50 protein-coding genes and 1 tRNA gene (1 of these 51 running past the window's edge) are annotated in these 57,671 nt (G+C 65.9%); 32 read left to right on the forward strand and 19 right to left on the reverse strand.

Annotated elements, in window-relative coordinates; translation table 11 throughout:
- Positions 1–291 precede the first annotated feature (291 nt).
- The gene (locus tag VM621_RS00005) at positions 292–2,184 is read right to left on the reverse strand and encodes an LTA synthase family protein (RefSeq protein ID WP_325466939.1); all 1,893 of its coding nucleotides are present in this window, start codon (positions 2,182–2,184) and stop codon (positions 292–294) included.
- Between the two features lie 137 nt (positions 2,185–2,321).
- On the opposite strand from VM621_RS00005, the gene glnE reads away from it, so the two are divergent.
- The 4 genes from glnE (at position 2,322) to VM621_RS00025 (ending at position 8,109) form a co-directional block, all read left to right on the forward strand.
- Entirely contained in the window at positions 2,322–5,210 is a 2,889-nt protein-coding gene (gene glnE, locus VM621_RS00010; RefSeq protein ID WP_325466940.1) for a bifunctional [glutamate--ammonia ligase]-adenylyl-L-tyrosine phosphorylase/[glutamate--ammonia-ligase] adenylyltransferase, read from the forward strand.
- Positions 5,211–5,260: 50 nt separating this feature from the next.
- On the forward strand, positions 5,261–6,193 hold the full coding sequence (locus VM621_RS00015; protein WP_325466941.1) for a nucleoside hydrolase: 933 nt from the start codon (positions 5,261–5,263) through the stop codon (positions 6,191–6,193).
- 107 nt (positions 6,194–6,300) lie between these two features.
- On the forward strand, positions 6,301–6,546 hold the full coding sequence (locus VM621_RS00020; RefSeq protein ID WP_046966218.1) for a type B 50S ribosomal protein L31: 246 nt from the start codon (positions 6,301–6,303) through the stop codon (positions 6,544–6,546).
- A gap of 267 nt (positions 6,547–6,813) precedes the next feature.
- The gene (locus VM621_RS00025) at positions 6,814–8,109 is read left to right on the forward strand and encodes a citrate synthase (RefSeq protein WP_325466942.1); all 1,296 of its coding nucleotides are present in this window, start codon (positions 6,814–6,816) and stop codon (positions 8,107–8,109) included.
- Positions 8,110–8,316: 207 nt separating this feature from the next.
- On the opposite strand, the gene VM621_RS00030 is transcribed toward VM621_RS00025, so the two are convergent.
- Together VM621_RS00030 and VM621_RS00035 are read right to left on the reverse strand one after the other, a co-directional pair.
- On the reverse strand, positions 8,317–8,982 hold the full coding sequence (locus tag VM621_RS00030; protein WP_325466943.1) for a hypothetical protein: 666 nt from the start codon (positions 8,980–8,982) through the stop codon (positions 8,317–8,319).
- A 31-nt stretch (positions 8,983–9,013) separates the two neighbouring features.
- Entirely contained in the window at positions 9,014–11,590 is a 2,577-nt protein-coding gene (locus VM621_RS00035) for a penicillin-binding protein 1A (protein WP_325466944.1), read from the reverse strand.
- A 237-nt stretch (positions 11,591–11,827) separates the two neighbouring features.
- On the opposite strand from VM621_RS00035, the gene VM621_RS00040 reads away from it, so the two are divergent.
- From VM621_RS00040 to VM621_RS00090, 11 genes are all read left to right on the forward strand, one after another.
- Positions 11,828–12,886, forward strand: coding sequence for a pilus assembly protein PilM (locus tag VM621_RS00040; RefSeq protein WP_325466945.1), 1,059 nt, complete (start codon positions 11,828–11,830; stop codon positions 12,884–12,886).
- Positions 12,886–13,641, forward strand: a complete 756-nt coding sequence (locus tag VM621_RS00045; protein ID WP_325466946.1) for a PilN domain-containing protein — start codon at positions 12,886–12,888, stop codon at positions 13,639–13,641. The genes VM621_RS00040 and VM621_RS00045 overlap by 1 nt, the downstream gene beginning before the upstream one ends.
- Positions 13,638–14,285, forward strand: a complete 648-nt coding sequence (locus tag VM621_RS00050) for a type 4a pilus biogenesis protein PilO (protein ID WP_325466947.1) — start codon at positions 13,638–13,640, stop codon at positions 14,283–14,285. Before VM621_RS00045 ends, VM621_RS00050 begins: the two co-directional genes overlap by 4 nt.
- A complete protein-coding gene (locus tag VM621_RS00055; protein ID WP_325466948.1) occupies positions 14,282–14,812 on the forward strand; it encodes a pilus assembly protein PilP in 531 nt (176 codons plus the stop codon). The genes VM621_RS00050 and VM621_RS00055 overlap by 4 nt, the downstream gene beginning before the upstream one ends.
- A gap of 19 nt (positions 14,813–14,831) precedes the next feature.
- Positions 14,832–17,057, forward strand: coding sequence for a type IV pilus secretin PilQ (pilQ, locus tag VM621_RS00060; RefSeq protein WP_325466949.1), 2,226 nt, complete (start codon positions 14,832–14,834; stop codon positions 17,055–17,057).
- A 114-nt stretch (positions 17,058–17,171) separates the two neighbouring features.
- Entirely contained in the window at positions 17,172–18,164 is a 993-nt protein-coding gene (locus tag VM621_RS00065; RefSeq protein ID WP_325466950.1) for a MoxR family ATPase, read from the forward strand.
- Positions 18,161–19,081, forward strand: coding sequence for a DUF58 domain-containing protein (locus VM621_RS00070; RefSeq protein ID WP_325466951.1), 921 nt, complete (start codon positions 18,161–18,163; stop codon positions 19,079–19,081). Before VM621_RS00065 ends, VM621_RS00070 begins: the two co-directional genes overlap by 4 nt.
- Complete coding sequence (locus tag VM621_RS00075) at positions 19,081–19,563, forward strand: DUF4381 domain-containing protein (RefSeq protein ID WP_325466952.1); 483 nt, start codon at positions 19,081–19,083, stop codon at positions 19,561–19,563. The genes VM621_RS00070 and VM621_RS00075 overlap by 1 nt, the downstream gene beginning before the upstream one ends.
- Positions 19,556–20,536 carry a VWA domain-containing protein gene (locus VM621_RS00080; RefSeq protein WP_325467004.1) on the forward strand — a complete coding sequence of 327 codons (981 nt, stop codon included), beginning with the start codon at positions 19,556–19,558 and terminating at the stop codon, positions 20,534–20,536. Before VM621_RS00075 ends, VM621_RS00080 begins: the two co-directional genes overlap by 8 nt.
- On the forward strand, positions 20,533–22,443 hold the full coding sequence (locus VM621_RS00085; RefSeq protein WP_325466953.1) for a tetratricopeptide repeat protein: 1,911 nt from the start codon (positions 20,533–20,535) through the stop codon (positions 22,441–22,443). Before VM621_RS00080 ends, VM621_RS00085 begins: the two co-directional genes overlap by 4 nt.
- A 2-nt stretch (positions 22,444–22,445) precedes the next feature.
- On the forward strand, positions 22,446–24,119 hold the full coding sequence (locus tag VM621_RS00090; protein WP_325466954.1) for a BatD family protein: 1,674 nt from the start codon (positions 22,446–22,448) through the stop codon (positions 24,117–24,119).
- A gap of 6 nt (positions 24,120–24,125) precedes the next feature.
- Here VM621_RS00090 and VM621_RS00095 read toward each other — a convergent pair whose 3' ends face one another.
- Positions 24,126–24,632 carry an O-acetyl-ADP-ribose deacetylase gene (locus VM621_RS00095; RefSeq protein WP_325466955.1) on the reverse strand — a complete coding sequence of 169 codons (507 nt, stop codon included), beginning with the start codon at positions 24,630–24,632 and terminating at the stop codon, positions 24,126–24,128.
- Between the two features lie 75 nt (positions 24,633–24,707).
- On the opposite strand from VM621_RS00095, the gene VM621_RS00100 reads away from it, so the two are divergent.
- From VM621_RS00100 to VM621_RS00110, 3 genes are all read left to right on the forward strand, one after another.
- Positions 24,708–25,169 carry a MarR family winged helix-turn-helix transcriptional regulator gene (locus tag VM621_RS00100; RefSeq protein WP_325466956.1) on the forward strand — a complete coding sequence of 154 codons (462 nt, stop codon included), beginning with the start codon at positions 24,708–24,710 and terminating at the stop codon, positions 25,167–25,169.
- A 114-nt stretch (positions 25,170–25,283) separates the two neighbouring features.
- Complete coding sequence (locus VM621_RS00105) at positions 25,284–26,417, forward strand: efflux RND transporter periplasmic adaptor subunit (protein ID WP_325466957.1); 1,134 nt, start codon at positions 25,284–25,286, stop codon at positions 26,415–26,417.
- 9 nt (positions 26,418–26,426) lie between these two features.
- A complete protein-coding gene (locus VM621_RS00110; RefSeq protein WP_325466958.1) occupies positions 26,427–29,549 on the forward strand; it encodes an efflux RND transporter permease subunit in 3,123 nt (1,040 codons plus the stop codon).
- A gap of 155 nt (positions 29,550–29,704) precedes the next feature.
- On the opposite strand, the gene VM621_RS00115 is transcribed toward VM621_RS00110, so the two are convergent.
- The 3 genes from VM621_RS00115 to VM621_RS00125 form a co-directional block, all read right to left on the reverse strand.
- On the reverse strand, positions 29,705–31,147 hold the full coding sequence (locus VM621_RS00115) for a M20/M25/M40 family metallo-hydrolase (protein ID WP_325466959.1): 1,443 nt from the start codon (positions 31,145–31,147) through the stop codon (positions 29,705–29,707).
- A gap of 83 nt (positions 31,148–31,230) precedes the next feature.
- Positions 31,231–32,622, reverse strand: a complete 1,392-nt coding sequence (locus VM621_RS00120; protein WP_325466960.1) for a sensor histidine kinase — start codon at positions 32,620–32,622, stop codon at positions 31,231–31,233.
- Positions 32,622–33,335, reverse strand: a complete 714-nt coding sequence (locus VM621_RS00125) for a response regulator (RefSeq protein ID WP_325467005.1) — start codon at positions 33,333–33,335, stop codon at positions 32,622–32,624. The genes VM621_RS00120 and VM621_RS00125 overlap by 1 nt, the downstream gene beginning before the upstream one ends.
- A 149-nt stretch (positions 33,336–33,484) precedes the next feature.
- Here VM621_RS00125 and VM621_RS00130 point away from each other — a divergent pair, with 149 nt between their 5' ends.
- The 3 genes from VM621_RS00130 (at position 33,485) to VM621_RS00140 (ending at position 37,901) form a co-directional block, all read left to right on the forward strand.
- Positions 33,485–33,763, forward strand: a complete 279-nt coding sequence (locus VM621_RS00130) for a hypothetical protein (RefSeq protein WP_325466961.1) — start codon at positions 33,485–33,487, stop codon at positions 33,761–33,763.
- An 18-nt stretch (positions 33,764–33,781) separates the two neighbouring features.
- Complete coding sequence (locus VM621_RS00135; protein ID WP_325466962.1) at positions 33,782–34,750, forward strand: helix-turn-helix domain-containing protein; 969 nt, start codon at positions 33,782–33,784, stop codon at positions 34,748–34,750.
- 154 nt (positions 34,751–34,904) lie between these two features.
- Entirely contained in the window at positions 34,905–37,901 is a 2,997-nt protein-coding gene (locus VM621_RS00140; RefSeq protein ID WP_325466963.1) for a TonB-dependent receptor plug domain-containing protein, read from the forward strand.
- Positions 37,902–38,056: 155 nt separating this feature from the next.
- On the opposite strand, the gene mscL is transcribed toward VM621_RS00140, so the two are convergent.
- Together mscL and VM621_RS00150 are read right to left on the reverse strand one after the other, a co-directional pair.
- Positions 38,057–38,464, reverse strand: coding sequence for a large-conductance mechanosensitive channel protein MscL (gene mscL, locus VM621_RS00145; RefSeq protein ID WP_325466964.1), 408 nt, complete (start codon positions 38,462–38,464; stop codon positions 38,057–38,059).
- A gap of 71 nt (positions 38,465–38,535) precedes the next feature.
- Positions 38,536–39,222, reverse strand: a complete 687-nt coding sequence (locus tag VM621_RS00150) for a fumarylacetoacetate hydrolase family protein (protein ID WP_325466965.1) — start codon at positions 39,220–39,222, stop codon at positions 38,536–38,538.
- Positions 39,223–39,342: 120 nt separating this feature from the next.
- Here VM621_RS00150 and VM621_RS00155 point away from each other — a divergent pair, with 120 nt between their 5' ends.
- The 4 genes from VM621_RS00155 to VM621_RS00170 are packed head-to-tail and all read left to right on the forward strand — an operon-like array spanning position 39,343 to position 43,818.
- Positions 39,343–40,599, forward strand: a complete 1,257-nt coding sequence (locus VM621_RS00155) for an efflux RND transporter periplasmic adaptor subunit (protein WP_325466966.1) — start codon at positions 39,343–39,345, stop codon at positions 40,597–40,599.
- 18 nt (positions 40,600–40,617) lie between these two features.
- Complete coding sequence (locus VM621_RS00160; protein ID WP_325466967.1) at positions 40,618–41,304, forward strand: ABC transporter ATP-binding protein; 687 nt, start codon at positions 40,618–40,620, stop codon at positions 41,302–41,304.
- A 14-nt stretch (positions 41,305–41,318) separates the two neighbouring features.
- Positions 41,319–42,485: an ABC transporter permease gene (locus VM621_RS00165; RefSeq protein ID WP_325466968.1), complete on the forward strand. Its 1,167-nt coding sequence runs from the start codon at positions 41,319–41,321 to the stop codon at positions 42,483–42,485.
- A 10-nt stretch (positions 42,486–42,495) separates the two neighbouring features.
- Positions 42,496–43,818, forward strand: a complete 1,323-nt coding sequence (locus VM621_RS00170; protein ID WP_325466969.1) for an ABC transporter permease — start codon at positions 42,496–42,498, stop codon at positions 43,816–43,818.
- Positions 43,819–43,836: 18 nt separating this feature from the next.
- Here the strand turns inward: VM621_RS00170 and VM621_RS00175 are convergent, their stop codons facing one another.
- The 4 genes from VM621_RS00175 to VM621_RS00190 form a co-directional block, all read right to left on the reverse strand.
- On the reverse strand, positions 43,837–44,097 hold the full coding sequence (locus VM621_RS00175; protein ID WP_325466970.1) for a hypothetical protein: 261 nt from the start codon (positions 44,095–44,097) through the stop codon (positions 43,837–43,839).
- 119 nt (positions 44,098–44,216) lie between these two features.
- Positions 44,217–45,125 carry a drug/metabolite exporter YedA gene (yedA, locus tag VM621_RS00180; RefSeq protein WP_325466971.1) on the reverse strand — a complete coding sequence of 303 codons (909 nt, stop codon included), beginning with the start codon at positions 45,123–45,125 and terminating at the stop codon, positions 44,217–44,219.
- 68 nt (positions 45,126–45,193) lie between these two features.
- Positions 45,194–46,072, reverse strand: a complete 879-nt coding sequence (locus tag VM621_RS00185; RefSeq protein WP_325466972.1) for a methylated-DNA--[protein]-cysteine S-methyltransferase — start codon at positions 46,070–46,072, stop codon at positions 45,194–45,196.
- A 77-nt stretch (positions 46,073–46,149) separates the two neighbouring features.
- Positions 46,150–46,437 carry a hypothetical protein gene (locus tag VM621_RS00190; protein WP_325466973.1) on the reverse strand — a complete coding sequence of 96 codons (288 nt, stop codon included), beginning with the start codon at positions 46,435–46,437 and terminating at the stop codon, positions 46,150–46,152.
- Between the two features lie 79 nt (positions 46,438–46,516).
- On the opposite strand from VM621_RS00190, the gene VM621_RS00195 reads away from it, so the two are divergent.
- Positions 46,517–46,864 carry a Rieske (2Fe-2S) protein gene (locus tag VM621_RS00195; RefSeq protein WP_325466974.1) on the forward strand — a complete coding sequence of 116 codons (348 nt, stop codon included), beginning with the start codon at positions 46,517–46,519 and terminating at the stop codon, positions 46,862–46,864.
- On the opposite strand, the gene VM621_RS00200 is transcribed toward VM621_RS00195, so the two are convergent.
- From VM621_RS00200 to VM621_RS00225, 6 genes are all read right to left on the reverse strand, one after another.
- Positions 46,851–48,668, reverse strand: coding sequence for an SLC13 family permease (locus VM621_RS00200; RefSeq protein WP_325467006.1), 1,818 nt, complete (start codon positions 48,666–48,668; stop codon positions 46,851–46,853). The two genes, VM621_RS00195 and VM621_RS00200, sit on opposite strands and share 14 nt — an antisense overlap.
- A 177-nt stretch (positions 48,669–48,845) precedes the next feature.
- The gene (gene poxB, locus VM621_RS00205; RefSeq protein ID WP_325467007.1) at positions 48,846–50,564 is read right to left on the reverse strand and encodes a ubiquinone-dependent pyruvate dehydrogenase; all 1,719 of its coding nucleotides are present in this window, start codon (positions 50,562–50,564) and stop codon (positions 48,846–48,848) included.
- A 76-nt stretch (positions 50,565–50,640) separates the two neighbouring features.
- Positions 50,641–51,357, reverse strand: coding sequence for a tRNA (guanosine(46)-N7)-methyltransferase TrmB (gene trmB, locus VM621_RS00210; RefSeq protein WP_325466975.1), 717 nt, complete (start codon positions 51,355–51,357; stop codon positions 50,641–50,643).
- 1 nt (position 51,358) lies between these two features.
- The gene (locus tag VM621_RS00215; RefSeq protein WP_325466976.1) at positions 51,359–52,159 is read right to left on the reverse strand and encodes a thiazole synthase; all 801 of its coding nucleotides are present in this window, start codon (positions 52,157–52,159) and stop codon (positions 51,359–51,361) included.
- 27 nt (positions 52,160–52,186) lie between these two features.
- Entirely contained in the window at positions 52,187–52,387 is a 201-nt protein-coding gene (gene thiS / locus VM621_RS00220; protein WP_325466977.1) for a sulfur carrier protein ThiS, read from the reverse strand.
- Positions 52,388–52,432: 45 nt separating this feature from the next.
- Positions 52,433–53,110 carry a hypothetical protein gene (locus tag VM621_RS00225; protein ID WP_325466978.1) on the reverse strand — a complete coding sequence of 226 codons (678 nt, stop codon included), beginning with the start codon at positions 53,108–53,110 and terminating at the stop codon, positions 52,433–52,435.
- Positions 53,111–53,245: 135 nt separating this feature from the next.
- Here VM621_RS00225 and VM621_RS00230 point away from each other — a divergent pair.
- From VM621_RS00230 to VM621_RS00255, 6 genes are all read left to right on the forward strand, one after another.
- Positions 53,246–53,319: transfer RNA gene (locus VM621_RS00230), tRNA-Gly, on the forward strand.
- Between the two features lie 544 nt (positions 53,320–53,863).
- Positions 53,864–54,343 (forward strand): hypothetical protein, encoded by a 480-nt coding sequence (locus VM621_RS00235; RefSeq protein WP_325466979.1) that lies wholly within the window; start codon positions 53,864–53,866, stop codon positions 54,341–54,343.
- Between the two features lie 598 nt (positions 54,344–54,941).
- Positions 54,942–56,054 (forward strand): acyltransferase, encoded by a 1,113-nt coding sequence (locus VM621_RS00240; RefSeq protein ID WP_325466980.1) that lies wholly within the window; start codon positions 54,942–54,944, stop codon positions 56,052–56,054.
- A 58-nt stretch (positions 56,055–56,112) separates the two neighbouring features.
- Positions 56,113–56,568, forward strand: a complete 456-nt coding sequence (locus tag VM621_RS00245) for a hemerythrin domain-containing protein (RefSeq protein WP_325466981.1) — start codon at positions 56,113–56,115, stop codon at positions 56,566–56,568.
- Between the two features lie 88 nt (positions 56,569–56,656).
- On the forward strand, positions 56,657–57,430 hold the full coding sequence (locus VM621_RS00250; RefSeq protein ID WP_325466982.1) for an HAD-IIA family hydrolase: 774 nt from the start codon (positions 56,657–56,659) through the stop codon (positions 57,428–57,430).
- A 60-nt stretch (positions 57,431–57,490) separates the two neighbouring features.
- On the forward strand, positions 57,491–57,671 hold the 5' end (the start) of the coding sequence (locus tag VM621_RS00255) for an MFS transporter (protein WP_325466983.1). The gene runs 1,121 nt beyond the window's last position; 181 of the gene's 1,302 nt are visible here — the first part of the coding sequence; its start codon is at positions 57,491–57,493; the stop codon falls past the right edge of the window.

Here is a 57,671-nt window from a genome sequence, read left to right on the forward strand (position 1 = left end):
TTGGCGTCCACCCTCGAGGCGAGTTCCGCACAAGTGAGCGGCCGTAGGCCATATAGAACCATGGGCCGCGCAGCGGCCTTCCGCACCGAACGCGGAGGACCTGTCTGAGCAGCGAGGGTGGGCGCCAAGGTCTCCCCGCGAAACGCCCAAGTGTACAAAGCGATGGCGCAGCCGAGCCCGCGAAGCCGAAGGCGAGCGAGGCGCAAGGTGCGAACGAAGGCCCGGCATGCCGAACGCCCGCCCCCGGTAATCCGCGAAGCCCCTTATATTTTGCGCCGGAGTGCGTTTTTCCTACTGACCGGCGCCAGACTCCGCGTTGCGTTCCGCGCCGCCAGGCTGTCGCGCCACGTCGATGCCGGCGTCGGGCAACGCATAACGTGCGAGAAGGGGATCGAGCTTGTTCGTCAGGCGGAGCAGGGCGACGTTGCCCATGGCGGCGTCGGTCTGCTTCGTGCCCGCGTCTTCAGGGGCGGCGTTGGCGTCCGGGGAGCGGGTGAGTGAAGCGAGCTGGCTGCCGAGCACCTGGGTGAGGGCGAAATACGCATCGTCGTGAATGCCGGCGCGTTCGAGCACGAGGCCTGGAAGCATCCATGAGGCCATATCGCCATGCACCGGCGGCGGGCCGTCGCCATGGGCGTCGATCAGTACCCAGGGAACCATCTGTGTATCGAAGGACTGGCCGTCGCGAAAACCCGCGTGGTTGTACGTGTTGGTCAGTGCCGGAAGGTGGTCGCCGTAGAACAGGAGGATGGTCGGGCGCTCGCGCTTGGCCAGCAGGTCGGCAAGGCGTCCGAGCTCGGCGTCCGCGTGATGCATGTGATAGACGTAGTTCTGCCATTCGAGCTTGTCCTTGCCCTCCACGCCGGCGGGGACGGGTATGGCATCGCGTTCGGCGACATTCGTGTTGTCGGAGCCATCGTAGGGCCCATGCGCTTCGATACTGATCGCGAACACGAGGCGGGACGGCCCGGCATCCGGCAACTGCGCCATGATCTCGTCCGTCATCGCGCTGTCGGCCATGTAGGTGCCGTCGTTCTTCGCATCCGCAGGGAAGCCCGTGCGCGAGACGAAGCGATCGAAGCCGATGGCCTTGAAGGCGGCCGGACGGTTCCAGAAGTTCGGATTGTGGCCATGCAGGGCGACGGTTTCGTACCCGTGCGAGCGCAGTGCGCGAACCATGCTGGGTACCACCTGGTTGTGCAGGTCCAGGTAGGGATAGCGCATGTTGCCGAAGTAACGCAGCGAGAGGCCGGTGAGCACTTCGAACTCGGTGCGAATGGTGCCGCCGCCGAAGGTAGGCACATGCAGGCCGCCGCCGCTGCCTTCTTGCGTGAGGCGGTGCAGGTTGGGCGCGAGGTCCTCGTCGTAGCCGTTCACCGCGGATGGGTCGAAGAACGATTCACTCTGGATGATCACGATATCCGGCCGCTGCCGCGTATGCTCAGCCGCCCGCGCCATGTGCTCGCGCAACGCGGCGTCGTTGTCGCCGATGAGCTGGAGCGCGGCCTTGGGATCGTCCTTGGGTTTGTTGCGCGATGCCTGCAGGTGGAACTGCATCAGGTTGGATACGACGCCGTTGTATCCGGCGTTCTCCGAAGGCGACCAAGGCATCATGCCAAGGCGCTGGCCGTTGTAGATTTTCGCCCAGCCCGGCGTACCCGCGAACAAGGTGACGAAGAGGGCGCCGAGGGCGAAGGTCGCGACGATCCGGCGTCCATAGGTATGGCGCGCGAAAACCGGTGGCTCGAAACGTACGAGGAGTACGACCATGGCAATCAGGGCGCCGATGGCCAGGTAGGGACCGGCCTGTCGCGGCAGATAGCCCGACAGCAACGAGAGACCGCCGTTGCTCAGCTGGCCGATCAGGCCGAAGTCGGCCGGCAGTAGCGGCGTACCGAGGTTCTTCACCTTGATCGCGCTGATCGCGAACACGACGCCCTGGGCAAGAAAGGCGATGCCGAACGACAACCAGGTGCGGCGGGTGAGCGTGAGCAGGAGACTGGCCAGCATCAGGCCGGGCATGGCATTGGCGATCAGGTGGCCCGGACGTGTCATCCACTGGTCCGTGCCCACGCCGGGGTTGCCGTCGATGAAACCGGTGAAGAGGATGAACATCAGTGCCGTCACGACCGGGAGCGCGATGCGTCCCGCGCGGTGGCGCCAGGTTTTCGATTCGCTGGTCATATGAGCCGACGTCCGCGTCCAGATCCCGATGGGGGGTAAGGACTGTAACGGAACCGACATGAATCGGTTGTCAGCGGAAGTAATGGACTTTTCTACGATTCTTCGCAAGTTGCCGCTTCAGGCACAATGGCCACCTCATGAATGCCTCCACGCCGGCTCCGCGCGAAAGCCCCGAACTACGCGCACTCATCGACCATCGTTATGCCGACGTGATGGCGGCATGCCGGGCGGCTCGCATCCCTGTTCACGACGACGCCGGAGTGGCCGAGCGCATCCGGCGCACCTTGCTCGCGTCCGACTTCGCCTTCGACGTGTTTCGCCGACAACCGGAGTTGCTCGCACCCGCCGGGCTGGAACGTCTGCGTGCAACGGCCGATGCGGCGACACGCGGCGGCCTGCTCGACCTGCCGGCGGACGAGGAGCGCTGCATGGCCATCCTGCGGCGGTTTCGTCACGCCGAGGCCGTGCGTCTGGTGTTTCGCGACGTCAACGGGCTGGACGATATCGACGAAACGTTGGCCTCGACGAGCGCACTCTATGAAACCCTCCTGAGTGCCGCACTGCGCTGGTCCGAGAATTCGTTGCACGCCCGCTTCGGCCGTCCGCGCGACGGCGCCGGCGTCGAGCAGCGCATGGTGGTGATCGGTTTCGGAAAGCTGGGCGGGAACGAACTGAATTTTTCGTCGGATATCGATCTGATCCTCGCCTATGCATCCGCTGGCGACACCGACGGCACCCGCTCCCTCGACAACGGCGAGTACTTCATTCGCGAGGCGCGTCAGTTGGTGCGACTTCTCGCCGAGCCGACCGTCGACGGCATCTGCGCGCGCGTCGATCTGCGGCTGCGTCCGTTCGGCAACGCCGGACGCCTCGCCCTGCCATTCGCGGCGATGGAACAGTACTACCAGCGCGAAGGTCGCGACTGGGAGCGCTACGCATGGATCAAGGCGCGCCCGGTCGCCGGCGATCGCACCGCCGGCCGCGAGCTCCAGGACATGCTTCGTCCGTTCGTCTACCGGCGCTACCTCGACTACACCGCCTTTGCCGGTCTGCGCGAGATGAAGTCGCTCATCGACGCCGAGGTCGCGCGCAAGGATCTCGCCGGCAATCTCAAGCTTGGCCCCGGCGGCATTCGCGAAATCGAATTCGTCGTCCAGTTGACCCAGATGATCCGCGGTGGCCGCGATCCCGCCCTGCGCGTACGCGGTCTGCTGCCGGCGTTGCGCGCTTGCGAGGCACGCGGCTACATTCCGGCCGCGCGCGCAAAGCTTCTGCGCACGGCGTACCTGTTCCTGCGCCGTCTGGAGAATCGCGTGCAGATGCTGCGCGATGCACAGACGCACGATATCCCCGACGACGAACTCTCCCGCGAAAGGCTGGCGCTCGGCCTGGACTATCCCTCCTGGGACGCGTTGGCGGTGGAACTCGCTACCCATCGCGCGGCGGTGTCCGCCGAATTTGCCGCCGTGCTCGTACCCGAAGCCGGGCAGACCGCCACGGCGCCGGTCGCCGATATGGCGTTGTGGACGGCTGCGCGCGACGGTTCATTGAGTGCGGCCACACTGGAAGCTTCGGGTTTCGCCGGCGGCGCGGACGCCCTCGAGCAGCTGACGAAACTTCCGCAAGCCGCCGCGGTGCGTTCGATGTCCGCGCGTTCCAGCGAACGCCTCGAGCGCCTGATGCCCCAACTCATCGGCGCCGCCCGCGCGAGCACGTCGCCCTCCGCCAGCCTGCTCCGCATGGTGCGCCTGGTGCAGGCGGTGGCGCGGCGATCGTCGTATCTCGCGCTGCTCGACGAGCAGCCCAATGCGCGGCGCCGTGTCGCCGGCGTTTTCTCCGATAGCGCCTTCCTTGCCGAGCGCGTGATCGCGCAGCCGCTGTTGCTGGACGACGTGCTCGATCCACGCATCGACCAGTTGCCCTTGAAGCGTGCCGATATCTCGGCCGAGATCGCACGCACGCTGGGCACGTTGGATGAGCGCGATGCCGAGCGCGAGCTCGAGCGCCTCAACGAGTTTCGTTCGAGCATCGCGTTCCGGCTTGGCCTGGCGTTCAACGACGGTCGCGCCGACGCACCCGCTACCGCGCGGCGACTCGCCGGCCTTGCCGAGGCCGTGGTCGCCGCCGTGCTGGCGCTGGCGACGCGCGAACTCACCGCGCAGCACGGGCGCTTGCCGGGCGATGGCGGTGGATTCACCGTGCTGGGCTACGGCAGCCTTGGCGGCGAAGAGCTCGGCTTCGCCTCGGACCTCGACCTCGTTTTCGTCTACGACGGCAAGCTCGCCAATGCGATGAGCGACGGTGCGCGACCGGTCGATGGTACGCGCTGGTACCAGCGCCTCGCCCAGCGTGTGATGCACTGGCTCAGTGCGCAGACGCATGCCGGCAAGTTGTACGACGTCGATACCCGCTTGCGGCCCGATGGCTCGAAAGGCTTGCTGGTCGCCAGCGCGGACGCCTTCGAGGCTTACCAGCGCGACCGCGCCTGGACGTGGGAGCATCAGGCGCTGCTGCGGGCGCGGCCGGTCGCCGGCGATGTGCGGCTGGGCGGCGTCCTCGCCGATATCCGACGCGATATCCTGTCGGCGCCGCGCGACGCCGCGCGCGTGGTCGCCGAGGTCAGCGCGATGCGTCGCCGCTGGCGCGCCGAGCGCGATCGCTCGGACGCCTTACGCATCGACCTCAAGCAGGGCATCGGCGCACTCATCGATATCGAATTCGTGCTGCAGGGGCTGGTCCTCGCGCACGCGGCGCAGTTCCCGGCGATCCTCGACACGACGGCGAGCAGTACGCTGATCGATGCGGTGCGTGCGGTGGGCCTGCTTACCCAGGCCCAGGCCGATACGCTCCATGTGGCCCACGCGGATCTGCTCCAGATGGGCCTGGCCTGCACCCTCGATCTGCGTTCGCGCATCGCCCAGCGCAGCCCGGCGCTCGACGCCGCCTGCGCGGGCGTGATCCAGGTGGCGCGAGACCTCGGATTCGAGCTCGAAGGCGTCGACGGCGCGACGGCACAGGCTGTCTGAACCGGCCGGCCGGCGCTATGCTGTCCGGCCGTTCACGGACCTGACCTGCGATGACCCGACCCTCGTTGTTGATCGATACCGACCCTGGCGTGGACGATGCCCTCGCCATCCTGATGGCCCACGAGCACGGCGACGTCACCGCGCTCACGGTGGCGGCCGGTAACGTCGGCCTGGGGCATACGGTTCGCAACGCGCGCACGCTGGTCGAGCTGATCGGTGCGGCCACCCCGGTATTCGGCGGTTGCCCATCGCCGCTGGTGAGGGCGCCGGACGAGGATGCGGCGTTCGTCCATGGCGCCGATGGCTTCGGCGACGTCGGCTTTGCCGAACCGAAGCATCCGGTCGAGGCCGAGCATGCGGCGCTGGCCCTCATCCGGCTGACCCGCGAGCGCCCCGGCGAGCTGACCCTCGTCGCCCTGGGCCCGTTGACCAATCTCGCCCTGGCGGTTCGGCTCGACCCTTCGCTGCCCGAGCGGGTCAAGCGCCTCGTCGTCATGGGTGGCGCAGTGACCGGGCACGGCAACACCGGGAAGATCCCGGCCGAGTTCAACATCGGTTTCGACCCCGAGGCAGCGCACGTGGTTTTCCAGGCCTTCGAGATGTTCGACCTGGTCGACTGGGAAGCGACGGTGCGGCATGCCTTTCCGGACGCCACCTACGAGGGCTGGGTGGCCGGCGGCGACGCCCGGGCTTCCTTCTTCGAGAAAATTTTCGCGACGGCGCGCCGGTTCAATGCCGAGCACGAGCGCACGGGGTTCATCGCCGCCGATGCGCTCGCCATGGCGGTGGCGCTGGATCCGGGCATGGTGACCCGGGCCGAGACCCGGCACGTCGCCATCGAGCTGGACGGCCGGCTGACCCGTGGAGCCACCGTGGTCGACTGGCACAACCGCCTGGGCGGCAAGCCGAACGCCCGGATCGTGCTGGAAGTGGACCAGGGCCGGTTCGCCGAGCTGATCGCCGCTGCCCTGGGCGCCCGTTGATTCCAGCCAGGATGGCCTGGGTGGTCGAGAGGGCCTGACTTGATGTCGGCGACCCCGCTGGTTACAATGCCGCTCTTTTCACCCCGCTAATTCTCAGAGTCACGACCATGAAAGAGAACATCCATCCGAAGTACCAGTCCGTCGTTTTCCAGGACCTGTCGTCCGATTTCGCGTTCCTCACGCGGTCGACCATGTCCAGCAAGGAAACGGTCAAGTGGGAAGACGGTAACGAATACCCGGTGATCAAGCTCGATATCTCGAGCCACTCGCACCCGTTCTACACCGGTAAGCAGAAGACGCTGGACGTCGGCGGCCGCGTCGACAAGTTCCGTCAGCGCTACGGCCAGAAGTAAGCCGGTTCCATCCGCGCGCCGCCTGCGGGGTGGCGTTTCGCGAGGATAGACAGACACGGGGCGAGCCCACGGCTTGCCCCGTGTCTTTTTGCGTGCGCGAATCCGGCTCAAGCCAACGGACGTTTGAATAGGCTCTGTGCGATAATGGGGGACTTCGGCCGCACGCGGCGGCCGGTACGACACCTCTCCCCCGGGGTCGTTTTCCCAACATCGCTACGCTTCGCCACCCCCTGGCGGAGCGGGAACAGAGAGAAAGAGGAGCTCGCCGTGTCCGACGCCAAAACCGTCAAATTGGTCGATGAATCCAACAAGCCCGTAAGCGAACTGCCGGTTATCGGCGGCACGCTCGGCGCCGAGTGCGTCGACATCGGCACGCTGTACAAGGACACCGGTTACTTCACTTACGATCCGGGTTACGGCAGCACCGCCAGCACCAAGAGCGCCATCACCTATATCGATGGCGACAAGGGCGTCCTGCTGTACCGCGGATACCCGATCGAGCAGCTCGCCGAGAAGTCCACCTTCCTCGAGACGTCGTACCTGCTGCTCAACGGCGAACTGCCGAACAAGACCGAATTCGCCAAGTTCGAGCACGACATCACGCATCACTCGATGATGCACGAGAACCTCAAGTTCTTCCTGCGTGGCTTCAATCACGACGCGCATCCGATGGCCATGCTGGCCGGCTCGATCGCTTCGCTGTCGGCCTTTTATCACGACAAGCTCGACGTCGATAATCCGGAAGACCGCAAGCTCGCCGCCATCCGCCTCATCGCGAAGATGCCGACGATCTCCGCCGCCATCTACCGTCACTCGATCGGCTGGCCGACGCGTTATCCGCGCAACAACCTCGAGTACGTCACGCGCTTCCTGCACATGATGTTCGAAGTGCCGAGCGAGCCGCTGGAACTGAATCCGGTCGTCGCCAAGGCGCTCGACCTGCTCTTCATCCTGCATGCCGACCACGAGCAGAATGCGTCGACCTCCACGGTACGCCTGGTCGGTTCGACCGGTGCGAACCCGTACGCGTCGATCGCCGCCGGCATCACCGCGCTCTGGGGCCCGGCCCACGGTGGTGCGAACGAGGCCGTGCTCAAGCAGCTCGAAGAGATCGGTACGGCCGACAAGGTCGAGACCGCCGTCAAGCGCGCGAAGGACAAGAACGACTCCTTCCGACTGATGGGCTTCGGTCACCGCGTCTACAAGAACTTCGATCCGCGCGCCAAGATCATCCGCGAGATGTGCCACAAGGTGCTCGAGGAGCTCGGCGTCAACGACCCGCTGCTCGACGTCGCCATGAAGCTGGAAGAGGCTGCCCTGAAGGACGACTACTTCGTCGAGCGTAAGCTCTACCCGAACGTCGACTTCTACTCGGGCATCATCTACAAGGCCCTGGGCATTCCGACCGAAATGTTCACCGTGATGTTCGCCATCGCGCGCACCTCCGGCTGGATCTCGCACTGGATCGAGCAGCACGAAACCCCGGGAGCCCGCATCGGTCGTCCCCGCCAGATCTACACCGGCGCCGACGTTCGCGACTACACCCCGAGCGACAAGCGCTAAGAAGAAAAACCCCGCGAAAGCGGGGTTTTTTTATGGGCAAGACGTTGTGCCGAAGCCGCTGTGTGCCGAAGCCGCCTTGTGCCGAAGCGGCCGTGTGCCGAAGCGGCTGTGTGTAGGAGCCGCTTTGTGTGGGAGCCGCTTCAGCGGCGAAACCCAGGTTGCGGAAGCCTGGCTATCGCCGCTGAAGCGGCTCCCACAAAGGTCACGCTAGCGGGCAAGGGCAGAGGCATCGAACGCAGCGATGTCTTCTTCGGCGAGCAGTGCCTGCACCATCGACGCCGTCGCCCGGCGCATCGGCCGTTCATCGACGCGATCCAGCGGCGCCTGGCGTAGCGCATCCAGCGGGAGCACGGTGAGGTCGAACGGAATGCCGTCCGCGCCGAACAGCAAGACCGGATGCTCGGTCTGCTCGTTGCCCGACCAGCGCAAACGACGCGTCTGCGTCTCCAGCGGAATGCCTTGCTCCTGCAGGAACAGTGCCGGTGCTTCGGGATCGTCGCTGAAGACATGCAGGCAGACGGCCGAATGCTCGTCGGCCGTGCCCTCGAGTACGGCGCCTACCAGGCGCGCGTCGAATCCACGCAGGAAGCGCAGCGCTTCGACCGCTGCTTCGCGGCGAAGGCGGAGTGCCTGGGGCTGGGAATCCGCCTTGAAGATGCGCTGGTGTTCGCGCAGTGCATCCTCGATCTCGTTGTTGCGGGGCAGGGCCTGCGCGTCGGCGATGCCGAGTCGCTCGGCCGCCTTTACCTTCGCGTGGTGAAAGTCGCGAATGCCGTGTTCACTCATCAGGCGCGCCGCTTCCTGGGCGACAAGGGCGCGGTGACGCTGCGTCCGGTCCTGTGCATGAATCTTGTGATGCTCGCCTCGTGCCATGACTCACCCCCGTGTGGTGTGTATGTGTACGTCAGAAGATGTCGTAGGCGTGGTCCTGCTGTTCCTCCTGCTGCTTTTGTGCTGCCTGTTCGCGAAGACGATCGACGTCCTCGACCTTCATGATTTCACTCATCCCGCCGGGCGACGGCAGGCCGGAGCCTGGATCGATCTGCACGTTCGCGATACCGGGAGGCATCGCCAGGGTATGCGACGGCTTGTCCTTCAGGACCGTGCCCATGTAATCCATCCAGATCGGCAAGGCGGCCTTGGCGCCGAACTCGCCGCGACCGAGGGAGCTGAAGTCGTCGAAGCCCACCCAGACGGCAGTCGACACATCGCCGTTGAAGCCAACGAACCAGGCGTCGCGATGGTCGTTGGTCGAGCCAGTCTTTCCGGCGATGTCGTCGCGGCCGAGCGCGCGCGCGGCCGAACCGGTGCCGCGCTTGATCACGTCCTGCATCAGCGAGGTCACGAGGTAGTCGTTGCGGACATCGATGACGTGCGGGGCCAGTTTCGGCACCTTCGCCTGGTCGGCGTGGGCATCGGCGGGGAGCACCGCGTCGCCCGTCCCGTTGCCGCCCGAACTGCTGGCGACGGCGGGCTTGGCCGGAATCAGGGCGGTCGATGGTTGGGTCGGCGGGCCGGCCGGGGTCGGATTGAGCAGGCGCTCCTGGCAATCCGCGCAGGCGCGCTCCGGATTGGCGACATAGACCGGATTGCCATCGCGATCGTCGATGCGCGAGATGAAGTAGGGCGTGACGAGATAGCCGCCGTTGGCGAACACGGCGTAGCCGCGCGCCATGCTCATCGGCGAGACCGAAGCCGTGCCCAAGGCGAGCGACAGGTTCTGCGGCAGGGCATCCGGCGTGAAACCGAAGCGCGTGATGTACTCACGAGCGTAGCGCACGCCGATGGCATCGAGCAGGCGCACCGAGACGAGGTTCTTCGACTTGACCAGGGCTTCGCGCAGACGCATCGGGCCGTCGAATTTGTTGTCGTCGTTCGCGGGCGTCCACATGCCGTCGGGACGCGACGGGTCGGGGAAGGCGACAGGCGCGTCGTTGACGATCGAGGCGGGCGTGAAGCCGCGCTCGAACGCCGCCGAATAAAGGTATGGCTTGAAGCTCGAGCCGGGCTGGCGGGCGGCCATCACGGCACGATTGAACTTGGAACGAAGGAAGCTGAAACCGCCCACGAGCGCGCGCACGGCGCCGTCCTCGGGGTCGACCGAGACCAGGGCTGCCTGTACCGCGGGAATCTGGGTGAGGTGCCAAGCACCCTTGCCTGGGTCGGGCTTCGCCTCGGTGGTGGCCTTCGCGGTGTCCGCCGCCTTGGCGTCTTCGTCGATATCGTCCTTTTCGCTGCGGATGAGGCGAATCACGTCCCCGCGCTTCAGGACCGCGTCGACGCGCGTCGGCGCGGCGCCCGCGCGAGCTTCGTTCACGTAGGGACGGGCCCAGGCGATCGATGCCAGGCTCAACGTCGCCGTCTCCTTCGCGGACAGGTACACCGTCGCCTCCTTCGCCCCGGTCTCGGTGACGATCGCCGGCATCATGCCCGCCACGCTCGTGTAGCCGGCGAGAACGCGGTCATAGTCCTCGGGACCGGCCTGGGCCGGGAGCTCCTCGTGGCCCTCGGGCCCACGGTAGCCGTGGCGACGGTCGTAGGCCGACAAGCGTCCGCGGAGGGCGTCGTTGGCCGCCGCCTGGCTGTCGCTGGGTACCGTGGTGTGGACCACGTAACCCTCGGTGAGCGCATCGTTGCCCAATTTCTCGAGTACCTGCTGGCGCACCATCTCGGCGAGATAAGGCGCATCCACCTCGATCTGCTGCTCATGCGGGAAGGCGTCGTTCGGCTCCTTGATGGCCTCGTCGTATTCCGCCTGGGTAATGAAACGGTTGGAGAGCATCTGGCCCAGCACCCAGTCGCGGCGGGCGATCATCCGCTTGGGATTGTTCAGTGGGTTGACCACCGAAGGCAGCTGGAAGGTCGACGCCAGGGTGGCGCTCTCGGCCACGGTCAGCTGGTCGAGGGTCTTGCCGTAGTAGTAGGACGCCGCGGCCGCAAGGCCGTACGAGCGGTGACCCAGGAACATCTTGTTGATGTAGAGCTCGAGGATCTGGTCCTTGGTTAGCTCGTTTTCCATGCGCAGGGCGATGAATACTTCCGTCAGTTTGCGCGAGTACAGCTTTTCGGGGCTGAGGAAGAAATTACGCGCCACCTGCTGGGTGATCGTCGAGCCGCCGGGGCCTTTGTCTCCCCCGGAGACGATGACGTGGATGCCGGCGCGGGCGATGCCGTGCCAGTCGATGCCGGGGTGGCTATAGAAATCGGCATCTTCTGCCGATAAGACAGCGTTCTTCAAACGTGCCGGCACGTCGGCTATGTGCACGGGTATGCGTCGGGTTTCGCCGAAAGAGGCGATCAGCCGGCCGTCCGAGCTAAGTACCCGGAGCGGAACTTGCATGTGATAGTCGCGCAGGACCGCGACCGAGGGTAGGCGCGGCGCGAGCAGCCAGTACGCCACGCCAATGGCGCCAGCGACGAAAAGGATGCCGGCGAGGGCGAGGTACAGCGCGATGCGCAGCAGACGCTTGAGGATTCGCATGGAGGGGGAAGGGGTCACCGCCGTGTGGGTCGTGGCGGAGTATAGAGCTAAGCCGGGGAGGCAAAGGGCTGGCGGATGCTCGACCAGCGGTGAGGGGTTTTCGCTAACCCAGTGACAGGATTTGTGAATTAGTGCCGGTAAGGGGCGATTTCGGCCGTTGCCAATCTGTTAAGTTTTAGATCTAATGCCTTCGCGCCGAAGACCAATTCCGACAAAGGCGCGGGGAAGGGGGACAACGTGGGGCTCTTTACACCCAAGGCGGCGCCTTTGATCGGCGTCGACATCAGTTCGACCGCAGTAAAGTTGCTGCAGCTCAGTCAGGCAGGTGGGCGCTACCGCGTCGAACACTATGCAGTCGAGCCGCTGCCGCCGAATGCCGTCGTCGAGAAGAACATCGTTGAGGTCGAAGCGGTGGGCGAGGCTATCCGGCGGGCACTGCTCCGATCCGGATCCAAGCTCAAACACGGCGCGGCTGCCGTGGCCGGCTCCGCCGTGATCACCCGCATCATTCCCATGTCGGCCGACCTCTCCGAGGATGACCTCGAAGGTCAGATCCAGGTCGAGGCAAACCAGTACATTCCCTACCCGATCGAGGAAGTTAGCCTCGATTTCGAAGTTATAGGCCCCGTTCGGGACAACCCGGAGATGAACAACATCCTCCTGGCCGCCTCGCGGACCGAGAACGTGGACATGCGCATCGCGGCGCTCGACCTGGGCGGGCTCACTGCCCGGGTGGTCGATGTCGAGGCGTTCGCCATGGAGAACGCGTTCGCCATGGTCGCCGACCAGCTGGCGGTATCGCGGGACGCCCTGGTCGCCGTCGTCGATATCGGCGCGACCATGACCACCCTGGCCGTGCTGAAGAACCAGCGGACGATCTACTCCCGCGAGCAGGTCTTCGGCGGCAAGCAGCTCACCGATGAGATCATGCGTCGCTATGGCCTGTCCTACGAGGAAGCGGGTCGGGCCAAACGCAAGGGTGGCCTGCCCGAGTCCTACGAGATGGAGGCCCTCGAGCCGTTCAAGGAGTCGCTGGTCCAGCAGGTGAGCCGCCTGCTCCAGTTCTTCTTCGCCGGCAGCGAGTACAGCCGGGTCGACCAGGTCGTCCTGGCCGGCGGCTGCGCCTCGATCGAAGGGATCACGGAGTTGCTCGAACAGCAGCTCGGCGTGCCCTGCGTCGTCGCCAACCCACTGGCCCGCATGGCGCTTTCCAGCCGTGTCCAGGCACAGACCCTGGCCCAGGATGCGCCCGCGCTGATGATTGCCGTCGGCCTCGCCATGAGGAGCTTCGACTGATGGCACATATCAACCTGCTTCCCTGGCGCGCCGAACGACGCAAGCTGCGCGAACGTGAGTTCTACATCCAGCTCGGCATGGCCTTCGGCGCCGCCCTCGTGGTCCTGATCGCCTGGTCGTTCTGGATGGATGCGCGCATCGACAACCAGAACGAGCGCAACACCTACTTGCAGGGCGAGATCAAGCAGCTCGACGACCGCATCGCCAAGATCAAGGATCTCGAGAAGGTCCGTGCCGGCCTGCTCCAGCGCAAGCAGATCATCGAACAGCTGCAGGCCAACCGATCGCAGATGGTTCACCTGTTCGACGAACTGGTGAAGACCATACCCTCGAGCGCGCGCCTGGCGGGCATGAAGCAGTCGGGCGATTCCATGTCCCTCGACGGCGTGGCGCAGTCCAACTCCAGCGTGGCCGAGTACATGCGCAACATCGAAGCGTCGCCCTGGATGGGCCATGCCGACCTGCGCAAGACCGAAAACACGCACGACGCCTCGCGGATGCCTTACGTCTTCGGCCTCGATGTGCGCCTGAACCATCCGGGCGATACGCCTGATGCGGCGCCGGCGGGATCCTCCAGCACCGCTGGCCCGGCCGCCCCGGCCGCGGCGACCGTCCCGGCGCCGTTGGTCGATGCGGCGAAAGCCATGGTCGGCAAGCCGGCCGCTACGTCGACATCCGCCGCCGCGGCCCCGGCTGCCGCTCCGGTGGCAGCGCCGCGTCCGGCTTCCGCCACCACGGCAGGAGCCAAGCCATGAAGTTCTTCGACGATCTGCGCAACCTCGATCGCCATAACGTCGGCGGCTGGCCGAAGGCGATCAAGCTGTTCTTTACCGGCCTGCTGTTCGTCGTCGTCGTGCTCGCCGGCTGGTATTTCGAGATCAGCTCGCAGCAGGACGACCTCGCCTCGGCCGAAAGCAAGGAGCTGTCGCTCAAGACCGAGTTCTCGACCAAGCAGGCCAAATCGGCAAATCTGGAAGCCCTCGAGCAGCAGCTGACCGAAATGCAGGACATGCTGCGTACCTTGCTGCGCCAGCTGCCCAGCCGCACGGAAATGCCCGAGCTGCTCATCGACATCTCGCAGACGGCACTCGCCGCCGGTATCGAGACCGAGCTGTTCCAGCCGGGTCCGGAAACGCCGAAGGACTTCTACGCCGAGAAGCCGATCACGCTGCGCATGGTCGGTACCTACCATCAGTTCGGTACGTTCATCAGCGGCGTGGCATCGCTGCCTCGCGTCGTCATCCTGACGCTGCACGACGTTTCGTTGTCGCCGAAGGTTGCCGACAAGAACGGTGTCAGCTCCGGTCAGCTCGTCCTGCAGGGAACGGTCAAGACCTACCGCTATCTGGAAGACGACGAGACCGCGGCCCAGGCCGCGCCGGCACAGGGGGCCAAATGATGAACGCCACGTACATCAAGCGGCGCCCCGCGGCCGGTCTGTTGTTCGCCGCCCTCGCGCTTGCCGGCTGCACCAAGGGCACGTCCGACCTGCGCGAGTGGGTCGACGCCGAAAAGCACAAGAAGGGAGAGCCGATTCCGGTCCTCCCGGTGATCCGCACGTTCGAGACGTTCGCTTACCAGGACCAGGGCGCTCGTGACCCCTTCAGCCCGAGTACGGCCGAGATGGACACGAACGTGGCTTCGGGGCCGCGACCGGATGAAAACCGTCCCAAGGAGCCGCTCGAGATGTTCTCGCTCGATACCCTGAAGATGGTTGGCACGGTCGGTGCTGGTTCCTCGCTCGAGGCACTCGTAAAAGATCCGGGTGGGGTGATCCATCGCATCCACCGCAATGAATACATGGGGCAGGCCTACGGTCGTGTAACGGCCGTCGGGGAGGATCGGATCGATCTGGTCGAACTGGTGCCAAATGGCCAGGGCGGGTGGATGGAGCGTCCGGCAAGCATCGCGGTCGGCGAAAAATAAGAACTCGGGGATGACGCACATGACGACCAACTTCCATCATCTGCCGGGTAGCGCGCGCATTCGCGCGCGCCGCTGGGTGCTCGGTGCCACGCTCGCTTTCACTGGCGTGTTCGCCGGCAGCGCATCGGCGGCAAACGCCCTGCAGAATGTCAGCTACGACGCACAGCCCGGGGGCCGCATCGAACTGACCCTCGCGTTCTCCGACACCGCGCCGGATCCGAAGGTCTTCACGACCAACAATCCGCCACGCATCGCGATCGACCTGCCGGATACGACCAACGCCTTCAGCAGCCGTCACATCGACATCGGCAAGGGTTCCACGGCCGGTGTTTCCGTGATCGCCGCCGGTGGGCGCACTCGCGTCACGGTCGAGTTGTTCCGCGAATCGGCCTACCGCACGCGTACCGAGGGCAAGAACCTCATCGTCACCGTGAATAACGGTCCGACCGGTGCGACGACGACGACGGCTGTCGTTTCCGACCCGACCAAGGCGCTCCCCTCGAGTGCCGGCACGCCGGTGTCGAACATCGATTTCCGCCGCGGTCCGAACGGTGAAGGTCGCGTCCTGGTGACGCTCGGTAGCACGGCGACGACGCCGGAAATGCATCGGGAGGGCGATCACGTCATCGTCAGCCTGGCCGGTTCCAGCCTCCCCGCCAAGCTCGCCCAGCGCCTGGACGTGCTCGACTTCGCCACACCGGTCCAGTCGATCGAATCGAAGGCCTCGCCGGGTGGTGCGCGCCTCGACATCCGCACCAAGGGCGAGGTCGAGACCTCGGCTTACCAGAGCGGCACCGAGTACGTGATCGAAGTGGCGGCGAAGAAAGTGACCGCGCCGACCGGTAAGGCCGCCAAGGGGCAGGATCCGACGTATTCGGGTTCGCGCCTGACCTTCAACTTCCAGGACATCCCGGTACGTTCGGCCCTGCAGCTGATCGCCGACGAAGCCAAGCTCAACCTGGTCGCCTCCGACAGCGTGGGCGGTAGTGTCACCCTGCGCCTGGTCAACACCCCATGGGACCAGGCACTCGACGTGATCCTGCGTGCCAAGGGCCTGGACAAGCGCCGCAGCGGCAACGTGATCTGGATCGCCCCGCAGACCGAACTTGCCAACTACGAGCAGAGCCTCGCCGATGCGCGCCAGAAGGCCGAGGACTCGGCCGAGCTGATCTCCGACTACATCCCGATCAGCTACGGCAAGGCGGAAGACATCGCGAAGCTGCTGACCCAGGGCAGCATGCAGAGCACGGGCGGCGGTTCGTCGAGCAACGCCTCGAAGGGCTTCCTTTCCGGTCGCGGCAGCGTCTCGTTCGACGACCGCACGAACACCCTGCTCATCAACGATACGCCGGACAAGATCCGTGACCTGCGCGAGCTGATCGGCACGCTCGACCGTCCGGTACAGCAGGTGCTGATCGAGTCGCGCATCGTGGTCGCCACCGACCAGTTCACCCGCGCGCTGGGCGTTCGTTGGGGGGCGGAGGCGTTTCGCACGAATCCGAGCGGGCAGGTCATCGGTACCACGCCGGATCTCACCAGCGGCACCGGCACGCAGCTTGGTACCACCGGTCTTGTGACCAACGTCGCCAACCTGAACAACGGTGCGCAGACGAACAACACGCTCACCTACCCGGGCGGTTACAACGTCAACCTGCCGGTCTCGAACCCGTCGGGCAGCATCGGCCTGGCGATCCTCGGCGCCAACTACATGGTCGACCTCGAGCTCTCCGCTGCACAGACTGAAGGTCGCAGCGAAGTGATCTCCAGCCCCCGCGTCATTACCGCCAACCAGCAGGAAGCGGTGATCAAGCAGGGTACCCAGATCGGCTATGTGACCTACCAGGCATCGAGCTCGGGCGGCGGTGCACAGAACGCGACCGTCCAGTTCAAGGACGCGGTGCTCGAACTGCGCGTCACCCCGACGATCACGGCCGACAGCCGCGTGTACCTGAAGATCAACGTCAAGAAGGATGCGCTGGCCAGCCAGACCCCATCGCCGGGCGGTGGCTTCGTACCCTCGATCGATACCCGCGAGATCAACACCTCGGTGCTGGTCGACAACGGTCAGACGGTGGTCCTGGGCGGTATCTACGAGATCACCAAGAACAATACGACGAGCAAGGTGCCGGGTCTGGGTGACATCCCCGGCCTCGGTGTGCTCTTCCGCCGTACCACACGCGATAACAACAAGGCCGAGCTGCTGATCTTCGTGACGCCGCGAATCCTCTCCGATTCCCTGCGTTAAGTTCGATTGCAACGAGTGATAAGGGGCGGCCTTCGGGCCGCCTTTTTTTTGGGGCCCTAAACTTCTCCCGTCGGCTGTGGTCTCATCGTCCCTCTACCCGTATGAGAATCGCCGATGTCCGAGCTGCCGATTGCCACGACGCCCCTCCAGGAAGCGTTCGTCCGCCTGCGCGAGGAGCTGTCCAGCGGCATCATCGGTCAGCCGCACCTGGTCGAATGCCTGCTGATCGCCCTCCTGGCCGACGGCCACCTTCTCGTCGAAGGTGCGCCGGGCCTGGCCAAGACCACCGCGATCAAGGCCCTCGCGACCCGCGTCGAGGCGGACTTCCACCGGATCCAGTTCACTCCGGACCTGCTTCCGGCGGATCTCACCGGTACCGATATCTTCCGGCCGCAGACCGGTAGCTTCGAATTCGAGCGGGGCCCGCTCTTCCATAACATCGTCCTCGCCGACGAAATCAACCGCGCGCCGGCCAAGGTGCAGTCCGCGTTGCTGGAAGCGATGGCCGAGCGCCAGATCACCATTGGCCGCCGTACCTGGCCGCTGCCCGACCTGTTCATGGTCATGGCCACGCAGAACCCGATCGAGCAGGAGGGCACCTTCGCCCTGCCGGAAGCCCAGCTCGATCGCTTCCTCATGCACGTGACCATCGGCTATCCCGATGCCGACGCCGAATTGGCGATCCTGCGCCTGGCGCGAGAGCAGGCCCGCGAAGCCATGCACCCGGTGCCCCCGCCGGCACATGTGCTGCGGCCCGCGGATGTGTTCGCCGCGCGCGACGCCGTGCTCGCGGTGCACATGGCCGCGCCGCTGGAGCTCTACATCACCCAGATCGTCGTCGCCACGCGCAACGCGGCCAAGTACGGTCCGGAGCTTGCCCGCTGGATCGCCTGGGGCGCCAGCCCGCGCGCGACCATTGCCCTGGACCGCTGCGCCCGCGCGCATGCCTGGCTCGCCGGCCGCGACTACGTCATTCCGGAAGATATCCACGTCATCGCGCACGAAGTCCTCCGTCACCGCGTCTTGCCCAGCTATGAAGCCGAAGCGGAAGGCGTGCGCATCGACTCGGTGATCGATCGCCTGCTGGATCTCGTACCGCTGCCGTGAATGCCGTCGTCCCTCTCCCGGATGGGCGCGTCCACGTATCGTTGCCCGAACTGATCGCGCTGCGCGCCCGCGTGGCGCGTGCGCCGGCACCGCCCGTGGTGTCACGTGTCCAGCGCAGTGGCCAGCGGCCCGGTCGGTTGCACGGTCGCGGCATGGACTACGCCGAATCCCGCGTCTATCAGGCGGGCGACGATGTGCGCCGGATGGACTGGCGATTGACCGCGCGCAGTGGCGTCGCGCATACCAAGCTATTCCAGGAAGAGCGCGAAGGTCGCCTGCTCATCCTCCTCGACAGCAACGCGAGCATGCGCTTCGGCACGCGCGCGCGGTTCAAATCGGTGCAGGCGGCGCGCGCCGCGGCGATGGCGGCGTGGTATGCCGTGCGCGGTGGCGACCGGGTCGGCGTACTCGCCTTCGGTGGGCAGCGCCAATTGCTTCGCCCCATGGGCGGTTCCCGCGGAGCGCTTGGCGTGGCCGGCGCGATCGCCGCGTGGGACGCCTTGCCGCCGGGTGCCGACGAAACGCTTTCTTCCGCCCTCCAGCGCGCCGGCCGGCTCATGCATGGTGCCTCGCGGGTGCTGCTGGTCAGCGACGGCTTTGCCGTCGACGAGGCGGCGCGGGGTCGCATGCTTGGCCTGGTCGGCAAGGCGCAAGTCTCGGTGCTCACTGTGGCGGACGCGCTCGAGCTCGCCGAGCCGCCGGCAGGCCGCTATCCGTTCGCGCATGGCGGCGTGCACTACGACGTCGTCCTGCAGGGCGATCGCCAGCGGGCGGAATTCGCTCGGACACTCGGTGACGGCGTGCGACGTCTGTCCGCCCTGGCGACGGGGCTCAACCTGCGCGCGCACACGATCGACACCACGGCGGATCCGCTCGATGCGATCGTCGCCTTGCTCGGTACGGGGAGGGCTCGTTGATGCCGACCGCCGGCCCCGAGCTTCGCGACATCCATGTGCCACAGGTCTCGATGTGGTGGCCCCTTGCCCCGGGATGGTGGCTCCTTCTCGTCTTGCTGCTCGCGGCGGTGGCCGTGGGCGTGATCTTTCTTCGTCGTCGGGCGGCATGGAAGCGCCATGTCGAGGCCACGCTCGCCGATCTCCGCGATGCCACCGCGCGCTACGCGCAGGACGGCGATGTGGCGGCGTTCGCTACGGCGGCGAGCCAGCTGTTGCGTCGGGTGGCCCGCACGCGCGATCCGCACAGTGTCGTCATGAAGGGCGCGGCGTGGCGCGCCGCGCTCGCGGCGATGGCGCCGCGCCAGGATGTCCATCGCCTGGCTGCGATCGAAGACGCCATCTACCGTCCCGAGGCGACGCTCGATGTGACGCCGACCGCCCAGGATGTCGAAGCCTGGGTGCGCAAGGCCATGCGAAGGAGGCCGTCGCATGTCGCTGCCTGAGTTCGCCTGGCCGTGGCTGTTTGCGGCCCTTCCCTTGCCCTGGCTGCTGCGTCACGTGTTGCGTCCGCTGAAGCCCGCGCAAGCCATGAACCTGCCACAGCCGGGACTTTCCCTGGTGGCGGCGTCGGTGACGCGTGCGCCTTTTGCCGCGACCCTCCTGCTGGCACTGGCCTGGCTTTGCCTGGTCAGCGCCGCGGCCAGGCCGCAACGTCTCGGTCCGCCGGAACCTCAGCAGCGCAGTGGTCGCGCGACCATGCTTGCCGTCGATCTCTCCGGCAGCATGTCGCTCGACGACATGGAACTGGCCGGACGTAACGTCACCCGTTTCGCCGCCGTCGAGGCGATCGCCGGCGACTTCATCGATCGTCGTGCAGGCGATGAACTCGGCCTCATCCTGTTCGGAACGCAGGCGTATCTCGTCACCCCGCTTACCTATGATCTCGATGCGGTGCGCGCGCAACTGCACGGCGCCGTCGTCGGCTTGCCCGGGCGCGAGACAGCCATCGGCGACGCGCTGGCCGTGGCGGTCAAGCGTCTCGCCGACATGCCCGAACAGGCTCGCGTCGTTGTCTTGCTCACCGACGGCGTGAACAACGCGGGTTCCATCGCTCCGCGCGAGGCGGCGCGTGCCGCGAAGGCCGCCGGCGTTCGCGTCTATACGATCGGCATCGGCGCGACAGCCATGCGCGTACCGGACTTCTTCGGCAGTCGAGTGGTCAATCCGTCCGCCGATCTGGACGTGGGCATGCTTACCGACATCGCCAACCAGACCGGGGGCCGGTTCTTCCGCGCGACGGACAGCAACGAACTCGCCCAGGCCTATCGTGCGATCGACGCGCTCGAGCCGGTGCCCCAGCAGGGCGCCGCGCTCAGGCCGCGCTACGAGTTGTTCCGCTGGCCCCTGCTGGCTTCGCTCGCGCTGTTCGCGATCGCCGCGTTGCCGCGCTACCTCGGCCGGAGGGCATTCGCATGATGGCGTGGCTTGGTGCCATCCACTTCATCGAGCCGCGCTGGCTCTGGTTGCTCCTGTCGGTACCTGTGCTGGCTTGGCTGGTCAGCCGGCGTTCGGCGGAAGTGCGCGTGCTGACGCGGTTGGCGGATCCACTGCTGCTGCCATACCTGCTCGATGGCAAGCCCGGTGCATCGCGCGCACCCGTCGTCGCCTTTGCCGTCGCAGCGGTCCTGGCCGTTCTCGCGCTGGCCGGTCCCACCTGGAACCGTCAGTCGCAGCAGCTTTTCGCCGAGCGTGCCGCGCAGGTCGTGGTCGTCTCGATGTCGCCACACATGCTCGCGCACGATGTCGTACCGGATCGGCTCAGTCGCGCGCGCTACAAGGTGCGCGAACTGTACGCGGCCAATCGCGACGGGATGAATGCCTTGATCGCCTATACCGGTGAAGCGTTCACCGTCGCGCCCCTGACCACCGACGCGCACAGCGTGGACGACCTGCTCACCGCGCTTTCTCCGGATACCATGCCCGTGGCCGGCGACGATCCCGGCAAGGCGATCGAGATGGCCGCCGATCTGATTCGCCACACCGACGTGCGTGGCGGTTCGATCGTGCTGGTGACCGATCACGCGGACGCGGCGGCAGCCGCTGCCGCGGGTCGTGCGCGCGCGGCGGGAGATACCGTGTCGGTGCTCGGCCTGGGCACGGCACGCGGCGGTCCGGTCCCCGGCGACGATGGCGGCTTTCTGAAGGACGAGCAGGGCGCGATCGTCATGGCGCCGCGCAACGACGCGTCGCTGACCGCCGTGGCGTCCGCCGGCGGCGGTCGCTACGTCGCGACCACGGACGACCAGTCCGACGTGACCGCGCTTGCAGCGGCCCTGCATGGCGATGGCGAAGGTAAGGCCGTGGAGGGCGCCGCATCCGGGCAGTGGCAGGATCGTGGCCCATGGCTGCTGCTGCCGCTCCTGCCGATCGTCGCCCTGGCGTTTCGACGCGGATGGTTGCTCACGCTGGCGCTGATGATGATGCCGCTGGCACCGGCGCGCGCCGACGGTATCGCGGACGTGTTTCGCACACGCGACCAGCAGGCCGCGAAAGCGTTGGCCGAAGGCGATGCGAAACGCGCCCAGGCCTTGGCCGCGAGCGACAGCCTGCGTGGCGTGGCCGCGTATCGTGCCGGCGACTACGCGGCGTCGGAGGCCGCGCTCGCGCATGGAGCGGACAGCGACTCCCAATACAACCTCGGCAATGCGCTCGCCAAGCAGCAGCGTTATGAAGACGCGCTCGCCGCGTACGACCGTGCGCTGAGATCGAATCCGGCCAACGCGGACGCCGCCGCCAATCGCAAGGCCGTCGCCGACTTTCTGCAAAAGCGGAAACAGCAGCAGGACCAGGACAAGAAGAACGACAAGAAGGACGGCAAGGGCCAGCAGGATCAGAAGCAGGGCCAGTCCGGCGACCAGGGCAAGGATCAGCAGGGTCAGCAAGGTCAGCAGGGCGACGACCAGAAGAAGGGCGAAAGCGGCCAGCAGCCCGGCGCCGACGGCAAGGACGGGCAACAGGGCCAGCAGGGTTCGCAGGACAAGACGGGCGAAGGCGAGGGTGGCGACAAGGGCAAGGAACCGGGCAAGTCGCAGGCGCCACAAGGCGACGCGGAGGCCAAGTCCGCCGCCGAGCGCCAGCAGGCGGCGCAGGCTCAGGCGGCGCTGAAGAAGCAGATGGATGCGGCACTCGCCGGCAAGCAGGCCAAGCCCGGCGAGGACAAGGGGCACGACCTCGGCGCGATCTCGGCCGAGGACGCTTCCTCGAAGTTACCTGCCGACGTCCGCCGCGCACTGATGCGCGTTCCCGACGATCCCGGTGGTCTGTTGCGGAGAAAGTTCATGCTCGAATACCAGCGCCGCCACGGCGCCGAGCCAGAGGAATGACGATGCGTTACCTGTTGCTGGTTCTCGTGCTGGCGATACCGTCCATGGCCATGGCGCAGTCGGCGGCACCGGTGGCATCGCTCGATCGCAGTACCGTCGGGCTGGGCGAGACGGTGACGCTGAACATCGAGATCGGCGACGAGTCCACGGATGCGCCGGATCTGTCGCCGCTGATGGCGGATTTCGTCGTCCTCGGCACGTCGACCAACCACTCCCTGAGCATCGTCAACGGACGGCGCGAAGCTCGCACGATTCTGGGCGTGGCCCTGCGGCCACGTCACGAAGGCCGGATCACGGTGCCTGCGCTGGCTATCGGTGGCCAGCGTACCCAGCCGGTGTCGCTCGAGGTAGCCAGCTCGTCGGACACCAACGCCGCCGCGGCGGACCGACCCGTCGTGCTCGAAGGCAAGGCCGAGCCGACCCAGGCCTATGTCGGCCAGCAGATCGACTACACCCTGCGCCTCTATTTCGCGGTGAATCTGGCCGACGGCCAGCTCGGCGATCCCGCCGCCGAAGGCGCCGAAGTACGCCGGATCGGCCAGGACGCGAACTACCAGAGCATGCGCGGTGGCCGCCGCTTCAATGTGATCGAGCGTCACTACGCCATTTTTCCGCAACGTGCCGGAAGCCTGGAGATCCAGCCGCCGACCTTCCAGGGCACGGCGGTCGATCCCACCGATGCGGGCTCGTTCTTCGGTGCAGGTGCACCGGTCAGCGCTGTCGCCGAACGCCTTCGCGTAACGGTTCGTGACCGCCCCTCGTCTGCACCGGACGCCGCCTGGATTCCAGCGCGGGAACTGAAGCTCGGTCTGGAAGGCCTGCCCTCCGACGGCAAGGGCCGTGTCGGCCAGCCGATCACCCTGACGATGCGCCTCGACGCGGTGGGCATGCCGTTCGAGGCGTTGCCGGCATTGTCGTTGCCAAAGATCGACGGCGCGGACGTCTATCCCGACAAGGCCGTCACCGGCGGCGGTGCCAGCGGGTCTTGGGTGACCGGGCGTCGCCAGCAGGGTTTTGCCGTGGTTCCGACGCGCCCGGGAACGCTGCACATTCCCCAGACCACGTTGCACTGGTGGAACGTCGTGACCGACAAGGCCGAAGTCGCCACCGTGCCGGCTCATGACATCGAAGTGACCGCGGCCGCGGGTGCGATCCCGGCGCCCGCGGCGAGTGCATCCGCTGCGCAGCCTCCGGCGACCGCGTCGACGCCGGCCGCCGCGTCGTCGGTCGCGTCGTCGGCGTCGTCCATACCCTGGCGCTGGCTGTTCGTTGGCGTGGTCGTCCTGTGGTTGGCGACGGTCGCGGCATGGCTGCTCCATGGGCGCCGCCGCCAAGCGGCCGGTACGGCGGCGCCGGTGTCGCGCGAGCCCGTCCGCGAGCGCCCCGCGCGCGAGGCGTTCCTTTCCTCGACGTCCGCCGATCCCGCGACGCTGGACCGTCTGCTGCTGGCCTGGGCGCAAACGGTCCGGCCGTCCCTGCGCAGCACGGGTGCCCTGTCCGACGCCCTGGCCGCCAGCGATCAGCGTGCGGCGATCGCCATGTTGGAGCGTGCCCGTTTTGCCGACGGGGCGGTCGATGGCGTGGGGTTAAAGGCCGCGTTTACCCGGGGATTCGACTGGACTGTCCGCCCGGGCGGTGACGGACCCTCGGGACTGCCGCCGCTCTACCCCCGATAGGCGTCCTCAGAGCAAGGGCTCGTAGACCCTGGTCATCGACGGTCCGAACGTGCAGAAGATCACGCGCTCGGGCCGCCATGCTGCCGAGCGCAGGGTAGATACCGCGATCCGCGCCGCCGCGTCGGCCGGGTAGCCATAGATGCCGGCGCTTATCGCGGGGAACGCGATCGACGTCAGGCCATGAGCCTTGGCCAGCTTGAGAACATTCCCATAGCAAGCCGCCAGACGTTCTGACTCTGCGTGGCCGCCACCGTGCCAGATCGGGCCGACGGTGTGAATGACGAAACGGGCGGGCAGGGCGAAGCCTTCGGTGATGCGAGCCTCCCCCGTCGGGCAACGGATGCCTGGGGCCACTTCCGGCAAGGCCCGGCAGGCGGCCAGCAGGGCCGCCCCGGCGGCGCGGTGGATGGCTCCGTCCACGCCCCCGCCACCCAAAAGGGATTCATTGGCCGCGTTGACGATGGCGTCGACCGCCAGCCGCGTGATGTCGGTCTCGATCAGCTCGAAAACCATGCCCAATCCTTCTGTGACGGTGGCGCCGCAATTGGCTAGGATGGCCGTACTCCCTACGCAGCATGCTCCTAGGTTATGGCTGACTCGCTCAAAGTTGAAGACATCTCGTTTGGCTACCTCCTCAACGACGTCACCTTGCTCTTTCGCAAGCACTTCGACCGGAGGGCCATACGCTTTGGCCTGACCCGCGCGCAATGGCGGGCCCTCAAGGCCCTGCATCGGCGTCCGGGGATGCGGCAGAACGAACTGGCCGAACAGCTGGACATGGAGCCGATCGCGGTCGGTCGCGTCATCGATCGCCTTCAGGCTGCCGGTTTCGTCGAGCGCCGTGCCGATCCGAGGGACCGCCGCGCCTGGCGTCTTCACGACACCGAGCAGGCACGCGGTGTCATCGATGGCATGGAAGATATCGCCCGCGGCCTTCGCCGCGATGCCACGGCCGGCATCTCTCCCGATGACCTGACCATGATGCTGACGGTCCTCGACCGCATGAAAGACAACCTGCAGAGTCTCGACGGTCCGTCGGAAGAGGGCTGACCGGGCGTCAACCGAACGTCCGCGCATGCGTTTGAATGGCGGATGTCCGAACCAAAACCAAGCCCGCGCTCGGCAGCGCGGCGACCGGATCCCCAGGATTCGGCCGGAGCCCACATGCAACGTTCCCCAGGGAAGAAACTTCTCGTCATCGTCGTGCTGGCCGCCGTCGGTGCCATGGTCACTACCATCTGGCGCCACGACGCGGGTAGCAAGGACGGCCCGAAGCCCGGCGACAAGACGGCGACCGGTGTCCCGGTTACCACCGCGCTCGCTGTGCGCGGCGACATCGACCTGTCGCTGAAGGTGATCGGTCGGGCCGAGGCGTATTCCACGGTGAACGTGCGCTCCCGCGTGGCGGGGCAACTGGAATCCCTTGCCTTCACTCCTGGCGCTCATGTGAAGAAGGGCGACCTGCTTGCCCGGGTCGATCCGCGTCCCCTCAAGGCCGCCTACGACCAGGCACAGGGCAACGTATCGCGTGACCAGGCACAGCTGGTGAAAGCCGAGGCAGACCTCGCCCGCTACGAAAACATGCTCGGCAAGGGCTTCGTCAGCCGCGCGGATTACGATCTGTACAAGGCCAACCTGGGTGTCGCGCGCGCGGCGCTGGAAAGCGATCGGGCGGCGGCGCGTGCCGCGCAGACCCAGCTCGATTTCACCACGATCAGCGCGCCCTTCGACGGCGTCACCGGTGCGCCGCTGGCCTATCCAGGCGCCACGCTCGCCGCCGACACCACGGATATCGTGGTGCTCAACGAGGTCGATCCCATTCGCGTGGCGTTCTCCATCCCGGAAGACAGTCTTTCCGCCGTGCGCTCCAGCCTGCGCAAAGCCGCGGTGCCGGTGCAGGCAAGCATTCCCGGCGACAAGGGCGCGGCCCTGCAGGGTGAACTGGAGTTCGTCGACAACGCGGTGGATGCGACCACGGGCACCATCGTCCTGAAGGGCCGCTTCCCCAATGCCGATGGGCGGCTGACGCCGGGCCAGTTCGCCGATGTCACGCTTCCCACGACGCGGCTGACCGACGCGGTGAGCGTACCGGTCATCGCGCTGCAGAGTTCCACATCAGGCTCGTTCGTGTTCGTCGTCAAGCCCGACGAAACGGTAGAGCAGCGCAGCGTCACCACAGGCGCGACCACGGCCGACCGCGCGGTGATCGACAAGGGTCTGGAAGGTGGCGAGCGGGTGGTCACCGAAGGTCAGATGCTACTGGTGGACGGAGCGCGTGTACGCCTGGACAAGGGCTGAGGGGCGCTCATGAACCTGCCGGAGCTCTGCATCCGTCGCCCGGTGATGACGACGCTGCTGATGGCCGCGCTGGTCATCTTCGGCATCGCCGCGTACCCGCGACTGCCGGTGAACGAACTGCCGAACGTCGACTTCCCGACCATCAACATCAGCGCCTCGCTGCCTGGCGCGTCGCCGGAGACGATGGCGTCTTCGGTCGCCACGCCGCTCGAATCGCAGCTCTCGACGGTCGCCGGCATCGACTCGATGACCTCGTCGAGCTCCCTCGGCTCGACGACGATCACCGTGACGTTCTCGCTCGACCGCAGCATCGACGGCGCGGCACAGGATGTCCAGGCGGCGATCTCCGCCGCGCAGCGCCAGCTCCCGCAGGACATGCCCACGCCGCCGACGTATCGCAAGGTGAACCCGGCGGACGCACCCATCCTGTTCCTCACGATGAAATCGTCGACCCTGCCGTTGTACACGGTGGACGACTACGCCGAAACCGAGCTCGCGCAGCGCCTGTCGATGGTCGATGGCGTGGCGCAGGTGAGTGTGTACGGTTCGCAGAAGTACGCCGTGCGCATCGCCGTCGATCCCGACCGACTCGCCGCGACCGGCATCGGCGTGGACAAGATGGTCGATGCGATCGCCGCGGCGAACGTCAACAAGGCCACGGGTTCGCTCAACGGCAGGCGACAGCTGTTGTCCATCCGTTCGGATGGCCAGTTGATGCGTGCCGCCGACTACGGCCAGATCGTGATCGCCTATCGCAATGGCGCGCCCGTACGCCTGTCCGCTATCGCAGTCCCGCGCGATAGCGTGCAGGACGACCAGAAGGCGAGCTGGTACAACGGCACCCGTGCGATCACCCTGGCGATCCAGCGCCAGCCCGGGGCGAATACGGTGGAGACGGTCGACAAGATCCTCTCCCTCCTGCCTGCCTTCAACGCGACGCTGCCGCCGTCGGTGAAGCTGGACGTGATGTACGACCGCTCGGTATCGATCCGCGACTCCGTACACGACGTCCAGTTCACCCTGGTCCTTGCCGGCATCCTCGTCGTCCTGGTGATCTACCTGTTCCTCGGCAATGCGTCGGCCACGCTGATTCCGGCCGTCGCCCTGCCTATTTCGGTGCTGGGTACCTTCGGCGCGATGTTCGCGCTCGGCTACAGCCTGGACAATCTGTCCCTGCTGGCACTCACCCTGGCGGTCGGCTTCGTTGTCGACGATGCCATCGTGATGCTCGAGAACATCATGCGTCATATCGAACTCGGCGAGACGCCATTCGATGCCGCGGTGAAAGGCGCCAACGAAATCGGCTTCACCATTTTCTCGATGACGCTTTCCCTGGTCGCCGTGTTCATCCCGGTGATGTTCATGGGTGGCATCGTCGGCCGTCTTTTCCATGAGTTCGCGGTCGTCATCAGCGTGTCGATCCTTATCTCCGGGTTCGTATCGATCACGCTGACGCCGATGTTGTGCAGCCGTTTCATCAAGGCGCACGCGCACGACAGACGCAGCGTCATCGTCGTCTGGTTCGATAGCGGTTTCGCCGCGATGACCGACGGCTATACGCGTACGCTGGCCTGGTGCATGCGCCACCCGCGTACCGTGGTGGGGGTGTTCGCGCTGAGCCTGGCCGCGACCGGCGTCCTGTTCGTGATCACGCCGAAGGACTTCATCCCGGCGGGCGACAGCGGCCAGCTCCGCGTGACGACGGAGGGGCCCACCGACATCTCCTTTGCCGCGATGTCCGCGCGCCAGCAGTCGCTGGCCGGTATCGCCCTGAAAGACCCGAACATCGAAGGTGTCATGTCCAGCGTCGGTGCCGGTGGCGCACGCGCCACGATCAACTCGGGCTCCTTGTTGCTTCGCCTGAAGGAGCCCGGCGAGCGTGGCCATACCACGCCGGACCAGATCATCCAGGAACTGCGGCACGCGTTCGCCGAGGTGCCTGGCATCCGCACCTATATCCAGAACCCGCCGTCGATCCAGGTCGGTGGCCGGCAGTCGAAGGCCCAATACCAGTACACCGTGCAGTCGACCGACCTGCATGCGTTGTACGACTGGTCGGGCAAGCTCGTCGGCGCGTTCCAGAAGCTGCCCGGCTTCCAGGACGTCACTACCGACCTCGACCTCAACAGCCCGTCCCTGGTGGTCACGGTCAATCGCGACAAACTGGCTCCGCTCGGGTTGACGATGGCCCAGGTGCAGACGGCGCTTGGCTCGGCGTTCGGCGAGAACCAGATCTCGACCATTTATGGGTCGGCCACGCAGTACTGGGTGATTCTCCAGGTGGAGCGCCTGATGCAGGACGATCCGGCCGTGCTGTCCAGGCTCTATGTCACCTCGGACAGCGGCAAGCTCGTGCCCTTGAACACGGTGGCAAGCTTCGAACGTAAACCGCAGGTGCTCACCGTCAATCACCAGGGCCAGCTTCCGGCCGTGACGGTGTCGTTCAACCTTGCCCCGGGGGTATCGCTCAGCGATGCCGTGGCGAGCATCGATCGCGCGACGACGGAACTGAAGCTGCCGCCGACGCTCAGCGGCAGTGTCCAGGGCACGGCGCAGGCCTTCCAGGATTCGGTCAAGGGCATGGGCCTGCTTCTCCTGCTCGCCGTCTTCGTCATCTACCTCGTACTGGGCATTCTCTACGAAAGCTTCATTCACCCGCTGACGATTCTCTCGGGCCTGCCGGCGGCAGCCGTGGGCGCGTTGTTGACGCTGGCGATCTTCAATGCCTCGCTGGATCTGTTCGCCTTCGTCGGCATCATCATGCTGGTGGGTATCGTGAAGAAGAACGCGATCATGATGATCGACTTCGCCCTGGAGCGTCAGCGTGAGAGTGGCGTCACGCCGTACGAAGCCATCGCCGAAGCGTGCCGCGTGCGTTTCCGCCCGATCATGATGACGACGGCTGCCGCGTTCGCCGGCACGCTGCCTATCGCGCTCGGCATCGGCGCCGGCGCCTCCACGCGACAGCCGCTGGGCCTGGCCGTGGTGGGTGGTCTGGTGGTGTCGCAGATCCTGACGCTGTACCTCACGCCGGTGATCTACCTCTACATGAACCGCCTGCAGGATCGCCTCGCGCCGGCGGCAGGACGTGTGGGAGCCGCTTCAGCGGCGAATAGCCGACAGGGCGGATAAGCCGCTGATGCCGTCGCCGGCGTGGCCGGCTTTCCTGTAAGGCATCGCCGCTGAAGCGGCTCCCACAGAAAGCGGCGCCCACAGAAAGCGGCTCCTACAGAAAGCGGCTCCTACAGAAAGCGGCTCCCGCATGTCTGCGGGAGCCGCTCGATCGATCAATCGTGCGCGCCATCCTTCGCGAACGCACCCGGCTTCGAACCGAAGTCGCCGTTGGCCTGGGCGGCCATGTACGCGAACGCGGCATACACGGCCACGTTCTGTGCGAGGGCCTTCGGGTCGATCTTGTCGAGGGTGTCGTTGGCGTTGTGGTGGTAGTCGAAGTAGTCCGTGCCGTCCTGGGTCAGCGACAGTGCGGCCATGCCCTTGCCGTGCATCTGCGAGAGGTCCGAACCGCCGCCGCCGGGCTTGCCGGCATCGTAGGCGACACCGATCGGCTCGACCACCTTGGCGATCTGCTGGATCGCGCCGAGAGCTTCCGGCTTCACGCTGGCGCTCATGCGCCAGATGCGGCCCGCGCCGAAGTCGGATTCGGTGCCGAGCTGGAACTTCGCGACCTCTTTCGCGTGGGCTTCGGCATAGGCGCGCCCGCCCCACAGACCCATTTCCTCGTTGGAGAACGCGATGACGCGAATAGTGCGGTCGGGGCGCTGCGGCATGTCCTTGATCAACTTGGCAGCCGCGGCGGCGATCGCCACACCGGCACCATCGTCGATCGCGCCGGTGCCAAGATCCCACGAATCGAGATGACCGCCGATCGCGACGACTTCGTTCGGGTACTTGCGGCCGGTGACTTCGGCGATGACATTGGCACCTTCATAGGTGCCGGCGAAACCGACGTCGAGGTCGAGCTTGAGCGTAACCGGCTTGCCTTCCTTGAGGATGCGCTCGAGCTGGTCCGCATCGGGCAGCGACAGCGCGGCGGCGGGGATGGCCTGCTTCGGATCGGTGAAGCCGGTGACGCCCGTGTGCGGCGTGCGGCTGTGCGCATCGGTGCCCGCCGAACGGAGCAGGTAGGCGGCCGCGCCCATCTGGGCGGCCAGTACCGCGCCGTGCGTACGCGTGGCGGAGCCCATGCCGTAATCGTGCCCGTCCTTCTGCTGCTGCATGTGGGTGCTGACGTAGACGATCTTGCCCTTCACCGTGGCCGGGTCGGCGGCCTTGAGTGCATCGAGGTCGTTGAAAGCGACCACCTCGCCGGTGAGGCCGCCACTGGGGGTGCCAGCGGAGTACCCGAGCGCGGTGAGCGCGAGCGACTGCGGGAACGGTGCGACGATCTCGGCGTGCTCGCTGCGGCGCTGCCACAGCGGATAGCTCACCTTTTCGGTGTAGACCTTGTCGAAGCCCATGGCCTTGAACTTCGCCACGGTCCAGGCGACGCCGCGCGCGTCGGCGGCGCTGCCGGCAAGACGGGGGCCGACTTCGGTAGTCAGCGCGGAAACGAACTCATAGCCCGTGTTGTCGTTCATCGCGCGATCGCGAAGCTCGGCCGCCGCGGCGACGGCCTTGTCCGGAATCGTCGTTGCCTTGTCGGCGGCGTGGGCGGAACAGGCGAGCGCAAGGCACGCGGCGAGCGCGGTGAGACGAAGCGAATGACGCATGGGGACCCCCGGGGACGGAAAGGTCGATTATGGCCCCACGACGGGGTGCCCCCGCGTAGGTAGGAAGTCATGCCTGGCCGGCATCACGTTCCGGGCGGCGCCGTGGCGGGCAGGCTTACGATGGCACGGAGGCCGCCGTCCCTGCGATTGCGCAGCAGCACGGTGCCGCCGTGGTCCAGCACGATGGCGCGCACGGTGGCCAGACCCAGTCCGATGCCGCCGGTATCGCGGTTGCGTGACGCTTCCAGGCGGAAGAACGGCTCGAACACCTGCTGCTGCATGGTTTCGGGGATGCCGGGGCCGTCGTCGTCGATTTCCAGCACGCATCCGTCGCCGGTGCTGCGCAGGCGTAGGCGTACGCGTTCCCCATACTTGAGTCCGTTCTCGACCAGATTGACCACGGCACGCCGCAGCGCGACAGGATCGCCTTCGAGCGTGATCGCCGCACCGGGCTGCACCGTGACGTCGTGGCCGACGTCGGCGAGATCGTCGACGACGCTCTCCACCAGCAAGCGCACATCCAGCCTCTGCCGATGCACACCCAGCGACCTGTCGCGAATGAAGTCCAGCGCGGCGGAGATCATGGCCTTCATTTCCTGGATGTCGGAGTCGACCTTTTCCGCCAGCGGTGATGGCAGGCCGTCCAGACGAAACGTCAGGCGCGTGAGCGGCGTGCGCAGGTCGTGCGCGATCGCGGCGATCATCTGCGTGCGCTCTTGCAGGAGGCGGTTGATCCGCGCTTGCATGGCATTGAAGGAGTCCACCGCCTGGCGCATTTCGGGAGGCCCTTCGCGGACCACCGGTGGCGCGCTGGTGTCGCCGCCGAGCCGTTGCGCGGCTTCGGAAAAACGCCGGATCGGTGCGGCGAGCGCGCGGGCGAAAAGGAAGGCCACGGGGAGCAGGACGAGGATGCCCAGGGCGAGCAGCAGGAAGAGCTGCTGCTGAAGCACGGTCGGGAAGGGTTCGACGGGTACCGTCGCGACACGCCAGCGGCCATCGGCCTGGCGAAGGGCGACGATCGAACCGCCAGCCAGGCCCAGGCGGGTCGGCCCATGGGCGCCGGCGAAGTCGCGTTCGGTCGCGAAAACACGCAAGCGCTCGCTGGGTACATTGAAAATGTCCGCAAGGCGCATGGCGATGCGCGCGGAGGTCGGCTCGTCGAACGAGGACGGCGCGGCCGGCGGCCCCGCAGTCGAGACCACGTCGAGTTCGGCTTCGCCGCGACGGTCGAAACCGGCGCCCGGTGGTGGCCCTTCGGCGCCTTCGGGAGCAGGGCGATCGTCGCCGAAGGGGTGGCCGGTGAAGGGCGATCGCTCCGGCTGAAGCACGGCGGCGAGTTCGAACAGGCTGACGGAAGACGGATGCAGCGGCGGCCGTATGATGAGCACGGCAAAGCCGATCGCCACGGACGCCAGCAAGGCGCAGATCATCAGCAGGAAGGTACGTGCGAAGATCGACAGGCGCGGCAAATGCATCACAGGCGCGACACCTTCGGTACCAGCATGTAGCCCTCGTTGCGCACCGTGCGGATCATCTCCGCCTGCACACGATCGTTGAGCTTTCGGCGTAACCGGCTGATCTGCGTGTCGATCGCACGGTCGAACACTTCCGAACGTCCGCCATGGACCAGGTCGAGCAATTGATCCCGACTGAGGATACGCTGCGGATGCTCGACGAAGCTGCGCAGCAGGGCGAATTCACCGTCGGAAAGGTTGATGAAGATGCCGGTGGGATCGCGAAGGTCGCGCCGCGTGACATCCAGGCGCCATCCGGCGAAGGCGTAGGGCCGCGCATCCTCCATCGGCACGGGTTCGCGGTTGCCGATTCGGCGCAGCACAGCGCGGACACGCGCGAGAAGTTCACGCGGATTGCATGGCTTGGCGAGGTAATCGTCGGCGCCGACTTCCAGGCCGATGATGCGGTCGGTATCGCCGCCTAGCGCACTGAGGATGATCACCGGCGGCCCTTTGTCGGCGGCCAGCCGCCGTGCGGCGCTGAGCCCGTCCTCGCCCGGCATCATCACGTCGAGGACGACAAGGTCCGGGCGCTCGCGCTCGATCGCCAGGTTCATCTGCAGCGCATTCTCGGCGGCCTGCACGCGGTATCCATGACCACCGAGGAACGCCGTGATCAGACGGCGCAGTTCGGGGTCGTCGTCGACGACGAGGATGAGCGACTGGAGATCCATGGTCATGCATAACGTGATATCAGACCAGTCTACGGCGCGTTTGCCACGCCGGCAAAGAAGCTGACACAAACCGGACACATGCGGACAACCGGCGGTGACGGACGCCGACTAGCTTGGCCTCTCCGCTCGATCCCATGGATGCCAACCGCATGAAGCCCTTTCCCACGCTGCCGTGCCTGCTGTTCGCCTCTGGCGCCGTGCTCGCCGCGGCCCAGGAAACGCCGCGTGTCCACCCTGCACAGGCCTCGCGGGTGCAGGCAGCGCTGGACGACTGCTGGGCCGACACCGGTGGGAGGACCGATGATCCGGACGATGGCGTGGACGCCGACCTGATGGACCTGTGCATGGCCGACAAGGGGTTCGATCCGCCGGGAGGACCGCCACCGGGGCCCGACGGCGGTCCGCCGCTACGTCGCTCCCTTCCCTGATTCGGGAGTCGCCCTCCGTTGTCTACCCAGCCCCACGATGTATCCGCCTTTCCCCCGCCACCCGACGCGGGCAAGGCCGGCCGACTGTTCTGGCAGGACTTCTTCCGAGGCCAGGGCGTGAGCACGATGCTGGATGGCTACGCCGGCGAGCGCCTGCGTCTGGCCACGTTCCGTCACAGGCCGCACGTGCTGACGGGGGATGGTCTGGCGCGCACCCATCGGGGCGCGGCGCTGCTCAGTCACCACCTGGAGGGAGGCGCTGCCGTGGAACAGCATGGCCGGCAGGAGGAGATCGTCGCGGGCGACTTCTGTCTGATCGATCTCTCCCGACCCTTCAGGCTGCAGATGGGGACGGCCACCGTACAGGTGGTCTATATGCCACTGGCGACGTTGCGCGAGGTCATGCCGAGGCTCGACCAGCTGTCGGCGGTCTGTCTGCCTGGGAACCTGGGCGCCGTCGGTTACCTGCGTGTCCTTCTCGGGGAGATGTTCGCACACACTTGCGACCTCACCGAAGCCGTAGCGGATCGTTTGGCCGACGCCATTCCGCACATGCTTGCGGCCGCCTTCGCATCGAGGGGGCGGACGGAGCCATCGCCTTCGCAACTTCGCTATCAGTACAAACAGCAAGTGCGCCGCTTTGCGAAAGATCACCTCGCCGACCCGGCCTTGTGCGTCGAGATGATCGGCCTGGGCGTGGGGCTTTCTCCGAGCTATATCTTCGAACTCTTCGCCGACGAGTCTCTGACGCTGATGCGTTGGGTGCGTGCCGAGCGCCTTGCGCGTTGCCGTCGGGAACTTGCGGACCCTGCCTTGCGCCATCGCAGTATCGCGCAGGTGGCGCAGTCGTGGGGTTTTGGCGACATGACGCACTTCAGTCGATCGTTTCGCGAAATCTTCGGCGTCTCACCGCGCGGATACCGCCAGGCAAGCCTCGATGGAGATCCAATGAAGCAACTTCTTTCGGCCGTCCATACGTCCGATTAATCGACAAGTCACGCGGCACTTTTCGCCACATTCGAACGTCGTCTTAACACTAAATTGAGATTGTGGTCGCCGGACCAAGTGGAGGAAAGCGCCTGCCGGGCGCCCCGTCCGGCGGCGACGTCAATTCAATTTCGGGGAGTGCTTCACAGTGCTGATGAATAAATTCCAATGGGTGCGCCTGAGCCGTATCAGCTTCGCGCTGAGCATGGCGCTGGGTAGCGCAGGGGCGATAGCCCAGTCGACCACGGGCAGTATCTTCGGCCAGGCGCCGATCGCCGAGGGCGAAACGGTCCAGGCCAAGAGCACGTCCGGCCTGACGCGCGAGGTGGCGGTCGACGCCCAAGGGCGCTACAGCATCGGCTCGCTGCCGCTCGGCACTTACACGGTGGCGCTGATCCAGGGTGGCAAGGCCATCGATTCGCGCAACGATGTCACGCTGCGCGTCGGCTCGGGTACCGAAGTATCCTTCGCGGCCGCCAGCAGCAACGCCACCGCCCTTGGCTCAGTCACCGTGTCGGCGAACGCGCTGCCGGCCATCGACGTGACCAGCGTCGACGCTCGCACGGTTATCACCTCCGAACAGCTGGCCAAGCTGCCGTTGTCGCGCAGCGCCGAAGCCATCGCTTTGCTCGCGCCCGGTGTCGTTCCTGGCTATAGCGGTTTCAAGAGTGGTACGACCGGCGGCTCGCTGGTGTCGTTCAGTGGTTCGTCGGTCACCGAGAACGCCTACTACCTCAACGGATTCAACACCACGGATCCGCTGAGCGGCTTCGGCGGTATCAGCCTTCCCTACGGTGCCATCGACCAGCAGGAAATCCTCAGTGGCGGCTACGGCGCCGCCTACGGTCGGTCCGACGGCGGCGTCATCAGCCAGAGCGGCAAGCGCGGCACGAACGAATGGCATTTCGGTGCTCAGGTGCAGTGGACGCCCGCTTCGCTCGACGGCGTCAGTCCCGGCTCCTATTACGTCACGGGTTCCGACGCGGGCAATATCTATCGTCGCTACTCGGACAACAAATCGTGGACGACGACGGAAAGCGGGTATGTCGGCGGCCCGCTGATCAAGGACAAGCTGTTCTTCTTCGCCGCGGTGGAGGAGTCGAAGAACGTCGGCAATAGCGTGGGGTCGGTCACGTCGTCATACAACACCAACTACGAATATCACGATCCCAAGTGGTACTCCAAGATCGACTGGAACATCACCGACAACAACATCCTGGAGCTGACCGGCGCATCGCAGAAGACGTCGTACAAGGGAAACCTGTATGACTATGACTATGCGACCAATACCACCGGAGCGCTGAACAGCTACGACACCTCGACCAAGAACAGCGCCGACGTCTATGTCGCCAAGTTCACCAGCTACATCACCGACGATCTCACGCTTACCGCCCTCTACGGCAAGCAGAAGATGAAGTACTACAGCGATACGCCGGGGTACGATCCGACGCTTACGTACATCGACAATCCCGAGAACCAGAATCCGGCGATCACCGGCGGTAACAACATCGTCAACTCGCAGACGGTGCTGACGGCCAACGATCCCAGTCACCGGGCGACCACGAACAACCTGCGCCTGGACCTGTCCTGGAAAGTCGGCGATCACACGATCACCGGTGGTATCGATAACCTCAATTCGCACGATATCGACGACGGGCAGACCGCCAGCGCCTGGGACTATGGCTTCGGCGACCCAGGCACGGCGATCAGCGACAGCCCCTTCGTCGCCGCGCCGAACACGGGCGTGGGTGGCGAGAATGGCTACTACGTGTCGCAGTACCTGTACAGCACGGCCGCTTCGGTTCGCGTGAAGCAGCGCGCGCAGTACATCGAGGACAGCTGGCAAGTCGACGATCGCTGGCTGGTGAAGATCGGCCTGCGCAACGACCAGTTCACCAACTACAACCCCAATGGCGATGCGTTCCTGCGCATGACCAAGCCACAGTGGGCCCCGCGACTCGGCTTCAGCTGGGACGTCAACGGCGATTCGACGCTCAAGGTCTACGGCAATGCGGGCCGCTACTACCTTGCGATGCCCGCGTCGGTCGCGCTGCGCGCCGCCGCCGGATCGCTTTACACCAACGAGTACTTCACCTATACCGGCATCGACGGTAACGGCAATCCGACCGGTCTGACCCAGCTCGCCTCGTCGACGGGCGGCGCCGTATCGGCGAACAACGAATACGGCCAGTCGCCGGACCCGAAGACGGTCGCCGCCAGCAACATCAGGTCGGAGTACCAGGACGAGTACCTGCTCGGCTTTACCCAGCAGATCAATCCCGACTACGTGTGGGGCATGAAGGCGCAGGTCCGCAAGCTGCGCAACATCCTCGACGACATCTGCGATACCGGCACGATCGGCGACAAAGCGGCCGCGCTTGGCTACGACATCGACCCGAGCACGCTCAATGGTTGCTACCTGTCGAACCCGGGACGCAGCAATACCTACCGTATTCCGGACCCGGCCGGCGGTTACTACAATGTCAGCGTCTCCGCGGACGACTTCGGCATGCCGAAAGCCAAGCGCAGCTACTACGGACTGGAAACCTTCCTCGAGCATCCGTTCGACGGGGTATGGCAGGCCAAGGTGGATTACGTGTTCTCGCGCAGCTACGGCGATACCGAAGGCCAGGTGCGTTCCGATATCGGCCAGACCGACGTTTCCGCGACGGTGGATTGGGACTTCGGCAAGCTCATGGAGAACTCCAACGGCCTGCTCGCCAACGACCGCAAGCACCAGCTGAAGATCTACGGTTCCTGGCAGGTGGCGCCGGAGTGGATGCTCTCGGCGAATATCGCGCTGCTTTCAGGTACGCCGAAAACCTGCCTGGGTTTCTACGGTGCGGATGAGAGCAACCCGGTCGGCTATGGCAGCTACTACCACTACTGCGGTGGCGTCGCTTCGCCCCCGGGCGCGGCCGGTCGCGAGCCGTGGCAGCACATCGTCTCCCTTTCGGCGGAATACCGTCCGAAGTGGGCCGACCAGAAGCTGGGCTTCAACGTGATGATCTACAACGCCCTGGGCGAATCCGTGCCGACGGCGACGTACGTGAATTACGGCAGCACGGCCGCACCCGACACCAACTACAACAGGGTCACGTACTTCAGTCAGCCGCGTTATGTCCGCTTCGGCATCAACTACGACTTCTGATACCGACAGCGCATACGCACGAACACCCGTAAAAACCGAATACCAATAATAAGTGCCCGAGCCGGTGACGGCTCAACTCCCGGGCACAATGCGTCTCCCCAGATAGGCCGCCGATACCCCATCGGCGGCCTCTTTTTTGCGACGAATCGCTTTCCTTAGCGGCCCTGCTGCGAGCGAAGCAGGTCGCGGATCTCCGTCAGCAGCACGACATCCGCCGCCGGTGCAGCCGGGGCTTCCGCTTCGCGGCGGGTGAGGCGGTTGATCGCCTTGACCACGACGAAGATCGCGACGGCGACGATGAAGAACTGGATCAACACGTTGATGAAGAGGCCGTACTGGATGGCGACCTCGGCCTTCTTCGCGACCGCGTCGGCGGGCTTGAGGACCCACTTGTAGTCGGAGAAGTCGATACCGCCGATCAGCCAGCCGATCGGCGGCATGATGATGTTCTCGACGAGCGAGGTGACGATCTTGCCGAATGCCGCACCGATCACGACACCGACCGCCAGGTCGACAACGTTACCGCGTAGAGCGAATTTCTTGAATTCCGCGACGAAACTCATCGGTCTTTCTCCTTATTGGCCGAACGTGGAACGGTGGAAACTAGCGAGATGGATGTCGGCGGTTCGCGAAGTCAGCGCACGCGGCCTTCGAGCGTCGCGACGCCGTCGAGGGTCGCACGAAATGTATCGCCGCGTACAAGGGCGGAGACACCGGCCGGGGTGCCTGTGTAGACGATGTCACCGGCCTTCAGCTCGAACATCTTCGACAGCGCGCTGAGGATTTCCGGCACATCCAGGACCATGTCGCCTAGCGTGGCCTGCTGGCGGACCTCGCCATTGATCTCGAGCGCGATACGGGTCGAGGCGGTCGGCGTCACTTCCGATGCCGGGACCAGGGCCGAGACCGGCGCCGAGTGGTCGAAGCCCTTGGCGACGTCCCACGGCGCGCCCTTGGCCTTGGCCTGCGCCTGGAGATCGCGGCGGGTCAGGTCCAGGCCGACGCCGTAGCCCCAGACCAGCTTGCCGGCCTGCTCGACCGACAGGTCCGAACCGCCGGCACCCAGGGCGACGACCATTTCGACTTCGTGATGGAGGTCGCTGGTGGCGGAGGGGTAGGGTACGTCGGCACCGTCGGTGACGATGGCATCGGCGGGCTTGGTGAAGAACATCGGATTCGCCTTGTCGACCGAGGCGCCCATCTCGCGGGCGTGGTCGGCGTAATTGCGGCCGATGCAGAAGATACGGCGGACCGGGAAACGCGCGGTCTGGCCGACGACGGGGATGCTCGGCTGGGCCGGCGCGGGAATGATCGTATTCATCGTATGAGGTTAGCAGGTGACACCTGTCACGGCAGATGACTGATGCGCGGAAGTGGCGCAGCGTCGGCCCGGGTCGCATGATCTTGCCATGCGGTGGGGCCGCGGGGGATAGAGGGAAGCATGAATTCGAACGCCGAGCTGCTGAGGCAGCTGAAGATCGATAAATCGCACAAGGAAGCCCATGGTGGCGGAGGCGGTGGCAGGGGAATCCGGCTCGCGCTGATCGCAGCCGGTGTCGTGGTCTTGCTGCTCGCGGTGGGTGCCGGCGCCTGGGTCTTCGTCGCCCACCGCCCGGTCGAGGTGAAAACCGCCACGGCCGTATCGCCTTCCGCCAACGCCGAAGCGGGCGCGGTGCTCCAGGCCACCGGCTATGTGACGGCGCGTCGCCAGGCCACGGTATCGGCCCAGATCACCGGCACGCTGACCGAGGTACTGATCGAGGAAGGCGACCGGGTGAAGAAGGGCCAGGTCCTCGCCCGTCTGGAAGACAACGCGCTGCGTGCCAGCCTCGACGCCGCACGGGCCAGTGCCGCCGCGGCCCGCGCCACCGTGGCCCAGACCCAGGCCCAGCTCGAGCAGAACCTGCGTGACGCCGATCGTGCGGAGGCCCTTGTCGGGCGCGGGCTCGTCTCCAGGCAGGTGTCCGAACAGGCCCGCACCCAGGCCAATACCTTTCGTGCGCAGCTCAACACGGCGCGGCGCCAGGCCGACTCCGCCGACGCGCAGGTCCAGGTCGGACAGGTCAACCTCGACTACACCGTGGTCCGTGCACCCTTCGATGGCGTGATCACCGACAAGGCGGCCCAGGTCGGCGAGATCGTGTCGCCCCTCTCGGCCGGCGGCGGTTTCACCCGGACCGGCGTCGGCACCATCGTCGATATGGACTCGCTGGAGATCGATGTCGACGTCAACGAAGCCTATATCGGGCGCGTCCAGGCGAACATGCCCGCCGAGGCAGTGCTGGATGCCTACCCCGACTGGAAGATTCCCGCCCATGTGATCGCCATCGTGCCGGCGGCGGATCGCGGCAAGGCCACGGTTAAGGTTCGCGTCGCGCTGGAGAACAAGGACGCGCGCATCGTCCCCGACATGGGCGTGCGGGTGTCCTTCCTCGAGCGTCGCGCCCCCGTGGCGTCCGCGGCTCCGAAGGGCGTCTTCGTTCCCGCCGCGGCCGTCGTCCAGCGGGACGGCCACGACGTCGTCTTCGTCGTCGCGGACAACACGGCGAAGCGCCGTCCGGTGACCGTCGCCATGCAGGCCAGCGGCGACATGCGCCTGGTCAGCGACGGCGTGAGCACCGGTGAGACCGTGGTCGTCTCGCCGCCCGAATCACTCGCCGACGGCGCCGCCGTCAGCATCGCCAAAACCACGCCCTGACGTTTTCGGAGACATGACATGGCTACCCTGATCGACATCCAGGATCTCTCCAAGGTCTACGAACGTGGCCGGCAGAAGGTCGAAGTGCTGCACGGCGTGAACCTGAAGATCGAGGAAGGCGACTTCCTTGCGCTCATGGGGCCTTCGGGCTCGGGCAAGACCACGTTGTTGAATCTCATCGGCGGCCTCGATACGCCGACGGGCGGCAGCATCACCGTGGCTGGCGAGCGTATCGACCAATTGGGCTCCGGCGCCCTGGCCAAGTGGCGCGCCGCGCACGTCGGCTTCGTTTTCCAGTTCTACAACCTCATGCCGATGTTGACCGGCCAGCGCAACGTGGAGCTTCCCCTGCTGCTGACCAGGCTGTCGGCAGCCCAGCGCAAACAGAATGCGTCCATCGCGTTGCAGCTGGTGGGTCTCTCCGACCGTGCCACGCACAAGCCTTCGGAGCTCTCCGGCGGGCAGCAGCAGCGTGTGGCGATCGCACGCGCTATCGTTTCCGATCCCACGTTGCTGGTTTGCGACGAACCGACCGGCGACCTCGACCGCCAGTCCGCCGAAGATATCCTCGGCCTCCTGCGCGAACTCAATCGCGAACACGGCAAGACCATCGTCATGGTCACGCACGATCCGAAGGCCGCCGAGTACGCCAACCACACGCTGCATCTCGACAAGGGCACCCTTGTCGAGCAAGCCCTGGCCTGAGCGGGGATACGCGCATGAAATACATGCATCTCATCTGGGCGGCGCTGTTCCGGCGCAAGTCCCGTACGTTTCTCACGCTGGTGTCGATCCTCGCCGCCTTCCTGCTTTTCGGCATGCTCGATGCGACGCGTGCGGCGTTCGACTCCGGTGACAGCGTCATCGGCGTGGATCGACTTATCACGACCTCACGCTACTCGATCATCCAGTCCCTGCCGGCGAGCCTGCAGACGCGCATGGAAGCGATCCCGGGCGTGAAGTCGGTGGGCTACGCGAACTGGTTCGGTGGCATCTACCAGGATCCGAAGAACTTCGTGCTCAGCTTCGCCGTCAGCGACAACTACCTGGACATCTACCACGAGATGGAACTGCCGGCGGAGCAGCGCAAGGCTTACGACACCACCCGTACGGGAGCTATCGTCGGCGCTGCACTGGCCAAGCGTTTCGGTTGGAAAGTAGGCGACAAGATTCCCCTGCAGTCGACGATCTTCCCGCAACGGAACGGCGACAAGACCTGGCCCTTCGACATCGTCGGCATCTACACGCCGGCCAAGGGCGCGGCTAACGGTACGGACCAGCAGTTCTTTTTCCATCACAAGTACTTCGAGGACGCCAACGCGTTCCGCAGCATCGGCACCACCGTGGGCTGGTATGTCGTGAAGCTCACCTCGGCCGACAAGGCCGATAGCGTGGCCAAGGCCATCGACGCGCTCTCGGCCAATTCCGATCACGAGACCAAGACACAGACGGAACAGGCGTTCAATGCCTCGTTCGCCAAGCAGCTCGGCGATATCGGGCTGATCGTCTCGGCGATCATGGGCGCGGTGTTCTTCACCCTCATCCTGCTGACCGGCAACACCATGGCGCAGGCGGTGCGCGAGCGGACCAACGAACTGGCCGTGCTCAAGACCATCGGCTTCTCCAGCCAGAGCGTGCTCGGCATGGTCCTCGCCGAAGGCGTGTTGCTGCTGCTGCTGGGCGGCGTGCTCGGGCTGGCGCTCGCCGGCGTCGTCGTGCCGATCGTCGCGAAGGGCAGCGGCGGCATGCTCAACCTGCCGCCGATCGGTGCCTCCACGTGGATACTCGGGCTCGCGTTGATGGTGGCGATCGGCGCGCTGGTCGGCGCGTTGCCCGCCATCCGCGCCATGCGTCTCAATATCGTCGACGCGCTGGCCGGGCGCTGAGGAGCACGACATGAAATCACTCAAGACCTTTGGCTTCGGCCTCCTGATGCTGCTGATCGTCGCCGCCTTTCTCGCGCTCTGGATCGCGCTGCCCTGGCAGGGCGTCGTGTCGCTGGCCGTACTCCTCGCCCTGTGGATGGCACTCACGCGCCGCGGGCGGCAGACCTGGCAGGTGACCCGCGTGGGCCTGGCGACCGTGACCCAGCGCCTGGGTTCGTCCTCGGTCGTCGTGGTCGGCATCGCCGGTGTCGTCGGCGTGCTCGTGGCGATGCTGGCCATGAGCGATGGCTTTGCGGAAACCCTGCGCTCCACCGGCAACGACCGCACCGCCATCGTCCTGCGCGGCGGTTCGCAGGCGGAGCTCAATTCCATCCTCGATCGTGACAGTGCCAACGTGGTGATGCAGGCGCCTGGCGTGAAGAAGGATGCGCAGGGCAAGCCGATCGCCTCCGGCGAACTGGTCGTTGTGGCGAACCTGCCACGCAAGGGCGACCCGAACAGCGACTCCAACGTGCCCATCCGTGGGGTCAGCGAGGACGTGTGGACGCTCAGGGACCAGGTGAAGATCGTCGAAGGCCGGAAATTCCGTCCGGGCCTGGGCGAGATCATCGTCGGCAAGGGCGCGAAAGCGCAGTTTGAGGGGATCGATGTAGGCAAGACCCTCCGCCTCGCCGGGCAGAGCTGGACCGTGGTCGGCGTTTTCGAGTCCCACGATGCGCTCGAGTCGGAGCTCTGGGCGGACACGCAGAGCGTGGCCTCGGCGTATCGCCGCGGCAGCAGCGTGCAATCGGTCACGGTGATGCTGGATTCGCCGAAAGCGTTCGACACCTTCAAGGCCAATCTCGTCGCCGACCCCCGACTGAAGGTGGACGTGAGCACCACGCAGGATTATTTCAGCAAGCAGTCCGAAGGCCTGACCAAGGTGTTGCGCGCGGTGGGCATCACCGTCGGCATCATCATGGCCATCGGCGCGATCTTCGGTGCGCTCAACACCATGTTCGCCGCCATCCAGGCACGGGCCCGTGAAATCGCCACCCTTCGCGCCATCGGTTTCCGGGGTGTCCCGGTGGTGGTCTCGGTCATGCTCGAAACCATGATGCTCGCGCTGCTCGGCGGTCTGATCGGTGCCGGCGTGGTGTGGGTGATCTTCAACGGCTACACCACGTCCACGCTCGGCGCCAACTTCAGCCAGGTGGTTTTCCGCTTCCATGTCAGTGGCGAACTGCTCTGGACGGGCATCAAGTGGGCCCTGGCCATCGGTTTCATCGGCGGCCTGTTCCCCGCGCTGCGCGCGGCACGCGTGCCGGTGACGACGGCGCTGCGAGAACTCTGAGACGGCTCGCGCGGAGCCCTACAGGGCTTCGCGCAGCTCGCGAACACCGGGCTCGCTCGGCTCGATGCAGGTATGCGCATGCATCAGCCAGCGACCGCCGCGGTCGAGGCAGGCGTCGTATTCCAGGTAGTCCGCCACTGGCGAGGCGAGGCGCGAGGCAGGCGTGTCGCGAAACGTCTGGCACGAGGCCACGGCAAGGATGGCAATGCCGAACAGCGTGCCGCCGCGGGCGACGCACAGATACACGCGTCGCGACGATTTCGGGGTAAGGCGGGACATGGTCGCTCCTGGGACGGAAAGGCCCGAGCCTAGGTGTCGCTATCGCCGACCGACATCGAATAATTCTGAAAATGCGTCGCCGGAGGCCGCGAATGCGACGTCCGTCACAAACGGCGGCTTCAGGCCTTGCGTGTACGCATCATGGTGATGATGCCGACGCCCACCAGGATGATCGCCATGCCGGCCAGATCGAAGGGGCCGACGTGTTCGCCGGCGACCGCGACGCCGAACAGTACGGCCACCGGCGGGTTCACGTAGGCATAGCTGGTGGCCAGGGCCGGACGTACGGTCTTCAGTACATAGAGGTAGGCGCTGAAGGCGACGATGGAGCCGAACACGATGAGGTAGCCCAGGGCGACGGTCGCACCGACCTGCGGATGCTCGGGGAAGCGCTCGCCGTGAAGCAGGGCGATGATCGTCAGCGATACGCTGGCGCAGAGCATCTGCGCGGCGGTGTTCATCGGGCCCGACGGCATGTCCTGGCGTTTGGACCAGACCGAACCGAAGGCCCAGGCCATGGCGGCGCAGATCAGCGCGATCGCGCCGAGCGGCGATCCCGACAGCCCCGCGCCAAGGTTCAGCACGACGACGCCAACGAAGCCCAGGAGCAGGCCGACGGTCTCGCCGCGCGTGGGCCACTCGCGGTAAAGACCGCCGAACACGGCCGCGAACAAGGGCATGCTGGCGACCGCGACGGCGGCGATGCCCGAACTCACCGACTGCTCGGCGAAGCAGACCAGGCCATTGCCGCCCGCGAGCAGCAGCGTGCCGACGATGGCTGCGTTCTTCCACTGCCGCGCCGTCGGCAAGGTGGCGCCGCGCAGGCGCAGCACGGTGAACAGCAGCACGCCGGCGACGGCGAAGCGGATCGCCGCGAGCATGAAGGGCGGGTAGCTCACCAGGGCATAGCGGATGCCGAGATAGGTCGAGCCCCAGATCAGGTACATCGACAACAACGACAGCGGCACCAGCCAGCGGGGACTGGCGACGGTGGGGACTTCGTTCGCGGTACAGGCGGCGTCGGGCATGGCGGATCCAGGTTGAATCCGGAACGATATCGCCGCCGCGCGGGCGGCGGTAGCGAAACGTTCGAAGGTCAGCCTTGAGTGGCGCTCATGGCACGTTCGGTGGCGAGCAGCTGTTGCTTGATTTCCAAGCCCCAGCGCCAGCCGCCCAGGCTGCCGTCTTCGCGAATGATCCGGTGACAGGGAACCAGCAGGGCCAGCTTGTTGCTGCCGCAGGCACGACCGATGGCGCGGGCGGCCTTGGGGACGCCGAGCTTTGCGGCGAGTTCGCCGTAGCTGAGGGTTTCGCCACGGGGGATTCGCGTCAGCGCGTCCCAGACGCGCCACTGGAATGCCGTGGCGGCGATATCGATCGGCGGCATCGCCGGCGTGTCGTCGGCGTCCCAGCCGAGGTCACGGGTGACGCGCGCGATCACGGCGTCCAGCCATTCGTCGCGTCCCTCGTCGACGCGCTCACGCCCGGCCAGCGGGAACTCCTCGGCGAGTCGCGTTTCCAGCGCCGCGTCGTTCTCGCCCAGAGTCACCGAGCAAATTCCTTTGGCGGTGGTGGCCACCAGCAACCGGCCGAGCGGCGTATGCGTGGTCGTGTAGCGAATCGAAGCGCCGGCGCCGCCCGCGCGGTAGCTGGCTGGCGTCATGCCCAGCCGTCGATCGCTCTCTTCGTAGACGCGGCTGCCGGAGCCGAATCCTGCCTCATAGACCGCATCGGTGACCGCGGCGCCGTCGCGTAGCGCTTCACGCAACTGGCCGAAGCGACGGGCGCGAGCGTACTCGGCCGGGCTGACGCCATAGCGGCGACGGAAGGCGCGCTGCAGGTGGGTAGGGCTGAGTCCCGCGATAGCGGCGAGGCTGGCCAGATCGCTGGCGGAGTCCTCGCGGTCGAGCGCGGTGCGGACACGTTCGAGGGCTTCGTCGGCGGCGGGGCGCATGAACTGGACCTGGGTTTTCATCGTGGCCTCCTGATCGTTGGAGGCCAGCGTAGGCGGGCACGGTGTCCGCCACCATCCGCTTCTTGCGCGGTCGGAACTTAGTGGTGGACCGGATCGCGTTGGCGGATAACCACGAATTCGCCTTCGAGGACCTTGGGATCCTGGGTCGGGCGCGCGGCCGACGCCTGGGGCGCCGCGCTGGCGCCGCCGCGGGCGAGCTTCCACTGGCGGACGGCGAGGAAGACCAGGCCACCGGCCAGCAGCACGCCGATGACGACCACGCCGAACACCAGCAGGACGCCGAGCACAGCCAGACCGGCCACGACGGACAGGGCGCGAAGCAGCGGGTTTCGCGAACGGCGGATGGGCGGGAAGACGAAGCGCATTGGTTAAAAATCCGTATGGCACAATGACATGCGTGGTGCCCCTTTACCTTGGGGCAACCCATCCTCATAGACAAGTGCCATGACTCCTAACGCCGACACCCCGCCCTTGTGCCTCCTGGCCGACATTCCCGATGGCCAGGCCATCGAGGTGGAAGCCATCGTCAACAGCGAGGTGGAGTCGCTTCTGGTCTACCGCCACGGCGGCGAGGCGCGCGCCTACTTCAACGTATGCCCGCATGCCGGCCGACGCCTCGACTATGCGCCCGGGCGCTTCCTGGTCCGCAACGGAACGATCATCTGCGCGGCTCACGGCGCCACCTTCACGGCGGACAGCGGCGACTGCACGGCCGGTCCCTGCCGCGGCGACCGCTTGCGTGCCGTCCCTGTCGAGGTGGATGACGGAGCGGTGCGGCTTATCGGTACATGAAGTTGATGGTGACCAGGGTCAACGTCAGCACGATGAGCGTCAGGGGCAGGCCGACGCGCAGGAAATCCTTCGCGCGGTAACCGCCGGGACCGGCCACCATCATCAGGGCCGGATGGCCGGAGGGCAGCAGGAACGTATTCGACGAGGAAACGGCCACGATCAGCGCATAGGCCGACGGGTTGCCGCCCGTGCTCACGGCCACGCTGATCGCGATGGGCACCATCATCACGGTGGCGCCCACGTTCGACATGACCTGCGAGAACATCAGCGTCAGCACGGCGATGGACAGCTGCAGGGTCCACTGCGGCGCATGGCCGAGCACGGCCAACACCTCCTGGGCAATCCACGATGCCGTGCCGGTGGAATCCATCGACCAGCCGAGTGGAATCAGGCAGGCGGTGACGAAGATCGTCTTCCAGTTGATCGCCTTATATGCCTCGTCCATGTTCAGTACGCCGGTCAGCAGCATGCCGACCGCGCCGGTCATCATGGCCACGGACAGGTCGAGGTGGGTGAACAGGGCCAGGCACTTGGCCAGCACGAAAAAGCCGACGGCCTGCCAGATCTTGCCCGGACGCGCCTCTTCCTTGGGGACGTCGGTGACGACGACGAAGTCGCGATCCTCTTCGGCGAGCATGAGGTCGCGCCACTTGCTGTGCAGCACCAGGGTGTCGCCGGCTCGCAGGGTGACCGCGCGCACGTCCTCGCGGAATACTTCGTCGCCGCGGTTGACCGCCAGCACCGAAATACCGAAGCGCTTGCGCAGGCGCAACTCGCCGACGGTCTGCTTGATGAAGCGGGAGCTGGGTGGAACGACGGCCTCGGAGATACCGGCGCGCGTCGTGTTGAACTGCTCGCCGAGCTGGCGCATACGCATGGAGACGCGGCATAACTGATTGTTGGCGAAGGCATTGATCGCATCTCGCGGGGCGAGCACGCCGAGCACGGTGCCGACCCAGATCATCTGGTCGGACGGCGGCGCGACGCGGCTCTCGTTGCCGTTCTTGATCGCCAGGATCAACGGGGCACCGTGCAGTTGCTCCACCTCGCCGATGCTCATGCCGACCAGCGGGCTCTCCGCGGTGACCGTCAGCTCGGCCGTTTCGCCGGCGATGCCATAGGTGTCGGCGAAATAGCTCTCCGTGCGGCCTGGCGTGACCTTGAGGCGTTCGTCCTCGCGCTCGGGCAGGAGCTTGCGGGTGAACAGGTAGAAGAACAGCACACCGACCACGGCCAGCACGAGGCCGACGGGGGTCACGCTGAACAGGCCGAACTTGGGAATGGTATGCGCGCCCGGCGGCAGGTTGCTGTTCGCGCTGGCGATGAGGTCGTTGAGGACGATCAGCGGCGAGTTGGCGATCAGCGTGGTGTTGGTGGCCGTGAGGATGCAGAACGCCATGGGCAACAGCAGGCGGGACATCGGCACGCCCGTGCGGGCGGACAGCCGACTGGTCACCGGAATCATCAAGGCGGCCAGCGCCTGGCTGGGGATCACCGCGCTGAACAGGCTGGTCACGCTGTTGACCACCACGCCCAGGCGCGACTCCACGCCGCGCGCCATGCGCATGACGAAGGCGGCGGTGAGGTTGAGCACGCCGGCGCGGTCCAGGCCGGCGCCCATGATCATGATCGCGATGATGGCGATGACGGCGTTGCCGGCGAAGCCGTTGAACACCTGGTCGCCGGGAATGAGGCCGGTGAGCCCGATCGTGACCACGACGAGCAGGGCGACCATGTCGGCCCGGATCCACTCCAGAACGAGCATGAGCATGGTGAAGCCCACCAGGCCCAGCACGAGCATCATTTCGGGAGTGAGGGTCAGTGCCACTAGCCGGCTATCCGGATCCGGTCGATTGGGACGTGCGGTGGCATGGTCTTGCCAGGCGGCGATTGATGCCGCAGGAGTATACGCGTTGGGGGTGGCTCCCGGCTGAAGCGGGCCGCACGACGGCCCGCTTTTTTGCTGTCGGCGATCCGCTTATCAGCGGCTGAGGTTGCTCAGGGCGAGGTCCACGATCGAATCGCCGCGTCCACTCATCACCGCTTTCAGCGCATACAGGCTGAAACCCTTCACTTGCTCGCCGCTGATCTTCGGTGGCATCGACAGCTCGAGGCGATTGCTGACCACGTCGAGAAGGGCGGGGCCTTCGTGCGAAAGCACCTCGGCGACGGCCGAAGACAAGTCGCTGGCGCGAGTGACGCGGCGGCCGTGGATACCCATGGCATTGGCCATCGCGGCGAAGTCGGGATTCTTCAGTTCCACGCCCGTTTCCAGCAGGCCCGCGGCCTTCATCTCCAGCTCGACGAAACCGAGGGTGCCGTTATTGAGCACGATGACTTTCACCGGCAGGCCTTGCTGGGCGAGCGTGATGAAGTCGCCCATCAGCATGGAGAAGCCACCATCGCCCGAGAGCGAGATGACTTGCCGCCCGGGATAGGCAGCCTGCGCGCCGATGGCCTGGGGCATGGCGTTGGCCATCGAGCCATGCACGAAGGAGCCAAGCAGGCGGCGCTTGCCGTTCATGCGCAGGTAACGCGCCGCCCACACGGTCGGCGTACCGACGTCGACGGTGAAGACCGCATCCTCTTCCGCCAGCTCGCTGACCAGGCGGGTGAGCTGCTGCGGATGGATCAGGTCATGGCCCGGTTCGATCGCGGCGAGATCGTCCAGACCCTGGCGGGCACGGGCGTAATGGGCGAGGCAGCGGTCCAGGTGGCCGCGCACGCGCTTGGGTTCGATGCGTGGAAGCAGGGCACGAAGCGTCTCGCCTACATCGCCGACCACGCCGAGATCCACGCGGCAGCGCCGACCGATGTTGCCCGGGCGCAGGTCCACCTGGGCGATCTTCGCGTCTTCCGGATAGAACTGCCGGTAAGGAAAGTCGGTACCGAGCATGAGCAAGGTGTCGCAGTCCTCCATGGCATGGTAGCCGGAGCTGAAGCCGATCAGGCCCGTCATGCCGACGTCGAAGGGATTGTCGTACTCGACATACTCCTTGCCGCCGAGCGCGTGCACGATCGGCGATTTCAGGGCATCGGCCAAGGCGATCAGGTCGTCGTGCGCGCCGGCCGTGCCGCGCCCACAAAGCAGGGTGACGCGCTTGCCCGCGTTGAGCAGGGCGGCGAGCGCATCGAGTTCGCGCTCGGCCGGGATCACCTTGGGCTTCGGCGGCAACAGGCCGGCTGCAGGCGTCGCCGCCTTGACCAACGCCTTGCGCATGGCCACGTCGCCCGGGATCACCACGACGGCCACGCCTCGCTGGCCCACGGCGGCACGAATGGCCGAGTCGAGCACATGGGGCATCTGCGCGGGATCGGAAACCATCTCGCAATACACGCTGCACTCGCGGAACAGCTCGGTCGGATGGGTTTCCTGGAAATAGCCGCTGCCGATCTCGGCGCTGGGGATGTGTGCGGCAATGGCCAGCACCGGCGTACGCGAGCGATGGCAGTCGAACAGACCGTTGATCAGGTGCAGGTTGCCGGGACCGCAGCTGCCCGCGCAGACGGCGAGCTCGCCGGTCAGCTGGGACTCGCCGCCGGCGGCGAAGGCGGCGGCTTCTTCATTACGCACATGCACCCAGTCGATGCGGTGGCGTTCGCGCAGGGAATCGGTAATGGCGTTGAGGCTGTCGCCGACCAGGCCGTAAATGCGACGGACGCCGGCTTCTTCGAGGGTTTCGGCGATCAGATCGGCCACGCTTGAAATGGACATCGGGGAGACTCCGTAAGCACGAAGCCCCCTTTATGCCAGCCGGGCGGTCAAGGTGTCGTGGTCAAACCGCGCCGCGCCATTCGTACAAGAAATCCCACACCCCGTGGCCTAGCCGCGTGCCGCGACGCTCGAAATGCGTCTCGATGCGCCACTCGGGCCGCTCGGCGCTCGCACCGGGCCCCACGCGGTTATGCCAGCCCTGGGCGGCTTCCATGGTCTCGCGCATGTGTTCCGCATACGCCTCCCAGTCCGTGGCCAGGTGGAGCAGGCCGCCTGGCGCCATGCGTGAGGCGAGCAGCTCGACGAAGGCAGGCTGGACCAGTCGACGCTTGTTGTGGCGCTTCTTGTGCCAGGGATCCGGGAACCAGATGCGCACTTCGGACAGGCTGCCGGCCGGGATCTCGTGTTCGAGCACCTCGACGGCATCGTGCTTGTACACGCGGACGTTGCCGGCCTCGCGTGCCGCGAGGGCGTTCATCAGGCGGCCGACCCCGGGGCTGTGCACTTCCACGCCGATGTAGTCGCGGGCCAGATCGTGCTCGCTGGCCCAGGCCAGCGCTTCGCCATTACCGAAGCCGATTTCCAGCACGCGCGGTGCCTCGCGGCCGAACGTGGCGCCGAGATCGCGTTCGGCGCCTTGGTAATCCAGCCCGAAGCGCGACCAGTGATCGTCGAAGGCGCGCTGCTGCGCCGTCGTCATGCGACCTTCGCGCAGCACGAAGCTGCGGATGCGACGGAGGTAGGGCGCGTCGCCTGTGGTGTCGTCGTCGTGCGTCATCTCAGCCAACCAGTCCGTCGACGGGGCTCGACGCCGAGGCGAAGCGCTTGCGCGGAATGCGGCCCGCGCGGAACGCGGCGCGGCCGGCCTCCACGGCGAGCTTCATCGCATGCGCCATCAGCACCGGGTGCTTCGCTCCGGCGATCGCGGTGTTCATGAGCACGCCGTCGCAACCGAGTTCCATGGCGATCGCGGCATCCGACGCGGTACCGACGCCGGCATCGACGATCACCGGCACCCTGGCGTTTTCGACGATCTCGAGCAGGTTGTAGCGGTTCTGGATGCCGAGGCCCGAACCGATCGGCGCGGCCAGCGGCATGATCGCCGCACAGCCGATCTCTTCCAACCGCCGGGCGAGGATCGGGTCGTCCGAGGTGTAGACCATGACGTCGAAGCCGTCGGCGACGAGCTTCTCGGCGGCGACCAGGGTCTGCACCACGTCCGGATAAAGCGTGCGCTCGTCGCCGAGCACTTCGAGCTTGACCAGGTTGTGGCCGTCGAGCAGTTCGCGGGCGAGTCGGCAGGTGCGGACCGCATCCTCGGCGGTATAGCAGCCGGCGGTATTCGGCAGCAGGGTGAAGCGGTCCGGCGGCAGCGCGTCGAGCAGGTTCGGCTGGCTCGCGTCCTGGCCGATGTTCACCCGGCGAATGGCCAGGGTAACGATCTGCGCGCCCGCGGCATCCGTCGCCCGACGGGTCTCGTCGAAGTCCTTGTACTTGCCCGTGCCGGTGAGCAGCCGCGAGTGGAACGTGCGGCCGGCGACGGTCAGCAGGTCGTCGTCGGCGGGGGAATAGTGGTTCATGCGGAGTCTTCCGTCGGTGGGCGCGGCTCAGCCGCCGCCAATGGCATGGACGATCTCGACCCGGTCGCCGTCGGCGAGCAGGTGGGTCGCGTGCGCGCTACGCGGCACGATTTCGAGGTTCACTTCCACGGCCACGCGCTTGCCGGCATAGCCGGCGGCATCGAGCAGGGCCGACACGGACGTGCCGGGCGCGCAGTCACGCGCATCGCCATTGAGGGTGATATGCATCCGCCGATTGTAACGGGCGGCCGTGGCCGCGGCGAACCCGTCGCCTCAGCGGCCGTAACCGTTGCCGCCACCGCCACGCAGCGGAATGCCGGTGCCCGGCTGGTTACCCGTGCTTATGCCGGTGCCCGGCTCCGAGGCGCGATTGGCGTTCACGCCGTTGGTCACGGGTATCGGTTGGGGGTACGGGTTCCAGCCGTTGTTCCCACGGTGGCCGCCGTCGCGCGCCTGCCTGGGCGGCGCGACCTGCACCGCGGGCCTGCCGTTGGGCGGATTGGCTTTCATGCCGACGCTGACCGAGTTGCCGGGCTGCTGGTAGCCATTGCCGTCGTGGCCGCCGCCATGACCATGGCCGGGGTAGCCGCCGTGATCGTGGTCATGGCCGTAGCCGTAGCTGTCGTTGTTCGGGTAGCTGCCGTAGCCGCCGGAGTAATAGCCACCGCCACCGTCGTTGGCGGCCTGGTTGTCGTAGCCGCCGTTACCGTACCCGCCCTGGTCCGGGTAGCCGCCGCTGTTGGCCTGACCGTCCACGTACAGCCGGGCCGGCTGGGGCAGGGTGCCAGTGCTGACCGTCTCCCGGCGAACCGGTGCGGAAGGACCCGAGATATAGCTGACGCCGGGTTTGGGCATGTCCGCGGTGGACACCGTTCGGGACTGGGCCGAAGCGACCCCGACCGCACCGAGCGCAAGCCCCGCGAAGACGGAAAGCGACAGGATTCGATGCATGGCCCGGCCCTCGTAAGAATTCCCCGTCACGATTATGCGCTCGCCACCGGTGGCCGGCGTTGCCGCTCCCTTGGGCGTTCAGCCGGGCGCCACCTTTCCCCCGAGCGTGCCGACGTATTACCATCCCCTCCCGATGCGGGTGTAGCTCAATGGTAGAGCTGTAGCTTCCCAAGCTACTGACGAGGGTTCGATTCCCTTCACCCGCTCCACTTCGCGACGTGATGCGCCAAGTGCCTTCTCTGAAACGTCTTTCTTGGCTTCGTCAGCGGACCTATGCGGCCTCCCCAGAGGTGTCGTCCGAGGTGTCGTCAAGCCATCCATGATCGCCGGGTCGTGAAACGCCACCTCGGCGAGAGGAAGCTGTATTCCGCGCGGGAGGAGCCGATGCTCGCGTTTCAGACCATGGCGAATGCGGTGGCTCCGCCCGACGAACCACAGTCGCGGCCAGCCCTCGGGCGTCCTCCGGCTGGTTTTTAGTAATGAATCAGGGCGCCCGCATCTTGGGCGCCCTTGGTGGTGCGGTTGAGAGAAAAGCGACGCAGTTCGCGATTCAGTCCTTTGTAGGAAAGCCCCTACACCTCGTAGGGGATTACGCTGACACGCGTCGGCGGACTGTTGTGCCAACAATTCCGCACCTCTACGCCCCGAGTGCTTCGTGATGCCGACGACATGGACTAAGTCAGTGCGCCACCTCGCTTCTTCGCTTCTCTTGCTCATCACTCTTCAGGTCGCTTCAAGCCCTAGCGCTTTCTCATGAAGCAATCTAAAGCGCTACTCATGTCGGTGCTGTGGTTCGCGAGTCATACCGCCTACGCACAAAATGCGTCGGAGCAGCCGGTAAACCTCAATCAAGACTTGGTCCTCACGCAGCAGCAATTGCGAACCCTTGCGGTTGAGGCGATGCGTGGGTCGTCGGAAGCGGCGTCTAAGATCTCCGTGTTTTACGGTTTTGTGCTTCTTAACCCTATGGAGGAAAGGCGTTGGGCGCTCATTGCTGCGGAGAATGGCGATCCTGTCGCGCAATACAATGTCTACGAGGACTTCGTGAACAACGACACGGCGCTTGATCGCGAGCGTGCGCTGTTCTGGCTGAGGAAGTCAGCCAACGCCGGCTATAAGGACGCGCAGGAAAAATTAAAGCGCGTCGAGCAAGACGGGAAGCATGCATTGGCCCCGCATGCTTTGAAATCAGATCCGCACGTAAATCGATCGGATGCTTCTGCTTCTGAGTGACCAGAATCGGTAACACGCCGATCCTGGCAAACCTTGGCTACGGTGTTCGCGATTAGGCATCTGGCATGTATCTCTATGCTGGAACGGTGAGCGTTGGCATCGTCACCGGACTTCCGAGCACCTAAATGAGGACACGCCGTGGCACATGCAGGCGCCCGAGAAGTTCAAAAGCTAGCTTGCCGTGCGAGCGAGTTCAGTCGGTCGCGCACGCAGCTCAGACGGCGCTTCGATGGGATGCAGGCGACCCCGAATAAGGCTGGGCGGGGGCATCGGCGGTGTGGTTGGCCCGAAATGGTCGCGGCCCACGCCCGGCCCGGTCCAGACTCGACAAGGCTCTCTGTAGCCTGATACGTCTCCTGGGTATCGTTTTGGGTATCGCTGTTCATAAGCTGCTGAACAGGCTGTAGATTGGCTGGTGCGGGGAAAAGCCGGATCTCGATTCGATTCCCTTCACCCGCTCCATCGCCGCGCCAGGCGCCTGCCCCCGCTGTTCCGCCCTCGTCGATACCCCGGCATCGTCCGCGCGATCGTCGATGGCGACGCAACCCTTCGCCGCGCCGGCGGCACTACCTGCTTTTAGCCTGGTCGCGCCTGCAGCATGGAACCTGGCCGCACGAACTATCGCAACATCCAGGGCCTGCGCGCCGTCGCGGCCCTGATGGTCCTGGCCAGCCATCTGTTCTGGGATATCGTGCCGATGCGGACGCATTGGGCAAAGCCATGGTTCACGGCCGTCGGACCGTCCGGTGTCGATATCTTCTTCGTGATCTCGGGCTTCATCATCTATCAGGTCACGAGGCGGTCGACCCGACATGTGGGCCCTGGGGGTCGATACCGGGCGTTCCAAGAATTCGCCATGAAGCGAGTCATCAGGATCTACCCGCTGTACTGGATCGTGTTCGGTGCCGCCACGGTGATGATGATCTGGCTGCCACCGGCAAGCGGCTTCATGAAGAAGCCTCAGCTCGAACTGATCTTCCTGGTAAACAGCATCCCCAACTACCGCGTCCAGGCAGCCTGGACGTTGACGTTCGAGGTGTACTTCTATGCGGCCACGGCGCTCAGCATGCTCGTGTTTCCGAAGCGGATCCATGCCGGCCTGTTCGGCTGGTTCGCGACGATCGGTGTGGTCGCCGTGCTGACGACGGTGTTCGGCCTCGCTATCCCGCTGGACTACGTGTTCGCGCCGATCCTTCTCGAGTTCCTGCTTGGCATGGGTGTCGCCATGCTCATCGAGCGCGGCGAGCACCGGTACCGCGGGCTCGCGCTCTGCCTCGGCTTGGTGTGGTTGCTCATCGGCTCCATTCCCTTGCACGCGGACGGGGGCCGCGCTGCGCTGTCCTATCTTCTTCGTCTTGGCTGCTGGGGAGTTCCGGCCGCATTCGTCGTTTACGGAGCCGCAGCGTTCGAGCTCGGGCATTCGCGGGTCATGCCCGCATGGCTTCAGGCGCTGGGCGATGCGTCGTTCTCGATCTACCTCTGGCACGCGGTGATCTTCATCGGCGTGGGCGCCGCCTACGCCCGCCTGGGCTGGGTCGGCGTGGTCGACCGTTCCGTACTCGCCCTCGTCATGGGTCTTGTCGGGCTTGCTGTGGGCCTGCTCAGCTACCACCTCGTCGAAAGACCCCTGTTGCGGGGACTGGGCAAGCGTTTCCTCGGGCGACCCGTCGGTTCGCATTCGCTGGATGCCGTCCCCGCTTCCGTTCGCTGACGAAACCCTGACGCGATGCCGGCCAGGATGGCGACTCCATGCCACCGCCGGTAATGCCATGTCCGAGACCATCTTCGAAGCCCTCCGCGAAAGCCACGTCATCCAGCGCGCGCTGATGCGCAAGCTCATGCGTTCCGACCCGGGCGAACATCGCGTGGAGCTGTTCACCGCACTGCGTATCGAACTGGCCGCCCACGAAGCCGCCGAGGAACGCTTCCTCTACGTCCCGATGTTGATGGACGACCGCGGTCTGCACCCGTCGCGCGACGCCCTGGCCGACCACCACAAGATGGACGAGCTGGTGGAGGAACTGCAGACCGTGAACCATGCCGGTCGGAAGTGGACTGCCAACCTCGGGAAGCTCTCCGACGAACTGCACGACCATCTTCGCGAGGAGGAACGCAGCTTCTTCCAGCTTGGCGGCAAGATCCTTACCGACCGGCAGAAGACCGGGCTGGCGAAGAAGTATCGAAAGGAATATCTCGCCCTGCACAAGCGGCTCGCCAGCGAGTAACGGCCGGCGCCTTCGCGAACCATGCCCAAGGGCGCGCCGGCGCGGTACCCTTGACGCCTGTGTTTCGCGCTGCCGCAAGGAATTCCCCGTGTCCGACCGCAAGAACGTAGCCTGCTGGCTGACCGACATGGACGGCGTCCTCGTCCATGAGAACAAGGCCCTGCCGGGCGCACCCGAACTCATCCGCCAGTGGCGGGACAACGGCACGCCTTTCCTGGTACTGACCAACAACTCGATTTTTACCCCGCGCGACCTGAGCGCGCGCCTGCGCACCTCGGGCCTGGATGTGCCGGAGGAGCAGCTCTGGACCTCGGCATTGGCGACGGCCACTTTCCTCAAGGACCAGTCGCCCGGCGGCTCGGCCTTCGTGATGGGTGAGGCCGGCCTCACCACGGCGATCCACGAGGCGGGCTTCATCATGACGGACACCGCACCGGACTATGTGGTGCTGGGCGAGACACGCACGTATTCTTTCGCCGCGATCACCAAGGCGATCCGCCTGATCGGCAACGGCGCGCGCTTCATCTGCACCAATCCCGATGCGACCAGCCCGAGTGCCGAAGGGCCCTTGCCCGCGACGGGTGCGGTGGCGGCACTGATCACGCGCTGCACGGGCCGCGAGCCCTATGTGATCGGCAAGCCCAATCCGATGATGTTCCGCTCGGCCATGAACAAACTCGGTGCGCATTCGCACAATACCGGCATGATCGGCGATCGCATGGATACGGACGTGGTCGCGGGTATCGAGGCAGGCCTGCATACCGTGCTGGTGCTCAGCGGCATCGCTACCCGCGCCGACGTGGAAGGCTACCCGTTCCGTCCCGCGGAGATCCTCGATTCGGTGGCCGATCTGCTGCGCTGAGCCGTCGCCCGCGCCGGTCGTATGTCACACTTTTCGTCATCGGGACTGTCGTAACCACCCATGAGCGCAACCCTCGAACCTACGGATCGCCGCACGCTCGACCGCGGCGATGTAAAAACGCTGCTCCTTTCCGCGCTCGGTGGCGCGTTGGAGTTCTACGACTTCGTGATCTTCGTCTATTTCGCGAAGACGATCGGCCACCTGTTCTTTCCGCCGGGGACCTCCGACTGGCTGGCAAGTC

The sequence above is a fragment of the Luteibacter sp. genome, from assembly GCF_035539195.1.
Classification (GTDB): Bacteria; Pseudomonadota; Gammaproteobacteria; order Xanthomonadales; family Rhodanobacteraceae; genus Luteibacter.

Bases quoted from the DNA above. Each gene is read 5' to 3' on its own strand.
- VM621_RS00005 (WP_325466939.1), bottom strand. From the start codon at position 2,184: ATGACCAGCGAATCGAAAACCTGGCGCCACCGCGCGGGACGCATCGCG.
- glnE (WP_325466940.1), top strand. From the start codon at position 2,322: ATGAATGCCTCCACGCCGGCTCCGCGCGAAAGCCCCGAACTACGCGCA.
- VM621_RS00015 (WP_325466941.1), top strand. From the start codon at position 5,261: ATGACCCGACCCTCGTTGTTGATCGATACCGACCCTGGCGTGGACGAT.
- VM621_RS00020 (WP_046966218.1), top strand. From the start codon at position 6,301: ATGAAAGAGAACATCCATCCGAAGTACCAGTCCGTCGTTTTCCAGGAC.
- VM621_RS00030 (WP_325466943.1), bottom strand. From the start codon at position 8,982: ATGGCACGAGGCGAGCATCACAAGATTCATGCACAGGACCGGACGCAG.
- VM621_RS00035 (WP_325466944.1), bottom strand. From the start codon at position 11,590: ATGCGAATCCTCAAGCGTCTGCTGCGCATCGCGCTGTACCTCGCCCTC.
- VM621_RS00045 (WP_325466946.1), top strand. From the start codon at position 12,886: ATGGCACATATCAACCTGCTTCCCTGGCGCGCCGAACGACGCAAGCTG.
- VM621_RS00050 (WP_325466947.1), top strand. From the start codon at position 13,638: ATGAAGTTCTTCGACGATCTGCGCAACCTCGATCGCCATAACGTCGGC.
- VM621_RS00055 (WP_325466948.1), top strand. From the start codon at position 14,282: ATGATGAACGCCACGTACATCAAGCGGCGCCCCGCGGCCGGTCTGTTG.
- pilQ (WP_325466949.1), top strand. From the start codon at position 14,832: ATGACGACCAACTTCCATCATCTGCCGGGTAGCGCGCGCATTCGCGCG.
- VM621_RS00065 (WP_325466950.1), top strand. From the start codon at position 17,172: ATGTCCGAGCTGCCGATTGCCACGACGCCCCTCCAGGAAGCGTTCGTC.
- VM621_RS00075 (WP_325466952.1), top strand. From the start codon at position 19,081: ATGCCGACCGCCGGCCCCGAGCTTCGCGACATCCATGTGCCACAGGTC.
- VM621_RS00085 (WP_325466953.1), top strand. From the start codon at position 20,533: ATGATGGCGTGGCTTGGTGCCATCCACTTCATCGAGCCGCGCTGGCTC.
- VM621_RS00090 (WP_325466954.1), top strand. From the start codon at position 22,446: ATGCGTTACCTGTTGCTGGTTCTCGTGCTGGCGATACCGTCCATGGCC.
- VM621_RS00095 (WP_325466955.1), bottom strand. From the start codon at position 24,632: ATGGTTTTCGAGCTGATCGAGACCGACATCACGCGGCTGGCGGTCGAC.
- VM621_RS00100 (WP_325466956.1), top strand. From the start codon at position 24,708: ATGGCTGACTCGCTCAAAGTTGAAGACATCTCGTTTGGCTACCTCCTC.
- VM621_RS00105 (WP_325466957.1), top strand. From the start codon at position 25,284: ATGCAACGTTCCCCAGGGAAGAAACTTCTCGTCATCGTCGTGCTGGCC.
- VM621_RS00110 (WP_325466958.1), top strand. From the start codon at position 26,427: ATGAACCTGCCGGAGCTCTGCATCCGTCGCCCGGTGATGACGACGCTG.
- VM621_RS00115 (WP_325466959.1), bottom strand. From the start codon at position 31,147: ATGCGTCATTCGCTTCGTCTCACCGCGCTCGCCGCGTGCCTTGCGCTC.
- VM621_RS00120 (WP_325466960.1), bottom strand. From the start codon at position 32,622: ATGCATTTGCCGCGCCTGTCGATCTTCGCACGTACCTTCCTGCTGATG.
- VM621_RS00125 (WP_325467005.1), bottom strand. From the start codon at position 33,335: ATGGATCTCCAGTCGCTCATCCTCGTCGTCGACGACGACCCCGAACTG.
- VM621_RS00130 (WP_325466961.1), top strand. From the start codon at position 33,485: ATGAAGCCCTTTCCCACGCTGCCGTGCCTGCTGTTCGCCTCTGGCGCC.
- VM621_RS00140 (WP_325466963.1), top strand. From the start codon at position 34,905: ATGAATAAATTCCAATGGGTGCGCCTGAGCCGTATCAGCTTCGCGCTG.
- mscL (WP_325466964.1), bottom strand. From the start codon at position 38,464: ATGAGTTTCGTCGCGGAATTCAAGAAATTCGCTCTACGCGGTAACGTT.
- VM621_RS00150 (WP_325466965.1), bottom strand. From the start codon at position 39,222: ATGAATACGATCATTCCCGCGCCGGCCCAGCCGAGCATCCCCGTCGTC.
- VM621_RS00155 (WP_325466966.1), top strand. From the start codon at position 39,343: ATGAATTCGAACGCCGAGCTGCTGAGGCAGCTGAAGATCGATAAATCG.
- VM621_RS00160 (WP_325466967.1), top strand. From the start codon at position 40,618: ATGGCTACCCTGATCGACATCCAGGATCTCTCCAAGGTCTACGAACGT.
- VM621_RS00165 (WP_325466968.1), top strand. From the start codon at position 41,319: ATGAAATACATGCATCTCATCTGGGCGGCGCTGTTCCGGCGCAAGTCC.
- VM621_RS00170 (WP_325466969.1), top strand. From the start codon at position 42,496: ATGAAATCACTCAAGACCTTTGGCTTCGGCCTCCTGATGCTGCTGATC.
- VM621_RS00175 (WP_325466970.1), bottom strand. From the start codon at position 44,097: ATGTCCCGCCTTACCCCGAAATCGTCGCGACGCGTGTATCTGTGCGTC.
- yedA (WP_325466971.1), bottom strand. From the start codon at position 45,125: ATGCCCGACGCCGCCTGTACCGCGAACGAAGTCCCCACCGTCGCCAGT.
- VM621_RS00185 (WP_325466972.1), bottom strand. From the start codon at position 46,072: ATGAAAACCCAGGTCCAGTTCATGCGCCCCGCCGCCGACGAAGCCCTC.
- VM621_RS00190 (WP_325466973.1), bottom strand. From the start codon at position 46,437: ATGCGCTTCGTCTTCCCGCCCATCCGCCGTTCGCGAAACCCGCTGCTT.
- VM621_RS00195 (WP_325466974.1), top strand. From the start codon at position 46,517: ATGACTCCTAACGCCGACACCCCGCCCTTGTGCCTCCTGGCCGACATT.
- VM621_RS00200 (WP_325467006.1), bottom strand. From the start codon at position 48,668: ATGATGCTCGTGCTGGGCCTGGTGGGCTTCACCATGCTCATGCTCGTT.
- trmB (WP_325466975.1), bottom strand. From the start codon at position 51,357: ATGACGCACGACGACGACACCACAGGCGACGCGCCCTACCTCCGTCGC.
- VM621_RS00215 (WP_325466976.1), bottom strand. From the start codon at position 52,159: ATGAACCACTATTCCCCCGCCGACGACGACCTGCTGACCGTCGCCGGC.
- thiS (WP_325466977.1), bottom strand. From the start codon at position 52,387: ATGCATATCACCCTCAATGGCGATGCGCGTGACTGCGCGCCCGGCACG.
- VM621_RS00225 (WP_325466978.1), bottom strand. From the start codon at position 53,110: ATGCATCGAATCCTGTCGCTTTCCGTCTTCGCGGGGCTTGCGCTCGGT.
- VM621_RS00235 (WP_325466979.1), top strand. From the start codon at position 53,864: ATGAAGCAATCTAAAGCGCTACTCATGTCGGTGCTGTGGTTCGCGAGT.
- VM621_RS00240 (WP_325466980.1), top strand. From the start codon at position 54,942: ATGGAACCTGGCCGCACGAACTATCGCAACATCCAGGGCCTGCGCGCC.
- VM621_RS00245 (WP_325466981.1), top strand. From the start codon at position 56,113: ATGTCCGAGACCATCTTCGAAGCCCTCCGCGAAAGCCACGTCATCCAG.